General features: G+C 44.2%; 45 protein-coding genes and 2 tRNA genes (2 of these 47 cut by a window edge). 22 read left to right on the top strand and 25 right to left on the bottom strand.

The window, feature by feature from the left end; all coding sequences use genetic code 11:
• The 7 genes from DW947_RS07290 to DW947_RS07260 all read left to right on the top strand — a co-directional run.
• On the top strand, window positions 1-283 hold the 3' portion of the coding sequence (locus tag DW947_RS07290; RefSeq protein WP_117681144.1) for a vWA domain-containing protein. 701 nt of this gene lie to the left of the window's left edge; the window shows 283 of its 984 coding nt (coding positions 702-984); its start codon lies beyond the left edge, outside the window; it ends in the stop codon at window positions 281-283.
• 80 nt (window positions 284-363) lie between these two features.
• A complete protein-coding gene (locus DW947_RS07285; RefSeq protein WP_022402392.1) occupies window positions 364-1,392 on the top strand; it encodes a VWA domain-containing protein in 1,029 nt (342 codons plus the stop codon).
• Window positions 1,389-2,099: a tetratricopeptide repeat protein gene (locus DW947_RS07280; RefSeq protein WP_044468212.1), complete on the top strand. Its 711-nt coding sequence runs from the start codon at window positions 1,389-1,391 to the stop codon at window positions 2,097-2,099. The genes DW947_RS07285 and DW947_RS07280 overlap by 4 nt, the downstream gene beginning before the upstream one ends.
• A 21-nt stretch (window positions 2,100-2,120) precedes the next feature.
• On the top strand, window positions 2,121-3,965 hold the full coding sequence (locus DW947_RS07275) for a BatD family protein (RefSeq protein ID WP_016273794.1): 1,845 nt from the start codon (window positions 2,121-2,123) through the stop codon (window positions 3,963-3,965).
• Window positions 3,966-3,975: 10 nt separating this feature from the next.
• Window positions 3,976-4,821, top strand: coding sequence for a tetratricopeptide repeat protein (locus tag DW947_RS07270; RefSeq protein ID WP_022402395.1), 846 nt, complete (start codon window positions 3,976-3,978; stop codon window positions 4,819-4,821).
• Between the two features lie 249 nt (window positions 4,822-5,070).
• On the top strand, window positions 5,071-5,346 hold the full coding sequence (locus tag DW947_RS07265; protein WP_085929906.1) for a DNA-binding protein: 276 nt from the start codon (window positions 5,071-5,073) through the stop codon (window positions 5,344-5,346).
• An 80-nt stretch (window positions 5,347-5,426) separates the two neighbouring features.
• Complete coding sequence (locus DW947_RS07260; protein ID WP_016273792.1) at window positions 5,427-6,557, top strand: universal stress protein; 1,131 nt, start codon at window positions 5,427-5,429, stop codon at window positions 6,555-6,557.
• Between the two features lie 188 nt (window positions 6,558-6,745).
• On the opposite strand, the gene DW947_RS07255 is transcribed toward DW947_RS07260, so the two are convergent.
• Both DW947_RS07255 and gyrA read right to left on the bottom strand, forming a co-directional pair.
• Window positions 6,746-7,987, bottom strand: coding sequence for a tetratricopeptide repeat protein (locus DW947_RS07255; protein ID WP_005837195.1), 1,242 nt, complete (start codon window positions 7,985-7,987; stop codon window positions 6,746-6,748).
• Window positions 7,988-8,017: 30 nt separating this feature from the next.
• On the bottom strand, window positions 8,018-10,546 hold the full coding sequence (gene gyrA / locus DW947_RS07250) for a DNA gyrase subunit A (RefSeq protein ID WP_016273790.1): 2,529 nt from the start codon (window positions 10,544-10,546) through the stop codon (window positions 8,018-8,020).
• A 301-nt stretch (window positions 10,547-10,847) separates the two neighbouring features.
• Between gyrA and DW947_RS07245 the strand changes: the two genes are divergently transcribed.
• The 5 genes from DW947_RS07245 to DW947_RS07225 all read left to right on the top strand — a co-directional run bounded on the left by DW947_RS07245 (window position 10,848) and on the right by DW947_RS07225 (window position 18,261).
• Window positions 10,848-13,376: an ATP-dependent Clp protease ATP-binding subunit gene (locus tag DW947_RS07245; protein WP_005837192.1), complete on the top strand. Its 2,529-nt coding sequence runs from the start codon at window positions 10,848-10,850 to the stop codon at window positions 13,374-13,376.
• Window positions 13,377-13,487: 111 nt separating this feature from the next.
• Window positions 13,488-15,536, top strand: a complete 2,049-nt coding sequence (gene htpG / locus DW947_RS07240) for a molecular chaperone HtpG (RefSeq protein ID WP_005837191.1) — start codon at window positions 13,488-13,490, stop codon at window positions 15,534-15,536.
• 181 nt (window positions 15,537-15,717) lie between these two features.
• On the top strand, window positions 15,718-18,015 hold the full coding sequence (locus DW947_RS07235; RefSeq protein WP_119958475.1) for a patatin-like phospholipase family protein: 2,298 nt from the start codon (window positions 15,718-15,720) through the stop codon (window positions 18,013-18,015).
• Between the two features lie 75 nt (window positions 18,016-18,090).
• Window positions 18,091-18,164: transfer RNA gene (locus DW947_RS07230), tRNA-Arg, on the top strand.
• A 23-nt stretch (window positions 18,165-18,187) separates the two neighbouring features.
• Window positions 18,188-18,261: transfer RNA gene (locus DW947_RS07225), tRNA-Arg, on the top strand.
• 494 nt (window positions 18,262-18,755) lie between these two features.
• On the opposite strand, the gene dapA is transcribed toward DW947_RS07225, so the two are convergent.
• On the bottom strand, window positions 18,756-19,649 hold the full coding sequence (gene dapA / locus DW947_RS07220; RefSeq protein ID WP_005827769.1) for a 4-hydroxy-tetrahydrodipicolinate synthase: 894 nt from the start codon (window positions 19,647-19,649) through the stop codon (window positions 18,756-18,758).
• 103 nt (window positions 19,650-19,752) lie between these two features.
• Complete coding sequence (ligA, locus tag DW947_RS07215; protein WP_057089422.1) at window positions 19,753-21,750, bottom strand: NAD-dependent DNA ligase LigA; 1,998 nt, start codon at window positions 21,748-21,750, stop codon at window positions 19,753-19,755.
• An 89-nt stretch (window positions 21,751-21,839) separates the two neighbouring features.
• Between ligA and trmD the strand changes: the two genes are divergently transcribed.
• Window positions 21,840-22,517, top strand: a complete 678-nt coding sequence (gene trmD, locus DW947_RS07210) for a tRNA (guanosine(37)-N1)-methyltransferase TrmD (RefSeq protein WP_005837186.1) — start codon at window positions 21,840-21,842, stop codon at window positions 22,515-22,517.
• Window positions 22,518-22,610: 93 nt separating this feature from the next.
• Here trmD and DW947_RS07205 read toward each other — a convergent pair whose 3' ends face one another.
• From DW947_RS07205 to DW947_RS07185, 5 genes are all read right to left on the bottom strand, one after another.
• Window positions 22,611-23,522 carry a dihydroorotate dehydrogenase gene (locus DW947_RS07205; protein WP_016273787.1) on the bottom strand — a complete coding sequence of 304 codons (912 nt, stop codon included), beginning with the start codon at window positions 23,520-23,522 and terminating at the stop codon, window positions 22,611-22,613.
• On the bottom strand, window positions 23,510-24,286 hold the full coding sequence (locus DW947_RS07200) for a dihydroorotate dehydrogenase electron transfer subunit (RefSeq protein WP_117962520.1): 777 nt from the start codon (window positions 24,284-24,286) through the stop codon (window positions 23,510-23,512). The genes DW947_RS07205 and DW947_RS07200 overlap by 13 nt, the downstream gene beginning before the upstream one ends.
• Window positions 24,287-24,403: 117 nt before the next feature.
• Entirely contained in the window at window positions 24,404-24,865 is a 462-nt protein-coding gene (locus DW947_RS07195) for a helix-turn-helix domain-containing protein (protein WP_117962518.1), read from the bottom strand.
• An 870-nt stretch (window positions 24,866-25,735) separates the two neighbouring features.
• Complete coding sequence (gene holA / locus DW947_RS07190) at window positions 25,736-26,755, bottom strand: DNA polymerase III subunit delta (RefSeq protein WP_005837183.1); 1,020 nt, start codon at window positions 26,753-26,755, stop codon at window positions 25,736-25,738.
• 41 nt (window positions 26,756-26,796) lie between these two features.
• Window positions 26,797-27,573, bottom strand: coding sequence for an AMP nucleosidase (locus DW947_RS07185; RefSeq protein WP_005827785.1), 777 nt, complete (start codon window positions 27,571-27,573; stop codon window positions 26,797-26,799).
• A gap of 64 nt (window positions 27,574-27,637) precedes the next feature.
• On the opposite strand from DW947_RS07185, the gene DW947_RS07180 reads away from it, so the two are divergent.
• Complete coding sequence (locus DW947_RS07180) at window positions 27,638-28,087, top strand: type I restriction enzyme HsdR N-terminal domain-containing protein (RefSeq protein ID WP_117962516.1); 450 nt, start codon at window positions 27,638-27,640, stop codon at window positions 28,085-28,087.
• Between the two features lie 292 nt (window positions 28,088-28,379).
• Here DW947_RS07180 and DW947_RS07175 read toward each other — a convergent pair whose 3' ends face one another.
• The 7 genes from DW947_RS07175 to DW947_RS07145 form a co-directional block, all read right to left on the bottom strand.
• Complete coding sequence (locus DW947_RS07175) at window positions 28,380-31,502, bottom strand: efflux RND transporter permease subunit (RefSeq protein WP_117962514.1); 3,123 nt, start codon at window positions 31,500-31,502, stop codon at window positions 28,380-28,382.
• A gap of 25 nt (window positions 31,503-31,527) precedes the next feature.
• Window positions 31,528-32,631 carry an efflux RND transporter periplasmic adaptor subunit gene (locus DW947_RS07170; RefSeq protein ID WP_117962512.1) on the bottom strand — a complete coding sequence of 368 codons (1,104 nt, stop codon included), beginning with the start codon at window positions 32,629-32,631 and terminating at the stop codon, window positions 31,528-31,530.
• 25 nt (window positions 32,632-32,656) lie between these two features.
• Complete coding sequence (locus DW947_RS07165; protein ID WP_035448557.1) at window positions 32,657-34,090, bottom strand: efflux transporter outer membrane subunit; 1,434 nt, start codon at window positions 34,088-34,090, stop codon at window positions 32,657-32,659.
• Between the two features lie 93 nt (window positions 34,091-34,183).
• Window positions 34,184-34,966 (bottom strand): porin family protein, encoded by a 783-nt coding sequence (locus DW947_RS07160; RefSeq protein WP_035449279.1) that lies wholly within the window; start codon window positions 34,964-34,966, stop codon window positions 34,184-34,186.
• 25 nt (window positions 34,967-34,991) lie between these two features.
• Window positions 34,992-36,158, bottom strand: a complete 1,167-nt coding sequence (locus tag DW947_RS07155; protein ID WP_016273778.1) for a PCMD domain-containing protein — start codon at window positions 36,156-36,158, stop codon at window positions 34,992-34,994.
• Between the two features lie 145 nt (window positions 36,159-36,303).
• Complete coding sequence (locus DW947_RS07150) at window positions 36,304-37,143, bottom strand: zinc ribbon domain-containing protein (RefSeq protein WP_005827804.1); 840 nt, start codon at window positions 37,141-37,143, stop codon at window positions 36,304-36,306.
• A 5-nt stretch (window positions 37,144-37,148) separates the two neighbouring features.
• The gene (locus DW947_RS07145; RefSeq protein WP_117962510.1) at window positions 37,149-38,243 is read right to left on the bottom strand and encodes a Nif3-like dinuclear metal center hexameric protein; all 1,095 of its coding nucleotides are present in this window, start codon (window positions 38,241-38,243) and stop codon (window positions 37,149-37,151) included.
• A gap of 188 nt (window positions 38,244-38,431) precedes the next feature.
• Here DW947_RS07145 and DW947_RS07140 point away from each other — a divergent pair, with 188 nt between their 5' ends.
• Entirely contained in the window at window positions 38,432-39,208 is a 777-nt protein-coding gene (locus DW947_RS07140) for a DUF4377 domain-containing protein (protein ID WP_005827810.1), read from the top strand.
• A 24-nt stretch (window positions 39,209-39,232) separates the two neighbouring features.
• Window positions 39,233-39,643 (top strand): DUF4891 domain-containing protein, encoded by a 411-nt coding sequence (locus DW947_RS07135; RefSeq protein ID WP_009038384.1) that lies wholly within the window; start codon window positions 39,233-39,235, stop codon window positions 39,641-39,643.
• 2 nt (window positions 39,644-39,645) lie between these two features.
• Here DW947_RS07135 and DW947_RS07130 read toward each other — a convergent pair whose 3' ends face one another.
• Both DW947_RS07130 and DW947_RS07125 read right to left on the bottom strand, forming a co-directional pair.
• A complete protein-coding gene (locus DW947_RS07130; RefSeq protein WP_005827813.1) occupies window positions 39,646-40,455 on the bottom strand; it encodes an ABC transporter permease in 810 nt (269 codons plus the stop codon).
• Between the two features lie 11 nt (window positions 40,456-40,466).
• Window positions 40,467-41,090, bottom strand: a complete 624-nt coding sequence (locus tag DW947_RS07125) for an ATP-binding cassette domain-containing protein (RefSeq protein ID WP_005827815.1) — start codon at window positions 41,088-41,090, stop codon at window positions 40,467-40,469.
• Between the two features lie 92 nt (window positions 41,091-41,182).
• On the opposite strand from DW947_RS07125, the gene DW947_RS07120 reads away from it, so the two are divergent.
• The 3 genes from DW947_RS07120 (at window position 41,183) to DW947_RS07110 (ending at window position 43,901) form a co-directional block, all read left to right on the top strand.
• On the top strand, window positions 41,183-41,710 hold the full coding sequence (locus tag DW947_RS07120) for a ferredoxin domain-containing protein (protein ID WP_117962508.1): 528 nt from the start codon (window positions 41,183-41,185) through the stop codon (window positions 41,708-41,710).
• A gap of 147 nt (window positions 41,711-41,857) precedes the next feature.
• Window positions 41,858-42,973, top strand: a complete 1,116-nt coding sequence (locus tag DW947_RS07115) for an agmatine deiminase family protein (protein ID WP_005837171.1) — start codon at window positions 41,858-41,860, stop codon at window positions 42,971-42,973.
• A 40-nt stretch (window positions 42,974-43,013) separates the two neighbouring features.
• The gene (locus tag DW947_RS07110) at window positions 43,014-43,901 is read left to right on the top strand and encodes a carbon-nitrogen hydrolase (RefSeq protein WP_005827821.1); all 888 of its coding nucleotides are present in this window, start codon (window positions 43,014-43,016) and stop codon (window positions 43,899-43,901) included.
• Window positions 43,902-43,927: 26 nt separating this feature from the next.
• On the opposite strand, the gene DW947_RS07105 is transcribed toward DW947_RS07110, so the two are convergent.
• From DW947_RS07105 to DW947_RS07095, 3 genes are all read right to left on the bottom strand, one after another.
• Window positions 43,928-44,308 (bottom strand): GtrA family protein, encoded by a 381-nt coding sequence (locus tag DW947_RS07105; RefSeq protein ID WP_005827823.1) that lies wholly within the window; start codon window positions 44,306-44,308, stop codon window positions 43,928-43,930.
• Between the two features lie 21 nt (window positions 44,309-44,329).
• Window positions 44,330-46,087: an aspartate--tRNA ligase gene (aspS, locus tag DW947_RS07100; RefSeq protein WP_117887842.1), complete on the bottom strand. Its 1,758-nt coding sequence runs from the start codon at window positions 46,085-46,087 to the stop codon at window positions 44,330-44,332.
• Between the two features lie 131 nt (window positions 46,088-46,218).
• Complete coding sequence (locus DW947_RS07095; protein WP_005827827.1) at window positions 46,219-47,262, bottom strand: diacylglycerol/lipid kinase family protein; 1,044 nt, start codon at window positions 47,260-47,262, stop codon at window positions 46,219-46,221.
• A gap of 207 nt (window positions 47,263-47,469) precedes the next feature.
• Between DW947_RS07095 and spt the strand changes: the two genes are divergently transcribed.
• From spt to DW947_RS07075, 3 genes are all read left to right on the top strand, one after another.
• Window positions 47,470-48,657: a serine palmitoyltransferase gene (spt, locus tag DW947_RS07085; RefSeq protein ID WP_022402410.1), complete on the top strand. Its 1,188-nt coding sequence runs from the start codon at window positions 47,470-47,472 to the stop codon at window positions 48,655-48,657.
• Between the two features lie 99 nt (window positions 48,658-48,756).
• Window positions 48,757-49,563: a M48 family metallopeptidase gene (locus DW947_RS07080; protein ID WP_022402411.1), complete on the top strand. Its 807-nt coding sequence runs from the start codon at window positions 48,757-48,759 to the stop codon at window positions 49,561-49,563.
• A gap of 345 nt (window positions 49,564-49,908) precedes the next feature.
• The gene (locus DW947_RS07075) at window positions 49,909-50,595 is read left to right on the top strand and encodes a hypothetical protein (protein ID WP_022402412.1); all 687 of its coding nucleotides are present in this window, start codon (window positions 49,909-49,911) and stop codon (window positions 50,593-50,595) included.
• On the opposite strand, the gene DW947_RS07070 is transcribed toward DW947_RS07075, so the two are convergent.
• The 4 genes in view from DW947_RS07070 to DW947_RS07055 are tightly spaced (at most 24 nt apart) and all read right to left on the bottom strand, a layout consistent with a single transcriptional unit that may run on beyond the window.
• Complete coding sequence (locus DW947_RS07070) at window positions 50,573-54,925, bottom strand: hypothetical protein (protein ID WP_117962506.1); 4,353 nt, start codon at window positions 54,923-54,925, stop codon at window positions 50,573-50,575. The genes DW947_RS07075 and DW947_RS07070 overlap by 23 nt on opposite strands.
• Before the next feature lie 20 nt (window positions 54,926-54,945).
• Complete coding sequence (locus DW947_RS07065; protein ID WP_117962504.1) at window positions 54,946-56,964, bottom strand: hypothetical protein; 2,019 nt, start codon at window positions 56,962-56,964, stop codon at window positions 54,946-54,948.
• A gap of 13 nt (window positions 56,965-56,977) precedes the next feature.
• Complete coding sequence (locus DW947_RS07060; RefSeq protein ID WP_022402415.1) at window positions 56,978-57,373, bottom strand: hypothetical protein; 396 nt, start codon at window positions 57,371-57,373, stop codon at window positions 56,978-56,980.
• 24 nt (window positions 57,374-57,397) lie between these two features.
• A protein-coding gene (locus DW947_RS07055; protein WP_008664544.1) for a RyR domain-containing protein crosses the window boundary here: on the bottom strand, window positions 57,398-57,671 show its 3' portion. The gene runs 14 nt beyond the window's last position; 274 of the gene's 288 nt are visible here — the last part of the coding sequence; its start codon lies beyond the right edge, outside the window; its stop codon occupies window positions 57,398-57,400.

Below are 57,671 nucleotides of genomic sequence, written 5' to 3'. Positions count from 1 at the left end.
TCCGGTAGGTGGAACAGTGCAATATGTCAATATGCCCGTCGAAATTGATGAAAAGACTTTGACACAGATTGCCGGAACAACGGAAGGTAACTATTTCCGTGCCACCAGCAACTCGAAGTTGAAGGAAGTGTACGAGGAGATAGACAAGCTGGAGAAAACAAAATTGAATGTAAAAGAATACAGCAAGCGCCAGGAAGAGTACCGCTGGTTTGCGTTGGCTGCTTTCTTGTGCGTATTACTGGAGGTACTGTTACGCAACTCTATATTGAAGAAGATACCGTAAAAACGGAGAATGTCTTTTAGTGTATCAGTCATTGCGTAGCCAAATTGTAAATTGTAAATTGCTAAATTGTAAATAAAAAGATGTTTCGATTTGAAGAACCTGCATATTTGTACTTGTTGCTGCTGCTGCCTTTATTGGCGGCCTTCTACTTGTACTCCAATTATCGGAGGAGGAAAGCCATTCGTAAATTTGGTGACCCTATACTGATGGCACAGCTAATGCCGGATGTTTCCAAATACCGTCCGGATGTGAAGTTTTGGTTGGTTTTTGCGGCTATCGGGTTGTTCACGGTACTGCTGGCACGTCCGCAGTTTGGTTCCAAACTGGAGACGGTAAAACGCCAGGGAGTGGAAGTGATGATTGCGTTGGATATATCCAATTCCATGCTGGCACAAGACGTACAGCCAAGCCGCTTGCAGAAGGCAAAACGGCTGGTGGCGCAGTTGGTAGATAAGATGCAGAATGACAAGGTCGGTATGATTGTTTTTGCAGGTGACGCATTTACCCAGTTGCCTATTACGAGTGATTATATTTCTGCCAAGATGTTTTTGGAGTCCATCGACCCTTCGCTGATTTCCAAGCAAGGTACGGCAATTGGAGCTGCAATAAATCTGGCTGCCCGGAGTTTTACACCTCAAGAAGGGGTGGGACGTACTGTTATTGTCATCACCGACGGTGAAAACCATGAAGGTGGTGCCGTAGAAGCTGCTAAGGCTGCTGCAGAGAAAGGTATCCAGGTCAATGTATTAGGGGTAGGTATGCCTGAGGGTGCCCCCATTCCAATAGAGGGTACTAATGATTATCGTCGTGATCGTGAAGGTAATGTAATCGTTACTCGCTTGAATGAGCAGATGTGTCAGGAAATTGCTCAGGCAGGAAATGGTATTTATGTGCGCGTAGACAATACCAATGGTGCACAGAAAGCGATTAGTCAGGAAATCAACAAGATGGCAAAGGCAGATGTGGAAACACAGGTGTACACGGAATTCAATGAACAGTTTCAGGCAGTGGCATGGATTATTCTGCTGTTGTTACTGACTGAGATGTTGATATTGGAGCGCAAGAATCCTCTGTTCCGCAACATTCATTTATTCTCTAATAAGAAATGATGCGTATGTTACAGAAAAAATATATTGGAATAGTTTTGCTGCTGTTAGTGGCAGCTTCAGCTTCTGCACAGAAGGCGGAACGCGATTATATCCGTAAGGGAAACCGTTTTTTTAAGGATAGCGTATATGTGGATGCAGAAGTGAACTATCGGAAGGCTTTGGAGGTAAACCCGAAGTCAACGGTTTCCATGTTCAACCTGGGAAATACATTGACCCAGCAGAACAAGCTGCAGGAAGCGATGGAGCAATATGTGGGAGCTACCAAGATAGAAAAGGACAAATCGAACTTAGCACAGATTTATCATAATATGGGAGTCATCTTTCATTCTCAGAAGGATTATGCAAAGGCGGTAGAAGCCTATAAGGAGTCGTTACGCAATAATCCGAAAGATGATGAAACGCGCTATAACCTTGCTTTGGCACAGAAACAATTGCAAGACCAGCAGCAGAACCAGGATCAGAATCAAGATCAGGATAAACAGGACCAACAGAAGGAGCAGGATAAACAGCAGGATCAGCAGAAAGACCAGCAACAGAATCAAGACCAGCAACAACAACCTTCTCAGCCGGAAAAGAAAGATAATGAGATGTCTAAGGAAAATGCCGAGCAGCTGTTAAACTCTGTCATGCAAGACGAGAAGGATGTGCAGGATAAAGTGAAAAAGCAGCAGGTACTTCAAGGAGGTCGTCTGGAAAAAGATTGGTAACAAACATAATAGGAATAATATATGAGAAAAATAGTTTTCTTATGGATAGCACTGATTGCAGTCAGTATGAATGCCTTTGCCGATGGCAAGGTATCGTTTACTGCGTCCGCTCCTGACGCTGTGGCGGTAGGAGACCAGTTCAGACTGTCGTATACGGTGACTACACAAAAGGTAAGGGACTTTCGTGCTCCTTCTATGAAGGGATTTGATGTGTTGATGGGGCCCAGCCGCTCGCAACAGAGTAGCGTGCAGATGATTAATGGGCAGACGACTTCAACCAGCAGTATTACATTCACTTATATTTTAATGGCGACTGCAGAAGGTGATTTTACTATTCCAGGAGCCACTATCACTGCTGATGGTAACCAAATGGTTTCGAATTCTGTACAAGTAAGGGTTCTTCCGGCAGATCAGGCTGCTAATGGAGCTTCTGGAAATGGTGGCAAACAGAGTGAGGGCACTGCCAGCCGCGCTTCTTCCGGGACATCTGTATCGAATAGTGATTTGTTTATTACAGCTACTGCCAGTAAGATGACGGTGTATGAACAAGAGGCTTTTCTGCTGACATACAAGATATATACCTTGGTGGACTTACGTATGTTTGATAATGTGAAATTGCCTGACTTCAAAGGATTCCATTCTCAGGAAGTAGAATTGCCTAATGACAGAAGATGGGGATTGGAGCATTATAAAGGTAGAAATTATCAGTCTACAATCTATCGTCAGTTTGTGTTGTTCCCGCAACAAGCCGGTAAGCTGACAATTGATGCAGCACGCTTTGATGCTTCCATTGCAAAGGCTACACAAGTTGCTGATCCGTTCGAGGCATTTTTCAATGGAGGAAGCAATTACGTAGAAGTTAAAAAGACAATTTTGACTCCGCAACTGACAATTGACGTAAAGCCCTTGCCGGCAGGTAAGCCAGCCGATTTTTCGGGAGGAGTGGGAGAGTTCAATATAACTTCTTCTATCAATAGTACAAATGTCAAGACCAATGATGCTGTTACTGTCAAACTTGTCATTTCTGGTACCGGTAATCTGAAATTGCTCTCTAATCCGGAAGTTAAATTCCCCGAGGATTTTGAAGTATATGATCCGAAGGTGGACAATAAATTCCGTCTGACAAATTCGGGCCTCTCCGGTAGCAAGGTCATTGAGTATCTGGCAATTCCTCGTAATGCGGGAACTTATAAGATTCCTGCCGTAAAGTTCAGTTATTTTGATATTAATTCCCGTTCGTATAAAACGTTGACTACGGAAGAGTATGAATTGCATGTGGAAAAGGGAGCAGGCAATGCTGCTCAGACTATTGCAAACTTTACAAGCAAGGAAGAGTTGAAAGTATTGAACGAGGATATTCGTTTTATCAAGCAGAATAATGTTACTCTGTCTCCCAAAGGTGATTTCTTCTTCGGTTCGTTGACGTATTGGTTACTTTATTTGATACCGGGTATTGCATTCATTACATTCTTTATCATCTATCGTAAGCAAATAGCAGCCAATGCAAATGTAGCAAAGATGCGTACCAAGAAAGCCAATAAAGTGGCGGTGAAACGTATGAAGCAAGCTGGTAAATTATTGGTTGAGAATAAGAAAGATGCGTTTTATGATGAGGTTTTGAAGGCTCTTTGGGGGTATATCAGTGATAAACTGAACATTCCGGTATCCCGTTTGTCTAAGGATAATATCGAAGAGGAACTTCGTAATTATGGTGTGAATGATGCGTTGATAAAGGAATTCCTCGATGCATTGAATAACTGTGAGTTTGCCCGCTTTGCTCCGGGTGATGATAACCAGGCTATGGATAAGGTATATTCAGCTTCTTTGGAAGTTATCAGTAAAATGGAAAACTCGATAAAACATTAATCAGGAGGAAATGGTAATGAATAAAATATTGTTTTTTACTCTTAGTCTAGTGATGGCAATTACTGCCTATGGGCAGAATTCTGCATCTGTAGATACATTACAGACTGCTAGTGACTCTACATCCGTCGGTTCACATGCGGAATTCTCTGCTGCAAGGCAAGAAAGCAATGTGACAAAGGCTGAAGGTGACAGCGCTTATATACGGAATGATTATGCTTCTGCCATTCAAATATATGAGAATCTGTTAAAGAAGGGAGAGGCTGCAGAGGTCTATTATAATCTTGGCAACAGTTATTATAAGGCAGATGATATAGCAAGAGCTATATTGAATTATGAGCGTGCCTTGTTGTTGGAACCTGGTAATGCTGATATTCGTGCAAATTTGGAGATAGCACGTTCTAAGACAATCGATAAGGTAATCCCAATTCCTGAGGTTTTCTTTGTATCTTGGACTAAATCGTTGATTAATTGTCTTAGCGTAGACGCATGGGCTAAGTTGGGGATTGTGTTCTTTGTACTATTACTCGTTTCGTTCTATCTCTTTTTCTTTTCAAAACAGATTACGGGAAAGAAAGTGGGATTTATTGCAGGAATAGTATTCCTGGTTCTTGTTATATTGAGTAATGTGTTTGCTGCTCAGCAAAAAGGCGAACTGATGGAACGTAACGAAGCTATAGTGTTGGCACCTAGTGTCACAGTGCGTAGTACTCCCAGTGAAAGTGGTACAAGTCTGTTCATTCTTCATGAGGGACGTAAAGTTGAGATAAAAGACAACTCTATGCGTGAATGGAAAGAAATTCGTTTGGAAGATGGTAAAGTAGGGTGGGTTCCAGCTTCTGCCATAGAAGGTATTTAAATTTTCCCTGTATTCTAAAAACAGCTCGTATAAACCCGATAATTCTGCTTTATACGAGCTGTTTCTGTCTATTTTTAGGAGCTTTTTCTCTGTACTTATAATTCTGCATACTTGAAAATGATTATTTTTTGGAGAGGCAATATTCTTTTTGAAAAAAGATAAAGAAATAGTTTGTTTTATCCTTTTTTTTCCTTAAGTTTATAGCGTGATAATAAAAAGTACAGAGTATTAACCATTAAATTTATGAATATGAGAACAATAACATTTAATGAATTACGTAAGATTAAAGACTCATTGCCTAGTGGTAGTATGCATAGAATAGCCGATGAACTTGGACTGAATGTTGACACTGTAAGAAATTTTTTCGGTGGACACAATTTTAAGGAGGGGAAAAGTGTTGGGATTCACTTGGAACCTGGACCAGATGGTGGATTGGTTATGATTGATGATACTACTGTTTTAGAGCGAGCTTTAAAAATTTTAGATGAAATGGCAGGTAAGACTGAAGAAGCTGTTCGAGCTTAAGAAGAGAAAGTTAGATAGAATCCCAATTGCTGACAACAATTGGGATTTCTTGTTTGTTTTAATCTCAAAATCAATGATATATGGAAGATAAATTAGTTACTTTGGCAATCTTAACGTACGCGAAAGCTCAAATATTGAAAAATGTTCTTGAAAATGAAGGTATTGAGACTTATATTCACAATGTAAACCAGATACAACCGGTTGTTTCTTCTGGCGTACGTGTACGTATTAAGGAGAGTGACTTACCTCATGCTCTGAAAATTACTGAAAGCTCTGCGTGGTTATCTGAAGAGGTAGTGGGGGGGAAGTCACCTAAACTGGAGAAGGTTAGTAATAAAGTGCTGATTCCAGTGGATTTTTCCAATTATTCTTTGAAGGCTTGCGAGTTCGGTTTCAATTTCGCTCAGAATATAGGTGCAGAAGTTGTTTTGCTACATGTTTATTTTACTCCTATATATGCAACTTCTTTGCCATACGGAGACGTATTTAACTATCAGCTAAGTGATGAGGAGAATGTAAGGAGTATCTTACAAAAAGTTCATGCTGATTTGAATGCATTATCTAATAAAGTAAAAGAGAAGGTAGCTTCCGGCGAGTTTCCAGATATTAAATATACTTGTGTCTTGCGTGAAGGTATTCCTGAAGAAGAGGTACTCCGCTATACCAAGGAATATCGACCACGCATTATCATAATGGGAACTCGTGGTAAAAGTCAGAAGGATATTGATTTGATCGGTAGTGTAACGGCTGAAGTGATTGAACGTAGCCGTGTACCGGTATTGGCCATTCCTGAAAATACTCCATTCAAGCAATTTTCTGAGGCTAAGCGTATTGCATTCATTACTAATTTTGATCAACGTGATTTAATAGCTTTTGATTCACTAATAAATAATCTGAAATCATTTAAGTTTTCAGTGTCTCTGATACATCTTTCAGATGTTCAGAATACATGGAATGAAATAAAACTGGCTGGTATTAAGGAATATTTTCAAAAACAATATCCACAATTGGAAATATACTATGATGTGGTAAAGAACGATAATCTGCTTAGTAGTTTAGACAGTTATATCAAAAGTAATCACATTGATATTATAACATTAACTTCTTATAAAAGAAATATATTTTCGCGCTTATTTAACCCTGGCATTGCCAGAAAGATGATTTTCCATTCTGATACACCATTGTTGGTAATTTACGGAAGACCGAATTAGGTGTTGAATATGGATATATATGGTTTCTATCCAATATCGTCATTATGTTTAATATAGCGCTGGAATAATTTAATCTAATTTTAATTTCTTCTCTCCCTCACTTAAGAAATAACATTCTTTACTTAATGATATAACAATAATAAAAGCCTAATTAATAATTTAATTAGGCTTTTATTATTATGAAAGTATTACATCAACTTTTCAATTTCTTCGAATTCAGGGCCCATTTGCAAATTATAATACACTCTATACAGACCATTTAACCACAAATCTTTTTGATCAGGTTTCAGTTCTCTTGCCTTTTCATAATAAGGTTTTGCCTTTTCATAGAAAGTCTTCAGAGTAGCCTGGTCTTCTTTATACTTCGGATCATTAATATCTGTAGTTGCTTTTTCTGAGAAATCTTGTGCTTGTAAGCAGTAAATTAAGCCTAAATTAGAGTATGCTTCTGCATAATTAGGATCTACTTCTATAGTTTTTTTATAGAATTCAATAGCTTTATCATAGTCCTTCATATTGTGATAAAGGTAGCCTTTTACATACAAATAGAATGTATTGTTAGGATCTTTAGCCAACATATCATCAGCAAACTGCATAGCTTCGTCATATTTGTTGTTATTGCTATAATAATCAATCAAATGACCGAAGAAGAATGAATGTTCAGGATATTTCTGGATACCTTCTTTTAAAGAAGCAATCCATTTAACAGTATCACCTTCAGCTTTCAATGCAGTAGAGATAAATTCCATAGCGTATTTCCCAACCTCTTTATCATCTTGTGCATAAGGAGCATACTTCAAAATACTAGGATAATCTTCCATCTTAGCAGCTGCTAAACTTGCATAATATGCTATTTGGGGTAATACAGTATCTGTTTGTAACAGATTTTCCTTTTCAAACATCGGGTTGATAGCAATATCAATGTATGTTGCAAAGAAATCTAATGCTTTTTTATTGTCTTCATTGGCTGCATCGCCTTCTTTCTGTGAGGCCAAATTAAAGAATTGGATACCGCCATTGATCAGATTACCGCGTTCTGCTAAAATTGTAGCAGAATTAGATTTTCTATATTTATTCTTGATTTTGCCCTTTTCATTGGGAATTTGTGCCAATTCGTCACATTTGAAGTAGAATTTACACATGTTCAATGCGCTATTATATACCTGAAGAGTGTCATAAGGTTTTCTCAGATAGGCATTTTCCATTTCTTTCTCACTTCTTTTTCTTTGGATAAGACCTGCTACATCCCACGTTTCGGCATTGTCCTTTGTTTCGGGATTGGTTAAAGCCTGATTTATCAGTTCCTCTGCTTTGGCAAAGTCAGGATTTACTCCGTTAGCAATACTTTTAGCCTCTTTTACGTTCTTTTCTTGGGCGAAAGTAAAGCTTGCGACAAGTAGTAAAACCATTGAAAATAATACTCTTTTCATGATTGTAGAAAATTTAAATTAATATTATGTCTATTCTTCATTTTCATTGTTTACCTCGTTCTGAGGGCTTTCAAGGGTATTTTCTTCCCCCTCCTCTATAAGTTCCTCTTCATTTTCTGAAGTGACTTTACATACAGAGCCGATTTCGTCATTACGTTTCTCAAGGTTGATTAGACGCACACCTTGTGTAGCACGTCCCATGATACGAACATCGGCGACTTTCAGACGGATGGTAATACCGGATTTATTAATAATCATCAAGTCATTTTCATCTGTAACAGACTTGATAGTTACTAATTTACCCGTTTTATCGGTGATATTCATTGTTTTCACACCTTTACCTCCACGATTGGTCTTGCGATAATCTTCAATATCCGAACGTTTGCCATATCCTTGTTCCGATACAACCATAATTGTTTCCGCTTCAGGATCTTTGATGCATATCATACCTACTACTTCGTCTTGACCGTCTTCATCCAATGTCATACCACGTACACCGGTGGCAGTACGTCCCATAACGCGCACAGCACTTTCATGGAAACGAATGGCACGTCCGTTACGGTTGGCAATGATGATTTCATTGTCACCGTTTGTCATACGCACTTCGATTACACGGTCGTCTTCACGGATAGTGATAGCATTTACACCATTTTGGCGAGGACGTGAATACTGCTCAAGCAATGTTTTCTTAATGACACCATTCTTAGTACAGAACAATACATAATGGCTGTTGATAAATTCTTGGTCGTTCAAGTTCTTCACGCGCAAATAGGCGTTTACAGCATCGTCAGAGTCGATATTCAACAAATTCTGGATGGCACGACCTTTCGAATTCTTAGTACCTTCGGGGATTTCGTATACCTTCAGCCAGTAACACTTACCTTTCTGTGTAAAGAACATCATGGTATTATGCATGGTTGCAGGATAAATATGCTCTACAAAGTCTGCATCGCGGGTTTCGGTACCTTTGGAGCCTACCCCACCACGGTTTTGCGCACGGAATTCGCTCAGCGGTGTGCGTTTGATGTATCCCATGTGCGAGATGGTGATAATCATTTCATCATCTGCATAGAAGTCTTCCGGATTGAATTCTTCTGATGAATAGACAATTTCCGAGCGACGTTCGTCACCATACTTCTCTTTTACTTCAATCAGTTCATCTTTAATGACTTTGCGGCAGAGTTCGTCATTGACAAGGATTTCTTCCAAATAAGCAATCTGCTTCTGAATTTCCTCATATTCGGCGTGCAGCTGGTCTTGCATCAATCCTGTGAGCTGACGCAAACGCATTTCAACAATGGCACGTGACTGAATTTCACTGAGTTGGAATCGCTCCATCAAACCTGATATAGCATCATTCGGGGTTTTAGCAGCACGGATAATCTTGATTACTTCGTCGATATTATCAGATGCAATGATTAATCCTTCCAGAATATGTGCACGTTCTTTGGCCTTGCGCAAATCATACTGAGTACGGCGGATGACTACGTCGTGTCTGTGCTCAACGAAGTATTTTATCAAATCCTTCAGATTCAGCAGACGTGGACGGCCATGTACCAATGCAACATTGTTCACACCAAAAGATGTCTGCAGCATTGTCATCTTGTAGAGCTTGTTGAGTACAACGCTGGCATTTGCATCACGTTTTACATCAATAACGATACGCATACCTTCACGGTCGGATTCGTCATTAGCATTGGCAATACCTTCAATTTTCTTTTCGTTGGCCAAATCGGCTATATTCTTAATCAATTCAGCTTTGTTGACACCATAGGGAATTTCTGTCACAACGATTTTATCGTGCGTCGAACCAGTCTCAATTTCGGCTCTAGCACGCATTATGACACGTCCGCGTCCCGTGAGATAGGCTTCGCGAACACCGCTCATACCGTATATATAGCCTCCGGTCGGGAAATCAGGAGCTTTGACATACGTCATCAGCTCTTCTATATCGATGTCATTGTTTTCGATGTATGCAATACAAGCATCAATAACCTCAGATAGATTATGGGTCGGCATATTGGTAGCCATACCTACAGCGATACCAGATGCACCATTTACCAAAAGATTCGGAATACGGGCCGGCATGACGGTAGGCTCTTGCAAAGAGTCATCGAAATTGTTCTGCATGTCAACAGTCTCTTTCTCAAGGTCTGTCATCATGTCTTCACCAATTTTTCGCAAACGACACTCTGTATAACGCATGGCAGCAGCGCTGTCACCGTCTACTGAACCGTAGTTACCTTGTCCATCTACCAACATGTAACGCATTGCCCAAGGCTGAGCCATACGTACAAGAGCTCCGTAAACGGACGAGTCGCCATGAGGGTGATATTTACCTAATACTTCACCTACAACTCTGGCTGATTTTTTATAAGGTTTGTCGGAGGTATTTCCTAATCCCATCATTCCGAAAAGAATTCTTCGGTGAACGGGTTTAAAACCATCTCTAACATCCGGAAGGGCACGTGAAACAATGACCGACATAGAGTAGTCAATGTACGATGACTTCATTTCCTCCTCGATGTTAATCTTTATAATTCTGTCTTGTTCAAGCATTTAAAAAGATTATTAATTATACATTTTCGGGTTCGTGAAAAACCACGCTAAAGTACTGCTTTTTTACGATATACAAAAGTTTTCCTCCATAAACTTTGTTGCCTGCAATATAAATATGGAAGTACTCCCTCCATTCCTCACCAAATTGCTATTAATATATAAGGTATAAAGTGGAAAAACAGATTTGAAATTTATGGCACGGGATTTGTATACTATTAAATCAGTTAAATATGATACGCTGAATTAATAAATGCGTATCTTTGTCGTGGATAACCTTTTTAATTGAGGAGAATTATAAAATATGAACAATCAATTTTCACAAAGAGTTTCAGACATAATTACTTATAGCAAGGAAGAAGCCAATCGATTGAGAAATCGCTATATTGGTCCGGAACACCTTCTGCTCGGCATGCTGCGTGATGGCGGAGGAAAAGCTATTGAAATATTGTTGAAACTTGATATAGATTTAAAACGAGTAAAAAGTCGTCTGGAGGGTTTCCTAAAGGATGCCGAGGACGATACTCTCTTGCCGGACGCTGAAGTGCCCTTGTCCCCGATGACGGCTAAGATATTGAAGATGTGTATGCTTGAAGCGCGTTTGCTGAAAAGTGCAACTGCCGATACGGAACATGTATTGCTGGCTATCTTGAAAGATGGCGACAATCTTGCTGCAACTGTTTTGGAAGAACACCGGGTGGATTATCAGGCTGTATTTGAACAGCTTTCGATGAAATCGACCAATCCGAATGCGGGAATGGGATTCACCGAGGATGATGAAGAGGATGAAGAAGATATGAATATGTCCCGCTCCTCCCGTACTGGGGGAGCTGGTTCGGCTTCGGCTGCACAGGCTGCATCCAGAAAGCCGTCCAATGATACTCCTGTGCTGGACAATTTCGGCGTAGACATGACGCGGGCTGCCGAAGAAGGCAAGCTGGACCCGGTTGTGGGTCGCGAACGCGAGATTGAACGTCTGGCGCAAATCTTGAGCCGCCGTAAGAAGAACAATCCGGTGCTTATCGGTGAACCTGGAGTCGGAAAATCTGCCATCGTAGAGGGTTTGGCATTGCGTATTGTGCAAAAGAAAGTTTCGCGCATTTTGTTTGAAAAGCGCGTGGTGATGCTTGATATGGCCTCTGTGGTGGCGGGAACAAAATACCGTGGTCAGTTTGAGGAACGTATCCGCTCTATCATCAACGAGTTGCAGAAAAATCCGAATGTCATCCTTTTCATCGATGAAATCCATACGATTGTAGGTGCCGGTGCTGCTGCCGGTTCCATGGATGCTGCCAATATGCTGAAACCAGCTTTAGCGCGTGGTGAAATCCAGTGTATTGGAGCTACCACTCTCGATGAATACAGAAAGAATATCGAGAAAGACGGTGCTTTGGAACGTCGTTTCCAAAAGGTGATTGTAGAGCCTACCACAGCTGAAGAAACGCTTCAGATATTGAAGAATATCAAGGAGAAGTATGAAGACCATCATAACGTGAGCTACACGGATGAAGCCCTGGAAGCATGTGTCAAGTTGTCAGCACGCTATATAACCGACCGCAACTTCCCGGATAAAGCTATTGATGCTTTGGACGAGGCGGGTTCGCGTGTGCATTTGACGAATATTAATGTTCCGAAAGAAATTGAGGAACAGGAAAAGCTGATTGAAGAGGCACGTAGCCTGAAGGCTGAAGCTGTAAAGTCACAGAATTTTGAGCTGGCTGCCAGCTACCGCGACCGTGAGAAGGAACTTTCTGTCCGCTTGGAGGAGATGAAGGTTGAGTGGGAAGCCCGTTTGAAGGATGACCGCCAAACGGTAGGTGAAGAGGAAATAGCCAATGTTATTTCAATGATGTCCGGTGTACCCGTACAGCGCATGGCGCAGGCAGAAGGACTTAAACTGGCCGGAATGAAGGAAGAACTACAGGCGAAGGTGATAGCTCAAGATGCTGCGATAGAGAAACTTACCAAAGCAATCTTGCGTAGCCGTGTAGGGTTGAAAGACCCGAACCATCCCATCGGAACCTTTATGTTCCTTGGCCCTACTGGTGTGGGTAAGACGCATTTGGCAAAGCAATTGGCAAAATATATGTTTGGCTCTGCCGATGCCTTGATACGTATCGATATGAGCGAGTATATGGAGAAATACACCGTATCTCGTATGATTGGTGCCGCTCCGGGATATGTGGGCTATGAGGAAGGCGGCCAGTTGACTGAAAAGGTGCGTCGCAAGCCGTATTCCATTGTCTTGCTGGATGAGATTGAGAAAGCCCATCCGGACGTGTTCAACATCTTGCTCCAGGTACTGGATGAAGGTCGTTTGACTGACAATTATGGCAGAACCATCGATTTCAAGAATACGGTTATCATTATGACCTCCAATATCGGTACGCGGCAGTTGAAGGAATTTGGCCGTGGCGTAGGTTTTGCGGCGCAAAACCGCACGGATGACAATGAACATTCGCGCAGCGTGATACAAAAGGCTCTGAACAAGACCTTTGCTCCCGAATTCTTGAATCGTTTGGATGAAATCATTACTTTCGACCAGCTCTCTTTGGAGGCCATCACAAAGATTGTGGACATTGAGCTGAAAGGTTTGTACGAACGGGTTGAAGCAATTGGTTACAAGCTGGTTGTGGAGGATGATGCAAAGACATTCCTTGCTTCGAAAGGGTACGATGTACAGTTTGGTGCGCGCCCATTGAAGCGCGCCATTCAGAACCACTTGGAGGATGGACTTTCCGAGCTGATAGTGGCGGAGGAGTTACAGCCGGGTGATACGGTAAACGTATCAGTAGACAAAGAAAAAGACGAGCTGAGCATCAGGAAGGCATAAGCTGTTCTTTATAAAAACCGTCAAAATGTCAGTCCTTATGGGCTGGCATTTTTTTTGTGCTATATCTGCCGGAATAATTAAAAATATAAATCTAAAAAATATAAATGTAGTATGCAAAAAGGTAATATTGGGGTAACTACTGAGAATATCTTCCCCGTCATTAAAAAGTTCTTGTATAGTGATCATGAAATTTTTCTCCGTGAGTTGGTTTCTAACGCGGTTGATGCTACACAGAAGCTGAAAACACTCTCCTCTATCGGTGAGTTCAAGGGTGAAGTTGGCGATTTAACCGTACATGTCTCGCTGGGAAAAGATACCATTACGGTGTCCGACCATGGTATAGGTCTTACGGCTGAAGAAATAGACAAGTATATTAACCAGATAGCTTTCTCTGGCGCCAATGACTTCCTTGAGAAATATAAAAACGATGCCAACGCCATCATCGGCCATTTTGGATTGGGTTTCTATTCGGCTTTTATGGTTGCCAAGAAAGTCGAAATCATCACTAAATCCTATCGGGAAGGCGCCCAGGCTGTAAAGTGGACATGCGATGGCAGTCCGGAGTTTACGATTGAAGACACTGATAAGGCAGAACGTGGTACGGATATCGTTCTTTACATAGACGATGACTGCAAGGAATTCCTTGAAGAAGCGCGCATTTCCTCTTTGTTGAAGAAGTATTGCAGCTTCCTCCCTATTCCGGTTGCATTCGGCAAGAAGAAAGAATGGAAAGACGGCAAGCAGGTTGAAACTGCCGAGGATAATATCATCAATGATTCCAACCCGTTGTGGACGCTGAAACCCAGCGAATTGAAAGATGAAGATTACAAGAAGTTCTACCGTGACCTTTATCCCATGTCCGACGAACCTTTGTTCTGGATTCATCTGAATGTGGATTATCCGTTCCACCTTACCGGTATTCTGTACTTCCCCAAAGTGAAGAGCAACATCGAGTTGAACAAGAATAAGATTCAGCTCTACTGCAACCAGGTATATGTGACGGATTCGGTGGAAGGTATTGTTCCCGACTTCTTGACCCTGCTGCATGGTGTGCTCGATTCACCGGACATTCCATTGAACGTTTCCCGTTCTTATTTGCAGAGCGATGCCAACGTGAAGAAAATTTCTACATATATCACGAAAAAGGTGTCAGACCGTTTGCAGTCCATCTTCAAGAACGACCGTAAGCAATTTGAGGAAAAGTGGAATGACTTGAAAATCTTCATCAACTACGGAATGCTTACGCAGGAAGATTTCTATGATAGAGCCAAGGACTTTGCCCTTTTCACCGATACAGACAGCAAATATTATACTTTCGAAGAGTATAAGACGTTGATTAAAGATAACCAGACGGATAAGGATGGAAATCTGATTTATCTGTATGCCAACAATAAAGATGAACAATACAGCTACATAGAGGCCGCTACGAATAAAGGATACAATGTGCTGTTGATGGATGGACAGCTGGACATTGCGGTGGTGAGCATGTTGGAACAGAAGTTCGAAAAGGTTCGCTTCACTCGTGTAGACAGCGATATTATTGATAATCTGATTGTCAAGGAAGACAAGAAGAACGAAGCGTTGGAAGCCGGCAAGCAGGAAGTTCTTTCTTCCATCTTCAAGAGCCAGTTGCCCAAGATGGATAAGACGGAGTTCAACATCACGGCGCAGGCTTTGGGCGAAAATGCCACTCCTATCATGATAACTCAGAGCGAGTACATGCGCCGTATGAAGGAAATGGCTAATATCCAGGCTGGAATGAGCTTCTATGGCGAAATGCCGGATATGTTTAACCTGGTATTGAATTCAGACCATAAGCTGGTAAAAGAAGTTCTGGCAGATGAAGATAAGGAATGTGCTGCTGCCGTTGCTCCGGTTCAGGCAGAGATGGATGAAGTGAACAAGCAGCGTACTGACCTGAAAAAGAAGCAGGAAGGCAAGAAAGATGAGGATATACCGACTGCCGAAAAGGATAAAGTGAATGAGCTGGATAAGAAGTGGGACGAACTGAAAACACAGAAAGAAGGCATCTTCGCCGATTATGCTGCCAAGAATAAGGTTGTCCGTCAACTGATAGATTTGGCACTGCTGCAGAATGGTATGTTGAAAGGTGAAGCTTTGAACAACTTTGTCAAGAGAAGCATTGACCTGATAAAATAAGCCCCTTTAAATTTGCATTTAATATATGCAAGGGTATTGTGATTCTTCGGAGTCGCAATACCCTTTTTTTATTCATTTTCACCAATTAGGGTGTGATTTTCTTCGTTGAATACGGCATTTTTAGAAACTATTGTTTATATTTGGGGCAATGAACATTTATCTTACTCGGAATAGCATAGTTATGAAAAGAGTTTTATTGTTTTTTTCGTTTCTTCTATGTGGCTTTATTTTACAAGCTCAGAAAGTGGGGCTTGTACTGAGTGGCGGTGGAGCAAAAGGCATGACTCATATAGGCATTATCCGGGCTTTGGAAGAGAATAATATCCCCATTGATTATATAACCGGAACCTCTATGGGAGCTATCATCGGTTCTCTGTATGCTATGGGGTATTCCCCGGACGATATGGAGGCGCTGTTGCGCTCTCCCGACTTTAAGCGTTGGTATTCGGGCAAAGTGGAGCCTAAATACGAGTATTATTTTAAGAAGAATCGTCCTTCACCGGAATTTTTTAATATCCGTTTTGCTTTTAGGGACTCGCTGCATATAAAGCCCCAGATACTTCCCACAAGCATGGTCAACCCCATACAGATGAACCTGGTATTTGTGGAATTGTTTGCACGTGCTACGGCTGCATGTGGCGGTAATTTCAACAAACTGTTTGTTCCTTTTCGCTGTATAGCATCCGATGTGTACAATAAAAAGCCATTGGTATTGAGTAAAGGGGATTTGGGAGATGCGGTACGTGCTTCCATGAGCTTTCCATTTGTCTTCAAACCGATAGAAATAGACAGTATACTTGCTTATGATGGCGGCATTTACAATAATTTCCCTACGGATGTGATGCGTGAGGATTTTCATCCGGATGTCATCATTGGCAGTGTGGTGGCGGCCAATCCCGGTAAGCCGAAGGAAAATAACCTGATGAGCCAATTGGAGAATATGATTATGCAGAAGACTGATTACTCCATTCCGGACTCATTGGGTATAGTCATGACCTTCAAGTACGACGATGTCAACCTGCTGGATTTTGACCGTCTGCAGGAATTGCACGATATAGGCTACAACCGTACCCTTAATATGATGGATTCCATCAAAAGCCGTGTTCATCGTAGGGTGAATGCTGATAATGTGCGTTTAAGGCGTCTTGTCTTCCGGAGTAACCTGCCCCAATTCCGTTTCCGGGATATCATTATTGAAGGGGCGAATGCCCAACAACAAGCCTATATCAAAAAAGAATTTCATGATGAGGAGCATGAAGTCTTTACTTATGAAGACTTGAAGCGCGGGTATTTTCGTTTGCTGGCGGATAATATGATTTCGGAAATAGTTCCTCACGCAGTGTATGATTCGGAAGCCGATTTATATCAACTGCATTTGAAAGTGAAGATGGAGGATAATTTTTCCGTGCGTCTGGGGGGCAGTGTCTCTACCACAAGCTCAAATCAAATCTATTTGGGAATAGGATATCAGAACTTGAATTATTATTCCAAGGAAATCACTTTTGACGGTCAGTTGGGTAAGATTTATAATAATGCCCAGTTGATGGGTAAGATTGATTTGCCTACCAACATACCTACGTCCTTTCGTTTTATTGCTTCAATCAGTACCTTCGATTACTACAAGAAGGATAAGCTGTTTTCCAGGAATGACAAGCCTTCATTCAATTCAAAGGACGAACGTTTTGTGAAGTTGATGGTTGCCTTGCCGTTTCTGGCCAATAAACGTGCGGAGTTCAGTCTGGGATATGGCCAACTGGAAGATAACTACTTTCAATCCAGCGTAATAGATTTCGATAAGGACCGTTCGGACAGAAGTACCTACAAACTTTTGGGAGGTTCCATCGGTTTCTATGGGAGCACCCTGAATACGCGGCAATACGCGACAAAAGGCTATCTGGAGAAGCTGATAGCTCAGGTCTTTACCGGGAGGGAAAGATTTGAACCGGGGAATCCGCAAGAAGGGTACAGTCCTTCTCCGCAAGAGCGGCAATCATGGTTGCAAATATCTTATATGAAAGAGGCATATCACACAATGGGGCCGAAATTTACCCTGGGATGGATGGCAGAAGCACTGTATTCATCGAAGAATTTCTCCGAGAATTATACGGCAACCATGATGCAGGCAGGAGAATTTGCACCGACTCCGCATAGTAAACTGATGTACAATGAAGCTTTTCGTGCCAACCAGTATGTGGCTGCCGGCATCAAACCCATATATGTTTTGAACGACATGTTCCAGTTCCGGACAGAATTTTATGGCTTTACACCAATTTTTCCGATAAAAAAGAATGCATTGAATAAAGCATATTATGGAAAAGCATTCTCCCGCTTTGAGTATATGGGAGAAGTTTCTGTTATTTGTCATTTGCCCTTCGGAGCCATCTCTGCTTATGTAAATCATTATAGCTCACCGAGAAGGGAGTGGAATGTGGGGATGACTATCGGTTGGCAGTTGTTTAATTATCGCTTTGTCGAATAAATTTCTTCAAAAAAAGTTTGTATATCGTTTGCTAATTCGGAAAAAGTACGTATCTTTGCACCCGTTAAACAAAGAGGCCGCGTAGCTCAACTGAATAGAGTAGCTGACTACGGATCAGCCGGTTACAGGTTTGAATCCTGTCGCGGTCACAAGTTTTCATAATTTTTTTAAGGGTCGCGTAGCTCAACTGAATAGAGTAGCTGACTACGGATCAGCCGGTTACAGGTTTGAATCCTGTCGCGATCACAAAGAACCTCCGCAAGAAAACTTGCGGAGGTTCTTTGTTTTTACAGCAATGGCATATAGTTGATGTTCTCCCCTTGTATGGCACTGGCGCGTGTTCTCTATAATGAAACAAACTGTTTCCCTTAACTAAACACTTTGTTTCATTATGGAGAACACTTTGTTTCCCTTGACAGAACACTTTGTTCCATCATATAAAAACAAAGTGTTTTTCTCTGCTGAAACAAAGTGTTCAGTGTTGTGAACTAATAGATTAGCTGAAATAATAGTCTTGTCTTGATTGAGCTAGAGACGTCTTTTTCTCGATTTAACCAGATGTCTTTTTGCTTTATAACGTAATCAGTAGACTGTTTTGGGATTATTGTACTGATAAATATAGTCACATAGGAAAAAAAGAAGGAGTTAATTCCGTGTTTCCACAAAATTAACTCCTTGCATATCTGATATTAATATGTTGTATACTGGAAATTAATATCCTATAGGGGCGGTATAAGGCCTTAGCATTTGATGTTCAATTCATCCAGAATCTTGCGCATGGCTTCGAAAGTAGTGATTCTGGTCGGCACCAATGGCAGGCGGAGCTTGTTCTCAATCATTCCCATTACATTCAGCATGGCTTTTACTCCGGCAGGGTTGCCGTCTACAAACAGAAGCTTGAATAATTCGGCAAATTTGTGGTGAATGGTCAATGCATTGGCATAGTCCCCTTGCAGTGCCAGACGTACCATACGGCTGAACTCACGTGGGAACGCGTTTCCGATGACCGAGATAATGCCGACGGCCCCCAGGGTAATCAGAGGGAAGGTGATGCCGTCATCGCCCGAAATAACGTCGAAATTGGCCGGTTTGTTTTTGATGATGTCATCCATCTGCGTGATGTCGCCCGAAGCTTCTTTGACGGCTATCACATTCTTGAAATCACGTGCAATGCGCAGGGTTGTTTCTGCCTTCATGTTCACGCCGGTACGACCGGGGACATTATAAAGCACAATCGGCAAATCCGTTGCTTCAGAAATGGCCTTATAATGCTGATATATACCTTCTTGTGAGGGCTTGTTATAATATGGAACAACGGAGAGAATGGCATCTACTCCGGTGAAATCGTCATTTTTCAGTGTTTCCACTATGGCCCGGGTGTTGTTTCCACCTACGCCCAGCAGGATAGGAATTCTTCCGTTCACTCGCTCGATGACCATTTTCTTGATTTTCTTTTTCTCTTCTTCAGTCAGAGTCGGAGTTTCTGCCGTGGTGCCGAGCACACATAAAAAGTCGGTATTGTTTTGAAGTTGATAGTCTACCAAACGCATCAACGCATCGTAATCAACGCTTTCATCCTCTTTAAATGGAGTAATCAGCGCTACCCCCATTCCTTTCAATCTTGTCTGTATCATGAGTATTATAAAGTAATCTCTAATTAAATGACTCGCAAAAGTACGAATTTTTTCGATTTACCCTACAAATATAAGCCATAAAAAAGCTTTTTGTGGAAATTTGTTAGGATAGCAATGCCAAAAACTCATCTTCGCTCATAATCTTTACTCCCAGTTTCTGCGCTTTCTCCAGTTTGGCAGGTCCCATATTTTCTCCGGCCAGGATAAAGCTGGTTTTGGAGGAGATACTGCCGACGTTTTTCCCACCGTTCTTTTCAATCATCTCTTTGTATTCGTCCCGTGAGTGGTGGGTGAATACGCCGCTGATGACAATGGACTGGCCCGCCAGTTTGTCGGTGTATCCGCTGAGGTCTTCTTCCGTCCGGTGGAGTTGCAGACCGTTCGATTTCAGCCGTTCCACCAGCTCTCTGTTGGCAGGATTGGAGAAGTAGGTTATAATGCTCTGCGCTATTTTTTCACCGATTTCATCGATGTTTTTCAGCTTTTCGAGGTCTGCGTTTTCCAGTTCTTCGATGTCCGTAAAGGACTTGGCTATTTTCTTGGCAACCGTTTCTCCCACGAAGCGTATGCCCAGTGCAAAGAGTACTCTTTCGAATGGCACTTCTTTACTTGCCGCAATACCGTTGACTATGTTTTCTGCCGATTTTTCGCCCATCCGTTCCAGGTTCTTGATGTCATCGGTTTTGAGCTGGTATAAATCTGCAGTATCCTTTATCAGTCCCAATCGGTAGAACATATCTACTGTTTCAGGTCCCAGTCCGTCTATATTCATGGCTTTGCGGCTGATGAAATGCTCTATTTTCCCTTTAATCTGCGGAGGACAAGCGGTTTCATTGGGGCAATAGTGGGCTGCTTCTCCTTCAAAACGTATCAGTTTGCTGCCGCATTCGGGACAATGGGTGATGAACTTCACTTTTTCACCGATAAGCATACTGCGGGCATCCTTATCGACACCGGTTATTTTGGGGATGATTTCACCGCCTTTTTCCACATACACCATGTCGCCTATATGCAGGTCCAGCCCCTCGATAATATCTGCATTGTGCAGGGAGGCACGTTTCACAATGGTGCCGGACAGTTGTACGGGGTCCAGATTGGCAACCGGAGTGACTGCGCCGGTACGTCCTACTTGGTAGGTAACCCTATTCAAGCGTGTCAGTGCACGTTCTGCCTGGAATTTGTATGCGATGGCCCACCGGGGGGACTTGGCTGTGAATCCCAAATTCTTTTGTTGTCTCAAGCTGTTGACTTTTAGTACAATACCATCAGTAGCTACCGGAAGGTTCTTACGCTCCGTGTCCCAATAATTGATGTATTCGAAGACTTCCTCCAGGCTGTGGGCTTTTCTGGTGTGCTCTGATGTTTTAAATCCCCAGCTGGCGGCGGCTTGCAGATTCTCGTAATGGCCGTCGCAGGGCAATTCCTCTCCCAATAGATAGTAGAGATAAGCATCCAGCTTTCTGGATGCTACGATGGCGGAATTCTGCAACTTCAAGGTACCGGAAGCAGCGTTGCGCGGATTGGCGAAAAGCGGTTCCTCACGTGCTTCCTTTTCCCGGTTCAGTTCTTCGAAAACCACCCAGGGCATCAGGATTTCCCCTCTGATTTCGAATGATTTAGGATAATCCCCATGGAGGACCAGTGGAATCGTTCGGATTGTCTTTACATTGTCCGTCACGTCATCGCCCTTTTCGCCGTCGCCACGGGTGACGGCACGCACCAGTTTGCCATCCTCGTAAGTCAGCGAGATGGAAGTACCGTCATACTTCAGCTCGCAGCAGATTTCAAAATCCTCATTCAACGCTTTCTTTACCCGTTCGTAAAAGTCGGTCACTTCGTTTTCGGAATAGGTGTTTCCCAATGAAAGCATGGGATATTTGTGTGCCACTTGTGTAAAGTTCTTATTCAAATCACTCCCTACACGCATCGTGGGCGAATTATCATCTTGGTATTCAGGATGTTCTTTCTCTAAGTCTTGTAGCTCGCGCATCAGGTCGTCAAACTCCTTGTCGGATATTTCAGGAGCATTCAGCACATAATAATTGTAGTTGTGCTGGTGTAATTCCGCACGGAGCTGGTCTATTTTTTCTTTTACAGTCATAGGGTTTTCGGATTGTTTGAACGCAAAAATACGGGTTTCTCCCCGAATATTTGTACTTTTGCAGCTTGAAATAGCTAAAATAAAGTTATATGCGCATTGACATTATCACAGTTTTGCCGGAGATGATTGAGGGATTCTTTAACTGCTCCATCATGAAACGTGCTCAAAATAAAGGGCTTGCAGAGATACATATCCATAATCTTCGTGATTATACGGAAGATAAGTACCGTCGTGTAGACGATTATCCGTTTGGCGGCTTTGCCGGAATGGTCATGAAGATAGAGCCGATAGAGCGGTGTATCAACGCCTTGAAGGCCGAGCGGGATTACGACGAGGTTATCTTTACCACCCCCGATGGTGAGCAGTTCAATCAGCCGATGGCAAATACTCTTTCCCTTGCCCAGAATCTCATCATTCTCTGCGGGCATTTCAAAGGGATAGATTACCGGATTCGCGAGCATCTCATCACCAAGGAAATCAGTATCGGCGACTATGTGTTGACTGGCGGAGAACTGGCGGCGGCTGTCATGGCAGATGCCATCGTCCGTATCATTCCGGGAGTGATTTCCGATGAGCAGTCTGCACTTTCAGATTCCTTTCAGGACAATCTGCTGGCTGCGCCGGTCTATACACGCCCCGCTGATTACAATGGATGGAAGGTTCCGGATATTTTACTTTCCGGACATGAGGCCAAGATTAAGGAATGGGAGCTGCAACAGTCTTTGGAAAGGACTCGTAGACTGCGTCCGGATTTGTTGGGAGAGTAAGTTTACTGATGTAAATAAAAAGAAAAAGGACATTCATTAATGAATGTCCTTTTTTATGAATATATATTGCGAATGGCAATCTCTTGTTATTCTTTATACATCGAGTGCACCGATAATATCCTTTACAGACTGATAACCGTGTCTGTCAAGATAGTCATTTATTCCTTCTACCACTTTCACTGTAACCGCCGGATCAATGAAGTTTGCCGTACCAATCTGGATGGCAGAGGCACCTGCAAGCATGAATTCCACAGCATCTTTCCAGTTCATGATACCCCCCAAGCCTATGACGGGGATTTTTACCGCTTTAGCCACTTGCCATACCATACGTAAGGCAATGGGTTTCACGGCCGCACCGGACATACCACCGGTTACGGTGGAGAGTATCGGACGCCTGCGTTCCGCGTCTATAGCCATTCCCAGCAGGGTATTGATGAGGGAAACGCTGTCTGCACCGCCATTTTCGGCTGCGCGGGCTATTTCGGTGATGTCGGTAACGTTCGGTGAGAGCTTTACGATAAGTGTCTTTTTGTAAACTGAGCGCACGGCTTTCACCACTTCTTCTGCTCCTTTGGCGGTAACACCGAATGCCATTCCTCCTTGCTTCACATTGGGGCAAGAGATGTTCAACTCTATGGCAGGAATTTTGTCAAGTTCATTAATGATTGCGGCTGTTTCGGCATAGTCTTCGATGGCAGACCCCGAAACATTCACAATCATGTTGGTCTGAATGTCCTTGATGCGGGGATAGATGTGTTCAACAAAGTAATGTACACCCTTATTTTGCAGTCCCACAGCGTTTAACATACCCGAAGGAGTCTCTGCCATGCGCGGATATGGATTGCCTTCACGTTTGTGAAGGGTAGTTCCCTTTACAATTATACCACCTATTCGCGATAGTTCGATGAAATCGGCGAATTCTTCACCATATCCGAATGTTCCGGATGCAGTCATCACCGGATTATTCATTTGTAATTCACCAATATTTACACTTAAATCTGCCATAATAGTTTGTTTATATTAAAAACCGGACCTTCTTTACATACGCACAAATGGCCTTCCGTGGTATTTTCCACACAGCATAGACAAGCGCCTATGCCACATGCCATCATATTTTCCAGAGATACCTCGCAACTGATGCCTTTACTTTTGGCATACTTTGCTACTGCCATCATCATCGGTTTGGGGCCGCAAGTATATATCTGCTCAAAACACACCTTATCTAATATGGAGTGTTGCGTTACATATCCCTTCTCTCCGTGGCTGCCATCTTCGGTGGTGGTATACACCTCGCCATAGGCGGCAAACTGTTCCAATTGAAGCAAGTCCTTGTCACTTCTGGCACCCAGCAGGAAGGTTGGCTTGCAGCCTCTCTTGGCGAGCTGTTCGCCTAAATATAACATAGGAGCTGTACCTACACCTCCGCCTACCAATAAGAGCTTGTCTGAGGCTTTTTCAGGCATTGTGAAGCAGTTTCCCAGCGGAAGCACTACATTGACTATGTCGCCCGATTTTGCTTCTCCTAATCGCTTGGTTCCGTCACCTACGAGTTGGATTAAGAACCATACTTCGTTCCGTTGTCTATCTACATAATTGATGGAGATGGGGCGGCGTAAGAAAGTGGTAGGCGAGCCGTCCACGCGAATCTCTGCAAATTGTCCCGGAAGCATTTCCGGAAGTGGGGATGGAGAAGTCAGCTTCAACAACACGTAGTTGGCATGCAAGCGGAGGTTCTCTGTCACTGTCAGATCTAAAATATACTTTTTCATATCTATAAAGAGGGATGTTTTTCTTTCGGGTGCAAAGATAGTGTAAACCGAGTGCAGAATAAAATGAACCCGTTTCTTTTTTATGCCGGGGCGTTAGTCTATTTCCATTCTCATTCCCTAATTTTCCGGTTTGAAAGTCTCGTAGGTATTGTCATCAAAGAAAATTCTTATTTCAGTGATTTTTCTGGGAGGCCTTTCTTTGTATATAATCTCTTGTTTTACAATCTCTTTAGGTGCTTTTGAGGCTGTTTCTAATACAATTTCCTTGCGATTTTCAGATTCTTCCGTCCCGTTGGACAGATTTTCCGAATTCTCGGCGAATAGAGGATAGTCGAATCCATCGTTTTCGGGTGAATCCGGATTATTACTCATATTGCCTTTTCCGGTAAGCAGCCACTCCAAGTTTATGTCGTTGTATCGTTGATGCAATCGGAGAATGACTTCCGTACTTGGATATTTGTTACGCGGACCTAAGATGTGAGAAATGGTGGCTTGGGCCACACCGATACTTTCGGCAAAAGCTCCTGCTGTCATTTTCTCCCGGTCCATAACCATTTTGAATCTGTCTTTTATACTCATGGCTTATGTATTATTACAATTGTGTATGACGTTTATTGGATTACAAAAGTAAAAAAATGGTATCACAAAAGCAAATTAAAAATGTAATATTTTGATTTTTACAAACGAAATGATATTATTACGATATTAATGATTACAAATGCGATAATGCAAATCAGTAGTAGAATAGAGGCTTATTGAAGATTTAATAAAACATGCTATTTTCTTTGTTATGAATGTTTTATGATGAATTTATTTTGTGGTAAGTCCTATATTACATTTGTTTGTTACCAGTATTCTGTATTATATGATTTAATAGTTTGATAAAATAGTGTATTTTGCTGATAATGCAATAGTTATGTTTTATTAATGACTGGGTTAACCCCTACTCTATTATATTTGTAAATCATTGGTTTACGGTGTTAAATACGGTGCATTACATTTGTGTTTACAAATGTAGTATCACATATGTTATATAACAAACTATGTTTTAGTATTTATGTAATGTTTCAGGTTTACAATGGTCAATTCATATAGTTGAAGATTACAACTATCGTCCTCTTTAAAAGGTATGGCAGATTCTTTTTGGGGCAATTTTAAAGCCAGAGTGATTTTTATATTCTCCTTACCAAGAAGAAAAAATGTGGACATGAATAAGAAAATAAACTTCTCTCCTCATTCTCAATTCTTCAAAACTTGAATCCTTGCTTTATTTCCGTATAAATGGTCGATTCGTTGTGAAAAAACGATTCTCAGGGCTTGTAAATGAGTATAACATATTGTAAATATGAGGTTTATCCCCTATTCTCTCATCTGTATTGAAGGGTGAAATAGAAAAAAGGGGGATAAATCCCCCTAAAAATAGCAGAATGATAGCAAATTGGTTGGTTGTTAGTGCAGAATCTTAAAGACCAGTTCCCGGAGGATGTCTCCATCGCTTAAAGAGGAATTTCCCACTCCTTTGGACTTGGCATCTGCATATCGAATCTCCCCGATTATCTGCATGGTCTTTACTCCGCTGTAGCGACGCATGGCGCTTAGGTATTCGCGCGACTGCCAGGGAGTCTTCAAGCCTATGAAACTGGCAATGCCCTGCTCTGTTTTTTCGGGGGCATAGTAGGCCAACATCAAGTTGGAGAAGAAGCCGAAAAGTAAAGATAAAGTCATCTGGATAGGGTTTGTTTTCGGATTTTCTTCAAAATATTTTATTATTTTATTGGCCTTTAGTATGTCTTTTTCTACAATGGCACTGCGAAGTTCAAAGTTATTATAATCCTTACTGATTCCGATGTTACGTTCTATCTGTTCGGGGGTGACGCGTGTCTGACCTTTTGGAAGAGTTATAATCAGTTTTTCCAGTTCTCCCGTAAGGCGGCTGAGGTCCGTACCTACGAAATCGGCAAGCATGGAGGTGGCTTTAGGATCCAAGTCTACACCTTTGCGCTTCATGTATGAGGTGATGAATGCCGGCAACTGGGCATCCTTCACCTTCTTGGATTCGAATAGAACTCCCACCTTCTCTATTTCGGCTGCCAGCTTCTTTCTTCTGTCCAGCACCCCATGTTTGTGGCATAGAACAAGAATGGTGGAGTTCAACGGCTTTTGTAGGTAGTATGAAAGCTCTTCCATGTTGCGGATGGCCTGCGCTTCCTTTACGACTACGACCTGGCGTTCGGACATCATCGGATAGCGTTTGGCTGCATTGATGACAGTGGCTATATCCACATCTGCACCGTAGACTACGGTCAGGTTGAATTCCTTTTCGGTGTCAGTGAGAACATTGTCTACAATATAGTCGGAGATGAGGTCTATGTAATACGATTCCTCGCCCATGAGATAGTAGACGGGGCGGTATTGCTTGGCTCTCAACTCTTTTAGAATATCATCACAGGTTGTTTCTTGTTTTGCCATATAATAAAGTAAGTGCTATACGAGGGATGTCCCGTAACGGATTACCAGTCGAACTTCAAGTGTTTTACGGTTTTCTTTTCATCAATAATCATGCGCAAGGATGCGATGCCGATTTCAACATGCTCCTTTACATAATTCTGGGTCACCAGATTGTCGCTTTTATCGGTTTTTACACCTTCCGGAATCATCGGTTGGTCTGAAACCAGCAGAAGAGCTCCCGTGGGAATATGATTGGCAAAACCGCAGCTGAATAGGGTTGCCGTTTCCATATCGACAGCCATGGCACGGGTTTTCTTCAGATATTCTTTGAATTCCTCGTCATGTTCCCAAATGCGGCGGTTGGTGGTGTATACGGTACCGGTCCAGTAGTCACGGGCATAATCGCGGATGGCAGAAGAAACGGCACGTTGCAGCATAAATGCCGGGAGTGACGGGACTTCAGGTGGGAAGTAGTCGTTGGAGGTACCCTCGCCACGGATGGCGGCAATGGGAAGGATGAGGTCCCCTATTCTATTTTTCTTGTCTATACCGCCGCACTTACCCAGAAACAGACATGCCTTGGGCTTGATAGCACTCAGCAAGTCCATGATAATGGCGGCATTAGGACTTCCCATACCAAAATTAATGATGGTCATTCCTTCTGCACTGGCAGATATCATGTTGGCATCTTTACCGAGAATGGGAACATTGAACTTTTCTGCGAAAATCTCTACGTACTTGTTGAAGTTGGTCAACAGAATGTACTCTCCAAAATCCTCCAGGTTACGCTTTGTGTAACGGGGCAGCCAATTGGCTACGATTTCTTCTTTTGTTTTCATAAGATTTCATTAAATTTGTGTTCCCAAAAGACGGGAACCATTATTTAACTTACAAATGTAGTAAATGTTATCGTTAAACCTACCAGCATTCGATGCTAAAATTGCCGCAAGGAACGGAAAAAATGTTATTTTCGATGTAATCCGTCGTCGTTATGTCGCCTTGACCCCTGAAGAATGGGTGCGGCAGCACTTCGTCCACTTTCTTCTTGCTCACAAGGGGTATCCGCAGGCGCTTATGGCAAATGAGGTGCAGGTACAGCTGAACGGTACAAAGAAACGCTGTGATACAGTGCTCTATCGACGCGACCTTACCGCCCGGATGATTGTGGAATACAAGGCGCCTGAAATAGAAATCACCCAAAAAGTTTTCGACCAGATTACCCGTTACAACATGGTGCTGAAAGTGGATTATCTGATTGTCAGCAACGGGCTTCAGCATTACTGTTGTCGCATGGATTACGAGCACAACAGTTATACTTTCCTGCAGGATATACCGGAGTACCGGAATTTGTAGAAAAAGATAATTCGTCAAATATTTTCATTCTACTTATTTGGTGTTGAGCCTGCTTGTCCCACCCCCTTCAGAATAGCTTCTGAGAGGGGGGATAATGAGTCAGGGACTGAAAGGCATTCAGTCCCTGAGTGAAAGCCTTTCAGTCCCTGACTGAATCCCGTTCGTTCGGTGAGTGAAACAGAAGGAGTCGGGAAATGAATGTGTATTCGACTGTTTTTGTAAGGAAAAAACGCAATGTGATTGATGCTTTCCGGTTTCAAGTTATTCCATCTTTCATCGCTCACCCGAACGGCTATGAATTCCCCTTCTTGCTGCTGAACCTCTCCTGCAACTTCTGCATCAATTCGTAGAAATTCGGGATATAGACCGTGGCAAGCAAGGTATTCAGCGCCATGCCGAACACTACGGCAGCTCCCAGTGCGATACGGCTTCCCGCTCCTGCTCCCGTTGCAAAAAGCAACGGCATAACCCCGAATACGAATGCAAGCGATGTCATCAGAATAGGCCGCAGACGGATATGCCCGGCCTGGAATGCCGCATCGCGGATTGAATTGCCTTGTGCACGGAAGTCACGTGCAAACTCCACAATCAGAATACCGTTTTTGGCAGACAAGGCAACCAGCAGGATGATGCCGATTTGTGTGTAGATGCTGACCGGAGTGCCCATGACATAGCATCCCAGCATGGCACCGAGCAGCGCCACCGGAAGTCCCATTACGGCGGCCACCGGACTGGTCCAGCTCTCGTATTGTGCGGCAAGCACAAGGAAGGCAACCAGCAGCGCCATGACGAATACGACGGTCGTAGTGGTGCCCGCCTGTGTCTCCTGATAGGCTACCGAAGTCCATTCGTAGCCGAACTCGTCTCCAAGCTGGCTCTTGATTAAGCTTTCCATTTGCCGGATACCTTCTCCCGAACTGCTGCCCGGGGCCACATTACAGGTCACGGCTGCTGTGGAGTACATGTTGTAGCGGTTTATCTGGTCCATGCCAAGCTGTTCTTCCATCCGGGTGAAGGAGGAGAAGGGTACCATTTCGCCCGATGCATTGGGAACGCTCAGTTTCAGTACATCGTCGATGACACGCTGGGCACGGTCGCCTGCTCCCAGCTTCACTTGGTAGATGTGGCCGAACTGCACATAATCATTGACGTAGGCCTCTCCCATATAGTAGCCCAGGGCGGTGAATACGCTGTTCAGCGGAATGCCCATCAGTTGCACCTTGTCGCGGTCGATATTCAGGAAATATTGCGGGACATTGGCTTGGTACTGGCTGCTGACCGATGCCAATGCCGGATAATTGCGGTAGTGCTCCATCAAGGTCTCTACGGCACGTTGCATCTCGGTGGCACCGAGGTTGTGGCGGTCTTCCAATTGGAGTTGCAGGCCTCCGGTGGCTCCCAGCCCGGGGATGGCAGGCGGAACCATGGCAAATATCTCTGCTTCCTGGATGCCATACACTTCCATATTGAAGCGTTGCACTACGGCTTCAGCCGTATGTTCCTTTCCCTTGCGCTCATTCCAGTTCTTCAGCACGATGAAGTAGGTGGCCGCATTGCTCTGTTCCCCTCCTCCCATCACGGAGAAGCCGGATATGCCGATGTAGTCCTTTACTTCGGGGTAAGAATCGAGAATCTCATTTATCTGCTTCCCTACGGCTTGGGTACGCTCCAGGCTCGATGCAGGGGGAAGCTGTACGACTGCGAGGAAATAGCCGTCATCTTCTTCCGGAACAAACGTGGAGGGCCATTTGACAAACAGCAGGACAGCAATCAGCGTGAACACCGCATACGAAACGATGGAAGCAACAGGGCGTTGGAGCAGATACTCCACTATCCGGTCGTAAACTCCTTGTGTCTTGTCGTACAGACGATTGAACCCCCGATACAAGGGATTCTTGGAAGGCCGGGTAGGTTGCAGCATCAAGGCACAGAGTGCCGGAGTAAGGGTCAGTGAGTTGAATCCGCTAAGTACGGTGCTGGCTGCAATGGTCAAGGCAAACTGTTTGTACAGTTGTCCTGATATGCCGCTGACGAGTGTTGTCGGGATAAATACGGCAAGTAGCACCAGCACTACTCCGACAATGGGTCCGGTAATCTCTCCCATCGCTTCGGTCACAGCCTGGCGGGAGGTGTAGCGCCCCGTGTCCAGCAGACGCGTGGAGTTCTCCACCACCACGATGGCATCATCCACCACGATGGCCACGGCAAGTATCAGTCCGAACAGCGTCAGCGTATTGATGGAGAAGCCGAACAAGGACATGACGGCCAGTGTGCCGATGAGTGATACCGGAATAGTGATACAAGGGATGACGACCGCCCGCCAGTTCTGCAGGAACAGGAAGATGACGAGAACTACCAGCAGGGTTGTTTCAAGGAACGTCACCATCACTTCGTCTATGGAGGCATGAATGACATCCGTAGTGTCCAGGGTTACATTGTATTGTATGCCTGTAGGGAAATTCTGCGAGAGTTCCTGCATCTTGGCCTTTACTCCTTTCGATACGTCCAGCGAGTTGCTGCCCGGTTGCTGATAGATAGCAATGGCGGCGGTGGGTTTCCCGTCCAGTTGGGAGACTACGCTGTAAGAGGCCGAACCCAGGTCGATGTGCGCCACGTCGCGCAGACGGAGTATCTTCCCTCCGGCTTCGGTACGCAGGATGATGTTGCCGAACTCTTCGGGCGAGGTAAGTCGGCCCTTTACGGTCAGGCTGTATTGATAGGCATTTTTATTGTCTGTGCCGATGGGTTGCCCTACGTTACCTGCGCTGACTTCCACATTCTGTGATTGGATGGCCTGGTATACATCGGCCGGCGAAAGATAGCGGATACGCATGGCGGCAGGGTCGAGCCAGATACGCATGGAGTAGTCCCCTGCTCCCATCACATTGACGGCGCCTACACCGGGCACGCGTGTTAACTGGTCTACGAGATTCAGCTTGGCATAGTTGCTGAGGTAAAGTCCGTCGTAGTCTTTGCTGTCCGATGTCATGGTGAGGAACATCACGATATTCGATGACTGCTTCTGCACCGTGACACCTTGTACCACAACGGGAGTAGGCAGTGACGATTGGGCCACGCTTACCCGGTTCTGGACTTGTACGGTAGCCATATCAATGTCCGTGCCTACGGCAAAAGTGATGGTCAGCGAGTAAGCGCCCGATGAGCTGGAGTTGGAGGACATGTAAAGCATTCCGTCCACTCCGTTGACTTGCTGCTCGATGGGGATGCCGACGGTTTGTGCCACCGTCTGCGCATTGGCTCCGGGATATACGGCACTGACCTGCACGGTGGGTGGTGTGATGTCCGGATATTGGGCAATGGGCAGGATGCCCAGTGTGACCAGTCCTGCTACGACGATGAGCAGCGCCAATACGGTAGCAAAGATAGGACGGTCTATGAAGAATTTTGAAAACATAGGCTTTGGTATTAATCAATTCATATTAGTTGTCGATGGGATGTACTTTCATTCCATCCCTTACCTTCATCAGCGCTTTGGTGACGTAACGTTCCTGGGGAGTGATGCCTGCCCTTATCTGGCGCAGGCTGTCCCCTATCAGTTGCCCGGTTTCTACGTGACGGTAGCGCACTATATTCGAATCGTTGACTACGTATATGTATTTCCCCAACTGGTCGGTACCGATGGAGGCGTCCGGCAGCAGGATGGCTTGCCTTTGTTCTCCGTAGGGCAAGGTGATGCTGACGTAGAGGCCGCTTTTCAACAGTCCTTTAGGGTTGTCGAGACGGGCGCGGATGTTCAGAGTTCCGGTGTTCAAGTCTACGTTGGGCGAAAGATAATCCAGTTGTGCGGGATAAGTGAGAAGCCCGTCTTTGCCTAGGCTGACACTCACTTGCCGGGGAATGCTGTCCCCTTGCTGCATCAGCATGGAGAGCCATTGGTTGTCTGCCACGTTGAAGTAGGTGTACAGATGGTCGTCCTTGTAGATGGTTGCCAGTGTGACGGGCTGCACGCTGCCGCCTACATAGCCTCCGGCATCCACCAGGTTACGGCTTACGGTGCCGTCGAAGGGGGCACGGACGGTGCAGTAGCTCAGATTGGTGCGTGCCGTGTTCAGGGCTGCTTCCGCATTGCTCACTGCAGCCTGCGAGGTTGCCACGTTGGATTGTGCTTGCAGCACTTGTATACGGCTTACAGCATCGCTTTTCACGGCTTCCTGCATACGTGCGTAGTTGTTTTGGGCGTATTCCAGGTTGGCGCGGGCAGTGTTGAGTTCAGCTTCCGCCTGCCGCACATTGTCTTGATAGACTGTCGGTTCGATGACAAAAAGCACTTGTCCCTGGCGTACCCGGCTGCCGGGAGCGTAAGCGATGGTCTGTAAGGTTCCGCTGACCCTGCCTACCAGGTCTACGGTCTTTTCAGAAGTCAGGTAGCCCGGATATTCTTTTGTCAGCGTAATGCTCTGCACTGTCGGACGGGCCACGCTTATCTCGGGAACGGGCATCGTTTGTGCCGTTTCTTTCCTTCCCCCACATCCCGTTGCCAGCAATGGGAGGATGAGCAGGGTGATGTACATTTGATTTTTCATATACGGTTCGGTTTAGTTTATATTCTTATTTCTGATTCATTTCATATCCGCCTCCCAATGCCTGGTACAAGGCTATCAGATGCAGCAAGGAGCTGCCTTGTGCCTGCACCAGTTGGTTTTCGTATGTCAGGAGCGAGCGTAGTGCGTCCAGTACGTTCTGGAAGGGAGTAAGCCCTTGTTTGTACAAATCGAGGGAGAGTTTCAAGGTTTCTTCTCCCTGGTTGCATACTTCGCGCATGGCAACAATCTGTTGGATGGAGTTGCGGTAGGAGTTCATGGCATTATCCGTTTCCTGCACGGCGGTAAGCACGGTCTGGTTGAACTGGTGAATGGATTCATCGAGCTGGGCACGTGCCAGACGGGTGGCATTCACCAGTTTGGTACCGCTGAATAAGGTCCAGCTGATGCTTGGGGCAATCTCAAACGTCATGCTGTTCCGTTTAGTCAAGTCCTTCAAGTCATGGGAGGAATAGCCGATGGAACCTTTTAGGAACACTTGCGGCAGCCAGTCACTTTGAGATGCGCCGAGTGTTGCCGCCTGCGCGTTGACTTGGCGTTCGGCTTGCCGTATATCGGGGCGGCGGAGCAGCAGGTCGGCAGGAACACCGATGCCTATGGGTTCCATATAGTCGGGCAGTTTGCTGGGCTTCTCCAATATGGGGCGGATATGCTGGGGGTAAGTACCGAGTAAGATTGCGAGCGTCGTGATGTATTGGTTGATGCCTGCCTCCAGTTGTGGGATGGAGGCTTTGGTACTGTAATATACGGATTTGGCTTGTGAAACGTCCAGTTTGGACACCAGTCCGGTTTTGTAGCGTACTTCGGTAATGTTAAGTACAGCTGCCTGGGTATGGCAATTGTGGGTCACTACACTTAGCTCTTGCTGCAGTTCGCGGAGTCCGATGTAGGCAGAAGCTATCTGGGCACAGAGGGATACCATGACAGAGGTATATTCCTCCTTGCTTGCCATGAAGGTTTCCCGCTGTGCCTTTACCCGTTGGCGGATACTTCCGAATACGTCCAGCTCCCAACTGGCGTTGAGCGAGGCGCTGTATGCACCGGTAATGGATTGCGGAAGTGCGTTGACATTGCCGCTGCTTTGCTGCCGTGCCCATCCTCCGTCCAATGAGATGGAAGGGAAAAAGCTGCCGCGTTCTATCCGCAGATTGGATTTAGCCATATCCATACGGTCCATGGCAGAAAGTACGGAATAGTTTTGAGTGGAGGCTACCGTAATCAATGAATCCAGCATCGGGTCATCGAAGGCTTTCCACCACTTGTCGTCAATGGGTGGTATTTGTCCGCTGAACAGATTGTCATCTCCGGGAATGGCATGGGAGGCGTCCTTTCCCCAGCCTTGTGGGAGTGGTTTCTCAAGATAGCGGTTGGCTTTCTGTGCCATAGCCGCAGGACATAGGCATAATATGAGCAACGCAGTGCTCCAAACTTTTATATTCATAAATAAAGGTTTAGGTGGTTATCTTTTTATGGGATTGATAACAACCTAAACCTTTATTTGTTTATGAGTATTTACTCGGTATACCCGAGTATCTTAGAAGGCATACCCGAAACCCACATTCAAGTAGATGGGATACATGGCAAAGGTAATTGTATTGAAATCTTTCTTGAAAATATCATTCAATCCCCATGTAAGGTCGGCAAATACACTCAGATGTTTGAAGGCACGCCAGTCTACACCAGCTTGCACGCCCCAGGCAAACTTGCGCAAATCATCCGAAAAGTCGTAAGTGGCAATGGCACCGTCGGAGAAGTTGACTTTCTTTCCGGTAGGATTACCTTCACGCAGATAACCTTCATATACATATCCGGAGAATTCCTCATCCATCAGGTAGGATACATATGCACCTGCTTTGGCTCGCAATCGTGAGTTGACTTTATATGCTCCAAGTACGGGGACAGTAATGTAGGCATTGCGTACTTTGGTTTTTACTCCTCCTGTCCAGTTACCTTTCAAGCGGTTACCGTCATTTCCTATGATTTCCATGCCATAGTTCTTTACTGTCGCTTTGGTAATCATATTTTTGGTTTCCAGTCTTACCCCGGTTATTACTCCCCATTTTTTAGTTTTTCCTAACCACTTGATGGCATTTCCTTCCAGCATAAGAGCTAAAGTAGGATTGTAGGCATCGATACTCCGTATTTCTACGGGCAATGGAAGCGGGGAAGTACCACCGATGCTGACACCGGCCCTTATCTCATATTCCCATCCGTGCAGGGCAGCGTTTATAAGCGTACGATTCTGATTCTCTTGAGCGTATAGGGCGGTTTGCATGTAAACTGCCAATGCGATAAATGCTACTATTTTCTTTATCATGTTGTATTCCAATTCTACAGGGTTCTTATTCGAAAATCAGTTCCACATCATCCACTAAAAGGGTACTTCCGGGCGCACCCTCGAAAGTTGCACCGTTCTTGCTGGATGCAAAAATGATACTTAGTTTATATTTTCCTTTTGCCAGTTTGGTTTCATCTATTTCTTTTCCATATCTCTGATAGTCAAAAGGAATGTCGAAAGCTTCCCAATCATCGGTTTCGTGGGGATTGGATATTAGAGCTAAAGCTACCATACTGGGATGTTCATAGTTCTGGTTTGGCAGATTTCCATCCAATATTACTTCCGTAACTTCTCCTGCTTCGTTGTAACTTTCGCCTTCATAAAAGATTGCATAGATGTTCATCACATCTTTACGGTCGGTGTATCCACCGTTTTCATAAAAACGTTCACCGGCTTTGTACTTGTACCAACCTTTTAGACGTGAGGGCTTATAACAGAAAGGAGTGCCGAAATGTGTGGCTTTCAATGGGCTGGTGAGAGCATTCGTCATATCAAACTCACCGATAAACAAATTTCCAGCAGCTATCGGCATACCTACCATTGCTCCCAGAGAGCCGGTAAGCCGAGTTTCTAATTTGGCACACTTTCCGTTTTTACCATTGTCATATTGTGACGTAGGGTAATTTTCAGTAGCTGATGAACTGGCTGCCCAGTTGAATCCTTCATTTCCACTGGCCCATGTCAGTTCCAATCCGTCTTGTTCTTCATAGAACTCCTGATATTTGTATTTGGGGTTAATTCCATTGATAAGTCGTATGTCTTCAAAATGGAATTCATTTGGGATGTCTGATACCGATTGTTCGCGTACACCGATGGAATATACTCGCTGCCAAGCCTTGTTCTCGGAAGTTACGGTATACTTTACCCTTTTTCCGTCAGAGAAATCGTGTTCACTACCACTTTTCGGACTAATGGTAGCGCCCGGCGTCAACTCAAACAGGGGGGATAGTTTGTTTAAAGGAGTGCCCTCTTTTACTTTTACTAATATGGGGTAGGCCTGCAGATTATCATTGTAAGACGGATTTAAATTGAAACGAGCGCTTGCCAGTACATCTTCTTCAAAAGAGATGCCTGTTATATCAGCTTCAGCATTGGGTGCTTCATCTTTTATGCACGATGCCATCAATATTCCGAAAAGTGAATAGAGTATGAATAATTTGTTTAGTCTCATGCTTTTTAATTTAATTCTATTAATTTTTCAAGCAACAAAACTACTTCTTTTTTCTCTAATAGCAGGTTTTTATGAGCTTATTTAACAAAAAAACGGCAATAGGTGCTTTACTATTGCCGTTTTATATATAGAAAATGTTCTATTTTTAATTATCTGAGCCGATATGTACGATTTTTCTTTTGGCTCTTACTGGCTTTTCCTTTACAACTTCCACTTTCTGTTCGGGAGTTATACCTGCTAATTCCGGGTCAATCATGATACGGCCACAATATTCGCAAACGATAATTTTCTTGCGTGAGCGGATGTCCAATTGTCTCTGGGGCGGAATCTTGTTGAAGCAACCACCGCAAGCATCACGCTGTACGTATACAATACCCAGTCCATTGCGTGAATTCTTACGGATACGTTTGAAGGACTGAAGCAGACGGGGTTCAATCTTTGTTTCCAGTTCTTTGGCTTTGTCTCTCAGCTTCTCTTCCTCTTGCTTGGTCTCGGAGATGATTTCGTCCAGTTCGCTCTTCTTTACGTCGAGGTCTTTTTGTCTTTCTTCCAGAGCAGCAGTGCTTTCTGCTACTTCCTGAGATTTTTCTTCCTCTTGTGCGGCAAATTCCTTGATACGCTTTTCGCAGAGTTCGATTTCCAATGTCTGGAATTCGATTTCCTTGCTTAAGAAGTCATATTCGCGGTTGTTGCGTACGTTGTCCTGCTGGTCTTTATATTTAGCTACAGAAGCCTTTGCGGTTTCAATTTCAACTTTCTTTCCTGCAATGGAGGATTTCAACTCGGCAACTTCTGCCTTGATTCTGTCTATACGGGTACTCAGACCGGCTATTTCGTCTTCCAAGTCCTGTACTTCCAGTGGAAGTTCACCTCTCAACGTCTTGATTTCATCGATTTTGGACAGCATTGTCTGCAATTGGAACAAAGCTTTCAACTTCTGTTCTACGGTTAATTCCTGAGGATCTTTTTTTGCTTCTTTAGCCATTTTACTTACATGTATTTTATGGGGTTTGTATTCACTTTGGTCATCTGAACCTCAAAATGAGGAAACAAATCCCGGATTATTGTATAAAATATTTCTTTCGTATATTGCTCACTTTCATAATGCCCTATTTCAGCCAATAATATATCGGTATCATGTCCGAAATAGTCATGGTATTTTATCTCGCCGGTGATAAAGACATCTGCACGGTTGCGGATGGCAAGCGGCATTAGGAAAGCGCCGGCGCCGCCACATAATGCAACAGTCTGTATTTCCCGCCCGAGGAGTTTGTTATGTCTGAGACACCCTACTTCGAAGGTTTTCTTTATCCGTTTCAGGAATTCAAGTTCTGTCTCCGGTACTTCCAATTCGCCAATGACACCGGCTCCGGCTTGTGGCCATGAGTTTTGCAAGGGATAAATATCATAGACCGGTTCTTCATATGGATGTGCCGCAAGCAGTGCCTTGACAGTTGCCGCTTTTTTGTAGGCGGGTATGATTGTCTCAATACGTACTTCACGTTCGGTATGCAGCTCCCCTATCGCTCCACAGTATGGGGTGGCACCTTCCCGGGCTCGGAATGTCCCCTCGCCTTCCATGTTATAACTGCACAAATCATAGTTGCCGATATTGCCGCATCCAGCGTCGAACAAGGCTTTCCTCACGTCTTCCGCTTGGGCGGTCGGTACAAATGTGGTCAGCTTTACCAGCGCATTTTCCTTGGCTTCCAGGATACGGACATTCTTCAAACCGATTTTCTCGGCAATCTTGAAGTTCACTCCTCCCGGTGCATTATCCAGGTTAGTGTGCGCAGCATAAACAACGATGTCATTCTTGATGGCTTTCAAGATACAACGTTCCACATAATCCTTGCCCGTGATGGATTTATACCCTTTGAAAATGAGAGGGTGATGTGATATAACCACATTATATCCCAATGCAATGGCTTCATCCAGTACAGCTTCAGTAACGTCAAGACACAACAAAGCCCCTGTTGCTTCCGCATCTGTCAATCCGATTTGCAGGCCGGCATTATCAAATCCGTCTTGCAATGGCAGAGGCGCGAACCGTTCAAGGGCGCTTACTAATTCCTTAATTTTCATTGTGAACAGAAAATTTGGTTGCAAATATAGTAAAAAGCAATGGATTGAGAATGTTTTTTATTCTTTTTATAAAATATCAGTAACAAATTTGAGTAATAGACGGTTTTCTTCCAACAAAAACTCTTATCGAAAAATGTTTTATCACGAAAAAGACTATCTTTGCGAGCGATTATTATAAAACTAAATCTATGAAAACTAAAAAACTATTCGGAATTTTATCGCTCTTGATTATAATTGGTGTGACCTCTTGTAACAGTGATACTCCACAAGACAATGTAGAAAACATTAAAATGAAGGTCTCTTCCGAGATTGGCACTTACCAGCCTTGGGGAAGTGATCATTTCATTGATTGTATGTTGGTAAAGGAGGAAGGTAAAAATGAATATGAAGCGTTGGACTTTTTAGGAATTGCCGGGTTTGATTATAGCAAGGGGTATGAATACACCTTATTGGTGAAAAAAACAACTTTGCTCAACCCTCCCGCCGATGCCAGTAATATTGCATACGAACTGGTCGAGGTGTTATCAAAAGTCGGAGTAGAATATGAATATACAATAGAGGTTGATGGACCCAATCCTTTTATTCTTTCTCCTGATGGAGGAAAATATGAGATTCCTTTTGCATGCAAAAGAAAAAAATATGTAGCAGGCGAGTTTACTGAAGAAGAATATGCTCCTTTAAAAGGATTGAGATATAATATGGGGACCAATTATGGAACCTATACAAGCATTATAAAAGATGGTGATACAGTTGGATTATATAAGTTTGTAATCGAGGGTATTGAGCCTTATAATATGGAAGGAACTCCCTGGTGGTATTATGGTATTTATCCTGCTGATGCAGATTTTTTCTCTGAAACAGAGCCGGAACCTATCTACAAACAATTGTTTGAACAACCGCAAACGGAAGGTGAAGAACATTTTATATATCCGATAATATATGCTTCATCGGGTACGTTTGATTAGTTGGACACATTAATCTCCTTTATTATGAAAACATTACTTGTTTTGTTTCTTTTCCTTTTATCGTTATTGTCTTGTCAGGATACGAACCGTTCCGGTAAAGATGTATCTGAGGATATGGAGGAGCCGGTAGATACTACTCCCAAGGCTACGGCTATCTTTTGGGTAGACAAGGATAAAGATTATCAGGCTAAGAAAAAAGACGGTCCTCTTTCTCTACGCACCGTCAAGGCAAGGGTAGAGATTGATTCGCTGGGAAAAGTTAATCTGCTGGCATATACCAAGCCGCAAAGTCAACGCATCAAAAGTTACCTGCAGTATAGGCTTGAAGAATTCCGTGTAAAGAAAGTGATGTTGGACAGCGGCTTTGTGAAACCGGGCGTACAATATGTGCAGCTACGCTATCTCCCCGGAAAACTGGATGCCCACCACCGTTGAAGTTATTTATGCTCCTTTTTTCCCTTCTTCTCTACCATCACCGGCAGTAGCTTGCCGTAGGCATCGAACGACTTGCGGGAAGCCAGAGAGATTGTAATCATCAGTGACAGCATGGAGGCGGTAAAGGTGATGACCATAATCATCATCTGATATTTGATGGCCACATTCGGGCTGCTGCCACCCAATATCTGGCCAATCATGGTTCCCGGAAAAGCAACCAGCCCCATCACGGATATATTGGCAATCAGCGGACTGAAGGATTTGATGATGGCTTGGCGGATGAAAGGTGCCTGTGCTTCCGCTTTTGTAGCACCATTGCCGAGAAGATACCGGTAAAGCTGTTGTTCCCGTTTCAGTCCACTATAATAGGTGTTGAGGGCTATGACGTTACTGGATAGCATGTTGCCCATCAGTATGCCGAAAATAGGGATGAAATACCGGGCGCTGAATACGTTTTCCACTCTCAGTACTATTCCGATAAAGTACAAGCCTACACATACTACACTGCATAAGAAACCTGCGGATATGGGCAGGAGCAGAATCTTCCTCTTCAATTGTGTTCGTGCCAATGCCGTCTGCGATGCTACAAATATCATGACAATTACCCATAGAAAGTTTATCCACGGGTTATCCCATAAAAAGAGGTAGTTCAAGTATATGCCGATGAAGAACAACTGGACAATCATGCGTGCCGTACCTATCACAGTAGCGCGCAACAGTCCGGTCTTGAACTTCCAGATGTAAAACAGCGGTATTAATAATAGCAATAATCCGATGCCCAGGCTGAGGTATGATATATCTATGGTTCCCAATAGTGTGTATGTTATTTCATGATTATATGTCGGTCACATCCGTTGGCGAATCTTTTGTCATGGGATACGGTCAGTATGGCACTTCCATTTTCTGTCTGCCTGCGGAAGAAAGAGAGTACTTTTTCCGCGGAACCGGAGTCGAGAGCGGAAGTCGGTTCATCGACAATGGTCAGTGGTTTGCCAATCATTGAGGCTACGGCTATCATCATCCGTTGGCGTTGGCCTCCGGATATTTCGTTCACCCGTTTGTAATATAACTCTTGTTCCAGACCCAAATCCTCGAAACATGCAAATAAACGGGTTTCAGAAAAGGGTGTACCCCGGTTTGCCTTTAAACCGAAGGGCAATTGTACCATGTCCTTTACCCATTCCAGCGGCAATGCCAGTTCTTGTGGAATCCATGCAGTCTGCTTACGGACAACGTCGACGTTTCCTTTATCCAGCAGAATGCCGTTCAAGACGATGCGTCCTTCTTTTAACGGAGTAAATCCAAGTATGGCATTCAGCAGTGACGACTTTCCGCATCCCGAAGGGCCGGAGATACTGGCTATCTCTCCCCTTTCCAATTGCAGGTTGAAACCCGAGAAAAGTATATCGTTGCCGTAGGCGATACTGGCATTTTCTATTTGCAGCATGGTGTTCCTTTAATCTTTCTGTATCGCAAAGATAGTGCAAAAAAATATTTGTGCTATCTTTGACGCACTAATTAATTCAGGAAAGAAAGACTATGATACAGAATGAACGGGATTGCCGCCACGAACATGTGCTTGACGTGGCAAGGCAAATGCTGACTGCTGCGCGCACGGCACCGAAAGGAAAAGGTATTGATGTGATTGAAGCTGCGCTGGTTACGGGTGAAGACATTAAGAAGCTGTCTGAAAAGATGGTCGCTATGGTTGAAGAGCACGGTATGAAGTTCTTTCTCCGTGATGCGGACAACATTTTGCAGGCTGAATGTGTAATTATAATAGGTACGCGCGAGCAGACGCAAAGTTTGAATTGCGGACACTGCGGTTTTCCCACTTGTGCCGGTCGTCCGGAGGGAGTACCTTGTGCTTTGAATACGGTGGATGTAGGGATAGCTGTAGGTTCGGCTTGTGCCATGGCTGCCGATTTGAGGGTGGATACCCGTGTCATGTTTTCTGCCGGACTTGCCGCTCAGCGTTTGGATTGGCTGAAAGGATGCAAGACTGTCTTTGCCATTCCGGTGAGTGCATCCTCCAAGAATCCATTCTTCGACCGGAAACCGAAGTAAGATAAGTGATAATTGACGAGTAGAGGTTTACAATCATAGAGTAGAGGTTTAGAAGTCTGAAGTAGAGGTTTGGCAATTCTAAACCTAAGGTTTATTCTCCCTCTCTCTGCTAACTTAAAAAGTAACGAATTAGAAAAGATAAATAATATGGGATATTTTGTAGGACTGCCGCTGGGTGGTGCCGCAGAGAAGGACTGTCAGGTGCGTTTTGGCAAGAATATGACTTTTCAGGTAGAGACACGTGCTCCCCACTTGCCTGCCGAATGGGCTTTGCAAAGCGGCATACAGCTTACATGGCCCCATGCGGGTACAGACTGGACCTATATGTTGGACGAAGTGCAGGAATGTTTTGTAGCCATTGCCCACGAAATAGCCGCCCGGGAGACATTGCTGATTGTAACCCCAGAACCGGATGAGGTGAAGAAACAGATTCTCGGCAGGGTGAATATGGAAAATGTCCGTTTCCTGAAGTGTGAGACGAATGATACTTGGGCACGCGACCATGGAGCCATCACCCTACTGGATGCTGACGGTGTATCTCTGCTCGACTTTAAGTTCAACGGGTGGGGATTGAAGTTTGCATCCGATAAGGATAATTTGATTACGCGTCGTGCGGTGGAGTCGGAAGTGATGAAAGGAAAGTATGTAAATCGCTTGGGGTTTGTCCTTGAAGGCGGTTCCATCGAAAGTGACGGCATGGGTACGTTGCTCACCACCTCCGAATGCCTGCTTTCGCCTAACCGGAACGGACAGATGAACCGGGTGGAAATTGAGGAATATCTTCGTTCCGTTTTTCACCTGCAACGTGTTCTTTGGCTGGACCACGGTTATTTGGCAGGTGACGATACGGACAGTCATATAGACACGCTGGCCCGTTTCTGCCCTGCCGACACGATAGCCTATGTACAATGCAAGGATGCGGATGATGAGCATTACGAAGAACTGCATCGCATGGAGGAGCAACTGAAGACTTTCCGTACGTTGAAGGGGGAACCTTACCGTTTGCTGGCTTTGCCCATGGCCGATAAGATAGAAGAGGAAGGGGAACGGCTTCCTGCCACTTACGCTAATTTCTTGATTCTGAATGATGCAGTGCTTTACCCCACCTATCGCCAGCCGGAGAATGATGCCCGCGCGGGGGAAGTGTTGCGGGAGGCTTTTCCCGGTTATGAAATTATCGGGATAGATTGCCGTGCTTTGATTAAGCAACACGGCTCTTTGCATTGTGTTACCATGCAATATCCCGTAGGGGTGTTGAAGTAATGTCGATTATACATAGTAAAACAATAAACCATAGAATAAGATGACAAGAAAAATAAAAGTAGGTATTATCCAGCAGGCCAATACCAAGGACCTCAGGACTAATTTAATGAATTTGGCCAAAAGTATAGAGGCATGTGCGGCGCATGGGGCTCAATTAGTTGTTTTGCAGGAGCTGCATAACTCTCTGTATTTCTGTCAGACGGAAAACACGCAGTTGTTCGACTTGGCAGAACCGATTCCCGGTCCTTCTACGGGATTCTATTCAGAGTTGGCTGCTGCCAACGATATTGTGCTGGTCACTTCTCTGTTCGAGAAACGCGCTCCCGGATTGTATCATAACACAGCGGTTGTTTTTGAACGTGACGGCAGCATTGCCGGGAAATACCGGAAGATGCATATTCCTGATGACCCCGCCTATTATGAGAAATTCTATTTTACTCCCGGTGATATAGGCTTCGAACCTATTCAGACATCTTTGGGCAAATTGGGAGTTTTGGTGTGCTGGGACCAATGGTATCCGGAAGCAGCACGTCTGATGGCGCTGAAGGGAGCTGAAATACTGATATATCCTACGGCTATCGGTTGGGAAAGCAGTGATACGGATGATGAAAAGGCGCGTCAGCTCAATGCTTGGATTATCTCCCAGCGTGGACATGCTGTGGCCAACGGCTTGCCGGTTGTTTCAGTGAACCGTGTGGGACATGAGCCGGATCCTTCCATGCAGACCAATGGTATCTTGTTTTGGGGAAATAGTTTTGTGGCCGGACCGCAAGGCGAGTTCCTGGCCCAAGCAGGAAACGAACGGCCGGAAAATATCGTTGTAGAGGTGGACTTGGAACGTTCGGAAAATGTACGCCGTTGGTGGCCTTTCCTGCGCGACCGCAGAATTGATGCCTATGCCGGATTGACAAAACGATTTCTTGACTGATAACGACGGGGATCTCTGGGGGAGAACTAACGGAATGTCACCCGTTTGTTCATTAGGAAATTGACACTTCCGTAGATGAATAATCCCAGGAACTGGGCAAGGTATTCGTTGCAGTCCAGTCCCTCCACCAGCCCTATGAGGAAAAGGAATTGCGCTCCGTAAGCCATTCCGAAAGCTATAGAAAAGAGCAGCACTTGTCGCCAAGTGTTGCTCTTTTTTTCTGTAGGGAATATCCAGTACTTGCACCAGATGAAGTTGTGTATCTGTGCAAGTATATATGCGGTTACATTGGAGAGCATATAGTTGATGTCCAGTTCGTCCATCATTACCCAAACGGTAACAGCCATAATCAAGGCATTCAGCGTGCCGATTACCGCAAAACGAAAAATGCGTGCAGACTCTTTCACTCTCCTACTCTGTACCTGCTTTTACTCTTTCACTTCAACAATCAGATTCAGTTCATCCAGTTGCTTCTGGTCAATAGCCGAAGGTGCATCCAGCATTACATCGCGTCCACTGTTGTTCTTGGGGAATGCAATGCAGTCGCGGATACTGTCGAGACCTGCGAAGATGCTGACCCAACGGTCCAGACCGTATGCCAGACCACCGTGAGGAGGTGCACCGTATTTGAAGGCATTCATCAGGAAGCCGAACTGCTCCTGAGCCTTCTCCGGAGTGAATCCGAGAATCTCGAACATTTTGGCCTGCAACTGTGCATCGTGGATACGGATGGAACCTCCACCCACTTCAATACCGTTGCACACCATGTCGTATGCATCTGCACGGACAGCTGCCGGGTCTGTATCCAGCAAAGGAATATCTTCGTCTTTCGGATGGGTGAACGGGTGGTGCATAGCCATCAGGCGGCCTTCTTCATCGCTCCACTCAAACATCGGGAAGTCAACCACCCAAAGACAGACGAACTTATTCTTGTCGCGCAATCCCAGTTGGTTACCCATTTCAAGGCGCAACTCGTTCAGTTGCTTGCGGGTCTTCATGGCGTCGTCACCGCTCAGAATCAGAATCAGGTCACCCGGCTTGGCGTTGAAAGCAGCCTTCATCTCCTGCAATACTTCCTGCGCATAGAACTTGTCGACACTTGATTTTACGTTGCCGTCTGCCTCTACGCGCGCGTATACCATACCTTTGGCACCGATTTGCGGTCTTTTCACGAATTCGGTCAGTACATCCAGCTGTTTGCGGGTATAGTGTGCGGCGCCTTCTGCGCAGATACCGCCGATGTAGGCGGCATTGTCGAATACCGGGAATCCGTGTCCCTTCATGATGTCCATCAGTTCCACGAACTTCATGCCGAAACGGAGGTCGGGCTTGTCGCTGCCGTAATATTTCATGGCGTCTGCCCATGGCATGCGCATGAACGGCTCGTTCATCTCTACGCCACGGATTTCCTTGAACAGATATTTGGCCATGCCTTCGAAGAGGTTGATGACGTCATCCTGCTCCACAAAAGACATTTCGCAGTCAATCTGTGTGAATTCCGGCTGGCGGTCGGCACGCAGGTCTTCGTCACGGAAGCATTTGGCTATCTGGAAGTAACGGTCGAAACCGGAAACCATCAACAACTGTTTCAGTGTCTGCGGGCTTTGAGGTAAGGCATAGAATTGTCCCGGGTTCATGCGTGAAGGAACGACGAAATCGCGTGCACCTTCGGGTGTGGAGCCTACCAGAATCGGAGTTTCCACTTCGATGAATCCCTGGCTGTCCAGGTATTTGCGTACTTCAATTGTCATTTTATGGCGAAGCTCCAGATTGCTGCGTACATTGGCACGGCGCAGGTCTAGATAACGGTACTTCATGCGGATATCGTCGCCACCGTCCGTATTTTCCTCGATGGTGAAGGGAGGGGTCAGCGATGAGTTCAGAACATCCAGTTCCGATACGATGATTTCAATGTCTCCCGTCGGGATATGCTGGTTTTTACTGAAACGTTCGTTTACGGTACCTTTAACCTGGATTACGAATTCACGGCCCAAGCGGTTGGCACGCTCGCAAAGTTCGGCATTCACCTCTTCGTTGAACACTAATTGGGTAATTCCGTAACGGTCGCGGAGGTCAATGAAAGTCATGCCTCCCATCTTACGGCTGCGCTGTACCCAACCTGCCAGCGTCACTTGCTTGTTAACATCGGAGATACGGAGTTCTCCGCAGGTGTGTGATCTATACATCTTTTTATTTACTGTTTGACGATTTACTTATTTACTATTTTGGCTTTGCAAAAATACATAAAACATATTATATGGCGCATCAAAAGGGGAAAGTTATTTTCAGAAACTCCTTTAGTACCTTTTTTACAACATTACATTTTTGTCAGTTTCTTGAATTGCCTTTTGCCTTTATCCAGTATCATCTTGTTTTTATGGGCGATGTCTTCCACAAAAGCATCATTAATTTGTTTCAGTCCGTTGATATAGTCTTGTGCCCGCTGCAAGACATTCGAAGTGTCTTTTTCCGCATCCCGGGGAACAATGACCTGCAGTCCTTTCTTCATAATCTTTACATCTACATTCTCTCCCATCATCATCGGGTCGCCGTCAAAGTGGACTACCCCCGGTTTAGAACGGTGAATACGGAGTGTCTGGCAACGGAACGTCTTAATCCGGCTGTTCTGGTCAATGGTCTTGTTGAAGAGCTGGAAAGAGAGCGACGGTACATCGAGCACAGTGAACGGCTCGAGTATGGTGACGTCCAGCAGTCCGTCGTTCAAGGTGGCTTGTGGGGCAATATACGCATTGTTTCCATATTGCGATGCGTTTCCGCAGGCTATTAGGAACGCCTTGTATCGCAGGGTGCTGCCGTCCATTTCCAGTTCATAGGTTTCCGGACGGTACTTCAGGCTTTCGAGCAGAGTCTTTTCCAGATAAGTGAGTGGTCCTCTCCTTCCCGCCTTGGAGAATTGCAGGCTTACAAATGCGTCGAATCCCACGCCGCAGGTGCAGAAGAAAGGCACATCGTTGATTTTTCCGTAGTCAATGATGTCTATCAGTCCGTCATTGATGATGTCGATGGCCTTTTTCGGCTCCATCGGAATCTGCAGATGGCGGGCAAGTCCGTTGCCGGAACCGCAGGGAATGATGCCCAAAGCGGTTTTTGTATGTACCAGTGAGCGGGCTATCTCATTGATGGTGCCGTCTCCTCCTATGGCGATGACGGCATGTGCATCTTCTTGTGCCTTCTGTGCCGCTATCTCTACGGCATGGCCTGCCCGTTCGGTATAAATCACTTCTTGTGCATACCTTTCCTTATCCAGCTTTTCATCGAGCCACTTCAGTATCTGCTCCTTACTCTGAGTGCCGGATATGGGGTTTATGATGAATGCTATTTTCTTCTTGTTTTCGTTCATGCAAGGGTTGTTGCTATGCAGGTTTTCCAACTGGCAAAAGTAATATAAATATCTGAAAAATTAACCACATAATTCTTTTTAAAATAAGTATAAGTAGTTTTTTTAATGTAAATAGAACATATACCGACATATTTTGCTATCTTTGCCCCCTGTTTTTTAAGACTTGTATTTAATAGAATTAAATATTCATTATATAAAAGATATTTCATGGGTTTACTACAAGACAAATTTGCGAAATACGACCTGCCGCAGCAGTTTATGGCAAAAGGCGTATATCCTTATTTCCGCACAATTAACAGCCATCAGGATACAGAGGTAATGATGGATGGTAAAAAGGTTCTGATGTTCGGCTCTAATGCATATATGGGACTGACATATGACAAGCGTATCATTGATGCCTCGATAGCTGCCACAGAAAAATATGGCACCGGTTGTGCAGGTTCCCGCTTTCTGAACGGAACACTCGATATACATGTTGAACTGGAGAAGGAATTGGCTGAATTCGTAGGAAAAGATGAAGCACTCTGTTTTTCTACCGGATTTACTGTAAACGAAGGTATTATTCCTGCCGTTGTAGGCCGTGGGGATTATATTATTTGTGATGACCGTGACCACGCTTCCATTGTAGATGGCCGCCGTCTTGCATTTGCCACTCAGTTGAAGTACAAGCATAACGATATGGAGGCTTTGGAAAAAGAACTCCAGAAATGCGAACCGGATGCTGTAAAGCTGATTGTTGTGGATGGAGTATTTTCCATGGAAGGTGACTTGGCCAATCTGCCCGAAATTGTCCGCCTGAAGAAGAAATACAATGCCAGCATTTACGTGGACGAAGCTCACGGCTTGGGTGTATTCGGAAAACAAGGCCGTGGTGTGTGCGACCATTTCGGTGTTACCGAAGATGTAGACCTGATTATGGGTACATTCAGCAAGTCATTGGCTTCCATCGGTGGTTTTGTTGCTGGAGACAAGGCGGTAATCAATTGGCTGCGCCACAATGCCCGTTCCTATATATTCCAGGCAAGTAGCACACCTGCTGCTACGGCTGCAGCTCGCGAGGCGCTTCACATCATCAAGTCCGAACCTGAACGCATCCAACGTCTGTGGGACATCACTAACTATGCTTTGAAGAAGTTCCGCGATGCAGGCTTCGAAATCGGTGAGACAGAATCTCCTATCATTCCTCTCTATGTGCGTGATACAGAGAAGACATTTATAGTAACGAAGCTGGCTTTTGACGAAGGTATCTTCATCAACCCGGTTATTCCGCCCGCGTGTGCCCCACAAGATACGCTGGTGCGCGTAGCGTTGATGGCTACCCACACCGTAGAACAAGTGGATTACGCTGTAGAGAAGTTGACCAAATGCTTCAAGGCACTGGATATTATCAAGTAAACTGATTCAAACAGATATTAGGAAAGCCGTTTAATAATGATTAGGCGGCTTTTTGTTTAATACGAAACGGAATAGGGTTAAGATTAAATCGTAAAGTATATGAAAAAGAACTTCTTCATCATTGCTGCTGTAGTATGCGGAATGAGTTGTACCACCACTGCCTATGCGCAGTTCAAAATCGGTGGAAAGAAAATCAATGTGACCAAAGTTGTCCAAGCCGGTACAGATGCCGTCAAGGCCATTTCATTGTCCGATGCTGACATTGCAGCGATGAGCAAGGAATATATGGAATGGATGGATACACACAATCCGCTGACAAAGCCCGATACGGATTACGGCAAGCGTCTGGAGAAGCTGACTGGAAATATCAAGGAAGTGGACGGCTTGAAGGTGAACTTCGGTGTTTACGAGGTAATAGATGTGAATGCCTTTGCGTGTGGTGATGGCAGTGTACGCATCTGCGCCGGACTGATGGACATCATGACGGATGATGAAGTGATGGCAGTTGTCGGTCATGAGATAGGTCACGTCATCCATACGGATTCCAAAGATGCGATGAAGAATGCTTACCTCCGTTCGGCTGTGAAGAATGCTGCCGGTGCGGCAAGTTCTACAGTATCCAAATTGAGTGATTCTGAACTGGGTGCCATGGCCGAGGCATTGGCAGGTGCTCAATACTCCCAGAAGCAGGAGACAGAAGCGGATGATTATGGCTTTGAATTCTGCATCAAGAATAATCTCGATCCGTATGCCATGTACAATGCTTTGAACAAATTGCTTGAACTTTCAGCGGAAGCACCGAAGGAATCTAAGTTCCAGAAGATGTTCTCTTCTCATCCGGATACAGCCAAGCGCGTGGCACGTGCCAAGGAGAAAGCGGATGAATATATGAAAGATAAGAAATAACTATCCGTTGCTTACTATGATGAAGTGGGATCAGAGGTTTCTCTGAATCCCACTTTTTTTGTGCCGAGACTATGATATAGGCTTCTGGGGAAGCTGATAGGGATAATTCGTTAGTTCACAGTGCTGAACACTTTGTTTTAGCTATAGAAAACAAAGTGTTTTTATATGATGAAACGAAATGTTCTTTTAAGGGAAACAAAGTGTTCCCTTTAATGAAACAGACTGTTCGGTTAAGGGAAACACTTTGTTCTGTTTGGCAAAACACCTTTTATTTGCTTATTTGCTTTTAAATCAGAATAATTTTAGTATGTTTGCCACATTATTTATGAAAAACATGACTTTTGTATGAAAAAGCAAGACTTCCTCTTTATTTTTGTTCTGGTGATAATATTCCTGCCATTCTTTGTGAGTGAACCCGTTTACGATTGGTATAAGTCTTTCAACGCTGCACATGGCATGGTAATGAGTTTCATTAAATTCGGAATTCTTGCTACACTGGGTGAGATGCTGGGGCTTCGTATCAGTGCCGGAGTCTATAACCGAAAAGGATTTGGTGTACTGCCGCGTGCCGTAGTGTGGGGACTGTTGGGAATGGGAATCAACGCGGCCATGATTATCTTCTCCAAAGGTGTGCCGCAATTCATGGAATATATGGGAATGGCAAATGCCGCCGCCATTATAAACGGAGAATTCTGCCTGGACAAATTATGGATAGCCTTCGCCATTTCAGTTGCTATGAATACCATTTTCGCTCCGGTATTCATGACATTCCATAAGATTACGGATACGCATATCCTGGATTGTGGCGGTTCGCCTCGCAGCCTCCTCACTCCTATCCCGATGACCCGCATCATTACGCATCTGAATTGGGATGCACAATGGAATTTTGTCTTCAAGAAAACAATTCCTTTCTTCTGGTATCCGGCACACACCATCACATTCCTCCTGCCGGGAGAAATGCGGGTGCTGTTTGCAGCGATATTGGGTGTGGTGCTCGGGGTATTGCTGGCTATTGCGGCTCGGATGAAATAATCCGGCCTATATATTCTCGAATGATTTCAAGCAAGTCTTGCGGATAAGGTATAAAGAACTTCTCTATCATTTTCGGATACTGAGGTACAAAGGGGTTGGGTATCATTGTGACAAGGGTATCCAATTCTGCCTTCCGTTGCTCTTCAGTCTCTGAGACGGCGTAGCGGATAGTCCACCAGAACAAGAAAGTCTGGTTAAGATACCCTTTGGGGGTGATGACTTGCAGTTGCTTGTAGCGCTCGGACTGTAACATGATTTTAATTCTTTTCTCCTGTTCTTTCTCACTGATGGAACATAGAATGTCATACCATTCATCAAACTCCTGACGCAAGCAGGCGACAAATGCCCATTCGGCAATTCTATATTTGGCAAATTCTGGAATCTTCTTTAGAAGTACGAAGATATGTCCTATATTCAATTCGCCTTTATATAAACCTTTGACTTTTGTATAGTCTTCAATGGAAGTGATTGTGTGTAAAAGGGAGTAATATATTTCCGGACTCATCGGCACATGGTGTTCATCAATGAATTTCAGAGTATTCTGAAGCACCAGTTTTTTGTTTGTTCTGTTGTTGGCCATGCGGCTGATGACATTGTTCCAGTAGATTTGTGTGCGTGCAATGGAAATATGTAAATCATCTTCCATCTCTTTTATACGGCTTTCGGCTTCTTCGAAGGTCATGCCGCGTTCCCGCATTTGATAGCATATGTCCTTCATAATTGGATAATGTTCGACAAATAGGTAGGGTTTGGGAATGACGGCTCCTAACTTTTTCAACATACAATATGAATCGTAATTGATAAAAACCTTTTTATTGATTGCTTGCTCTTGCAGCCGTTGGGCGTTTTCCTTATCATTCTGACGGAGCAATGCCTTCATGCAACAGAAGATAATTCCTCCATCATATACGCCCACGTCCAGCAGACAATACACATATTCCAGAATAGTGCTTTCTTTAATTTTCCACCCTTCCGATGTATAAATGGGAAAAGGCTGCGGAACGTTGTCTTGTGCTCTTCCGGCATAGTATCGCTGGATAAGCATTTGCTTCAATACATCCTTTGGCGCATCCAGGCTTTTCATTATTTCCTCATTTATAATCAGTTGTATTTCTTCCGGAGGAAGTGAACCTTGGGTGTGGTTGGTCAGGTGATAGAGTAAATGTTTATGTGTATAACTGTTCTGTTGTACGGTGTATTTTTCGGACATCCGCTTTATCATGTCCACTTTTTGTTCATAATAGGGATATATGAATCGGTTATTGATAATGATATTCAAGATATTGGCATCAGGATGATTGAGCAGTGACTTGTCCAGCCGGTTCTCGAAGAAATCCCTTGCGACTCCTCCTTCTTCCGGAGTCTTTACCTTATTGAACATTTCGGAGACAACGTAGGGCGAATGATTCAAAATCTGTTGTTCTTCCGGAGTAATACAATCGGGAGTTTCTCCGAACAGTGCCTGATACGCCTCTTCATAATTTGATATTTTCAGAATGAATTGTACGATTGTTCTTATATTTCGAGATTCATCGCCGTTTTGGGGACGATGTCTCTTCATATGTGCCTTGATTTCCTTTAGGGTCATGCGTTGGTATAGGATACCTTGTGTGTGCTGGCTCGGGTAATCCAGTAAAGACTGGTCTGCTTCCAGTAAATGGTATTTATGGAACAGTTCCTCGCATTCCTTAATCCCGCTATAAGTGGAGGTTGTATCCAATAAGTCGTTCAGGTAGATTTCACCCACTTTCAGTTTGGTCTTGTTTTCTTCTTCTTGCTGCTCCAACCTTTCCATAAAAGTGTTGAAGATTCCTTTGGCTTGCTCAAAATTTTTAGCCTTTTGGAGCATAAAGTTCAATGAGTAGCCATCACAGTTATTCCCCATACGGTTCCATAAATCATAGGCATAAGAGGACGGTATGTTTTCGAGTGCTCCATTCAACACTTCGGTCTTGTTCAGGAACATACTGGTATCCTCTTTTTTGTCGACAGACAGTTCTGTCAGTTCGTTGAAGAATGCAACCAGCTCTTCCGGCTGGCTGAATCTTTTGAAAACTTCCAGCCAGGTGTAGGGAGCAATAAAGTTGAAGAAAAAGACTGCATCGTCGTGGGGAACTACCCCTTTATCATTCTTCTGCAAGAAGTTCTTGATGTCGTGTATGTCAGCCAGAGTCTGTGCTTTATGCATAAGCTGCCTGGCGAAATTACGTATTCTTTTCTCTTTCAGTTCTGTCAGATAAGTCTCATTGTTGCTTTCCTGCCCATGGGCGCTCTCTGCAGAATCGGAGAAGAAATCATCTATGTCGTCATCATCGGCACTTGGGGAAGCTTCGTATATAAAGGAAGCGTTGAGGTATATTTCTTTGGCTTCGTCCATGTCGAGGAACCGTACCAATTCTGTCTGAAATTCAATATACGAGTTTTCTATATACTTGTCTTGCATTTGCCCTTGTTCATTGAGCAAATCCTTGTGTACAATGTCCTTATCTTGTTGTGTCTGCAGTCTGGGCAAAAGCCACCGCAGCACATTCAGCTCTCTCCTATTATATTTTTTTGTTAATTTCCAAATATGGATGGCCTCTGCATTGGTAGGAGCAAAATTGGCTATATTGCCAATATAGGCGTCCACCCAATCAATGGAAACGCCTTCCGGGTTTGTTCCCAGTTCCTTACTTGTATATAGCGTTTGTTCGTTTTTATAAATGCGGCTTACAACATCATTGATGATATACTGTTGGAGTTCGGGGGCATTTACCGAACAGTTTTTCACCCGATGCAGGATCTTGGTTGTATTTTTGAAAAAGTTCGGTCTGTCTTTGTAGTAGATATAGCGGAATATGCCCTTTATGGCTTTCTTTTCAGTTGCCAGTAGGTCATCGGACGGTTCACTGCTATAGTACTGGAAAACCTGGGTTACTATGATGTCTTCAACTTCAAATGTGTCCTTTTCAATGTCCTGATAATAAATCAAATCATCTACTTTGCCTGCCAATTCACAGATGGTGCTTCTGTCGGCCTTTTCGTAACTGTTCTCATAGGTGAATTTGAGGAAATCGAGCAATAGGTCTATTTTATTGCGGCTTCTCTTTTTCCACATCCACAAACATTTTATGGCGTGGCAGAGTTGTCGAAGCATGGATTTCTGCAGGTTGCTTAAATTGCTGTTCTGGAACTGGTTGTTATATCTGGTCTTGATTCTGTCTATGTCGAAAAACAAGGAACCGATAGTCATGCCGGCTTCGGGTCGGAGTTTAAGATAGCCGTATGTCCTAAGCTCGCGGGCATATTCATTTATTTTTTTGAAGGATAAAGGTTTGATGCCCACTTCGACTATGGCCGGAGGAACCATTTCATTGAAAGTAAGCATGGATTTCACTTCCTTGAAGCTATAGCTTGTAGTGGCAATAACCTTGAAGTCCGGATTGCCGATGTGAAGGATTTCCGATAACTTGCGAAGTAATTCTCTGTCAATGGGTATCGGCTTTTCATTCTCTTCTTTCCAAAACAACAGCTGCAAATCGTCCAGTAGAAGAATCTTTTTGCCATGCTGGAATTGGGATACAGAAAGCCGTTCTAACTGTTCTTTGGTCGTATCGGCATTCAAAATGACCACATAATATTCCTGAGGGAGCTTTTTCAGCATTCGGCAAACGGCAATAGTCTTTCCCGAAGTGGATTGACCGGTGACGATGATTGTCTTGTTTGTGCTGTCAAACTCCTCTTTAAGTTTGTTGTCTACTTCCGGACGGATAAAATAGTAGTCCAGGTTGCCTCTGCGACGGTTGGCTTGGCTGTTGGGAATAATTTTATCATACTCCATCTTATGGCAAGAGATTGCGCAAAAGGGATTATTGAGAAAACTTTCACGATCCTTGACCAACGCGTCCCTTAGCTGCTCCAGCGTATTGCACTGCTTCTCATACCGCTCGATAACGGTATCGTCGTCCAGGTGCTTTTGCATGTATTCCGCATAGAAGTCTTTCCATAAAGTAGTGTTTGTCCAGTCTTCCTGGGTGTATTCCAATGTCGGATTCTGATAGAAATAGATATGTTTGTTGGATGCATTTTCGATGGCAACATTAAACTCTCCGATGGTCTTGGAGCGTATCCAGTTTCCGGCGAAGAAGATGATGACGTCACATTGCCTTATCTCTGAATTTATGATTTCCTGCGTATCGCCTTTAGCTAAATCGTTGTCTCCATTTTTTTCGTGCCGGTGCACTACAATATTGAGTTCGCTGTTGTTTCTTTCCGTCAGGACTTTTTCCATTAAATCCCTTTCTTTCTGAAAACTCAGCGAAGAGGCTATAAATACATGGTATGTTTTCATAATATAGTGTTGGTTACTTCCTATGTGTTGTTGTTTACGACTAGCGGAATGCCGGCTGTGATACATCTGTCATACGCTTTTGAGCTTTCCTTCAATTCATCATACGGACGTATATCGGGATGCACAAAGCGTTTCTTTTTGAAGATGTCTCCCATTTCCTTGCTGCCATAGATTAACTCTTCTTCTTCGGCGGTGGGTTTACGGAAGCCAAGCAGCAGCTTCTCCATGTTCCAACGGTTATGTTCGACTTCGGCAAGCAATGTTATCTGGTCGTTGTCCAGTTTCACGTAACCATCCGTAATGCCTATGGAGCGTAGCTTGGGACTAATGGAATATGCACTGTACAAATTGGACCACTGAAGGGATACGGACAGTTTGTTCCATGAGTCTTTCAGCTCATTGTCAGGTGGGCATGATTGAGGCACATTTCCATATTTATTCTTGAAATCGTATATATAATTGATGATTTGTCCCTCCCTCCGGCTTTTTTTGTCCAAGTCGTAACAGTTGTCCAGCATTCCAAAAGGAAAAACATGGGAATATTTATGAATCGCTTCATCTTTCTTTTTACTGTTAAGCATATTGAGCAGTGCACTGGAGGTTTCCTGACGGACAAAAACTGGGATGTTTTCATCATATACATCGTCCGGCAGATATAATCCCATTGCCATGCTTTGAGGAGGATAATTGAGACAGACGGCAATCGTCAATACCTGGCTTGAGTCATGTACCCATTCTTTAATTAGGTTCTGGATGGCAGGAGTTTCCGCACGGCCTTTGATAAATTCGAATTCCACATCCAGAAAGTCTGCATCTTTTCCTTTAAAACGGGTGGGAAGGACAAATCTCTCGTGCCTTTCGTCCTTGCTCATGTCGTAATAATGGGTAGACGATATCTCGAAATAATGGCGGTATCGTCCACAAAAGAAATTCATTTCCCGGTCGGCATTTTCATCAATGAAGGTAATGACACTTTTTATGTTCTTGTCCCGGCAGAAGTTTGGAAAATGCAACAGATGGGCAGCTTCCACTCCTATTGCCACTCCCATACGGCTCATACCGATGATAACAAGATGAACATGTTTTTCGCTTTCGTAGGTTATTGCCTCACGGTCGAGAGGAGGATATTCAATGCAGTTCTCCCCTTTTCCGTATTGCCGGCTTACCAATATCTTTTTGGCCCAGCCCTCGTAGAAGTTAAAGGGATGGAATTCTATATATTTTCTCCATTCGGCAGACAAATCGGTCAGTTGGAAAGCGGCAAAAGTAGTCTGATATTCGAAAAGAACGGTGAATGGTATGAGGGAACATTTATTGCATCGTTTATGAATGTCAACTATCTTTTTCAGGCAGTCTATGTTCAGTGAGTCATGGTCATGTTCGTTCCTCTCTCCGATAAGGAATACTTCGCGCGCTTTGGTAGTATAGAGTTTTTCCAACTCCTCGATAGAGTCGCGCCGGGCACGCAGCACCACAATTCTTTTTTCATTTTTGGCATCCAGTTCCGTATGGATTTTGCTACGGATTTCTTGTGCCGGTTGGGTACTCTGAATCAGAATATGGCAATTCCCATAATGTGTGTCATCGCAAATTTGCTGGATAAGAGTGGGGACCATGTTGTCAAAACCGATAATGACGATGTGGTTTTGCAAAGGGTAAACGATATCGCCTTCACGATATCGCTCAACTCTGCGTTCCAGCATATTGGAGATTACGGATATCAATAATCCGCAGAACAAAATTAATCCCAGCACTACGACCAATAGAGAGAACCAACGCAGATAAGGTGGTACTTCCACAATATTCCCCGGATCAATGAACAGACAAATCAACTGAAGCAAACGCCCCATAGGTACGTCTTTATCAATACCGGTCCATTCTTCAAGAGACGGCTCAGGAAAGATAAATGCAAAACTTACCAGATATATCAATAAGAAAACAGTTACTATGACTCCGAAAAGCCAAGCAAGCTGCCTCCATCCTTTTCCGGAAAAAGAGCGGTCAAAATGAAGGGCAAAAAGTCTTGTTAGCAGATTCATATTTGTTTTGTCATTAGGCAGTTTCCTTTTTTTCAGTTTCTTGTTTCAATTCTTTTCTGATATTCTCTTTCAGTTTATTGATTTCTTTCTCATCGTTATTGATAATCTCCCGTTTTTCTTTTTCCTGATACAAGGATGCAAGAATGTTTCTTTCTTGTTCCAGATTCAATGAGAATACATCTATTAATCTCTTGATACATAGAAAAAAACAGATGCATACGCTAAGGGAAATGATGGCATGGAGTGTCATCAGGTAGGTCATTCCACGCGATGGAAAGAATTGAATAAGGTTTTGGAATGTAGTGCATGTCACAATCAATGCTGCAACCAGAAAGAGAATGATAAAGGCAGGAATCACGAATTTCCACCAGTGCCGGATAGGATAATACTTGTTCTCACTCGTCCTCATAGTACTATAATAGATATTGGATTATTATTTCTTCTGTATGTCGAATCCCAGTTTCATAATCAGTTTCAGTGTCTGTATGGCTGTTTGCCGGTCGTATTCCCGTTCTGAGTCCGGTAACTCTTCGTATGGTACAAGTCCGGGATGTGTCTTTAATTCATCATTGCGTGTCTCTCCGTATTTCCATCCTTCTTTCACTCTTCCCAAAGCCCATACTTCATGCACATTGCGTGCCATGGCTTCTGTGAGTTCTGTCAAATTATCCGGTAAAGTGATATTTTCTGTGTTCAAAGGGGACGGT

Source organism: Bacteroides sp. AM44-19 (genome assembly GCF_003603395.1).
GTDB lineage: Bacteria > Bacteroidota > Bacteroidia > Bacteroidales > Bacteroidaceae > Bacteroides > Bacteroides uniformis.
Note: the sequence above shows the minus strand (reverse complement) of the source record. Positions and strands in the feature narration are given on the sequence as shown.

Bases quoted from the DNA above. Each gene is read 5' to 3' on its own strand.
- DW947_RS07285 (WP_022402392.1), top strand. From the start codon at position 364: ATGTTTCGATTTGAAGAACCTGCATATTTGTACTTGTTGCTGCTGCTG.
- DW947_RS07185 (WP_005827785.1), bottom strand. From the start codon at position 27,573: ATGAAAACAAAAGAAGAAATCGTAGCCAATTGGCTGCCCCGTTACACA.
- DW947_RS07165 (WP_035448557.1), bottom strand. From the start codon at position 34,090: ATGAATATAAAAGTTTGGAGCACTGCGTTGCTCATATTATGCCTATGT.
- DW947_RS07275 (WP_016273794.1), top strand. From the start codon at position 2,121: ATGAGAAAAATAGTTTTCTTATGGATAGCACTGATTGCAGTCAGTATG.
- DW947_RS07125 (WP_005827815.1), bottom strand. From the start codon at position 41,090: ATGCTGCAAATAGAAAATGCCAGTATCGCCTACGGCAACGATATACTT.
- DW947_RS07140 (WP_005827810.1), top strand. From the start codon at position 38,432: ATGAAAACTAAAAAACTATTCGGAATTTTATCGCTCTTGATTATAATT.
- DW947_RS07170 (WP_117962512.1), bottom strand. From the start codon at position 32,631: ATGAAAAATCAAATGTACATCACCCTGCTCATCCTCCCATTGCTGGCA.
- DW947_RS07080 (WP_022402411.1), top strand. From the start codon at position 48,757: ATGAAAAAGAACTTCTTCATCATTGCTGCTGTAGTATGCGGAATGAGT.
- trmD (WP_005837186.1), top strand. From the start codon at position 21,840: ATGCGCATTGACATTATCACAGTTTTGCCGGAGATGATTGAGGGATTC.
- htpG (WP_005837191.1), top strand. From the start codon at position 13,488: ATGCAAAAAGGTAATATTGGGGTAACTACTGAGAATATCTTCCCCGTC.
- DW947_RS07135 (WP_009038384.1), top strand. From the start codon at position 39,233: ATGAAAACATTACTTGTTTTGTTTCTTTTCCTTTTATCGTTATTGTCT.
- spt (WP_022402410.1), top strand. From the start codon at position 47,470: ATGGGTTTACTACAAGACAAATTTGCGAAATACGACCTGCCGCAGCAG.
- DW947_RS07270 (WP_022402395.1), top strand. From the start codon at position 3,976: ATGGTAATGAATAAAATATTGTTTTTTACTCTTAGTCTAGTGATGGCA.
- DW947_RS07150 (WP_005827804.1), bottom strand. From the start codon at position 37,143: ATGGCTAAAGAAGCAAAAAAAGATCCTCAGGAATTAACCGTAGAACAG.
- gyrA (WP_016273790.1), bottom strand. From the start codon at position 10,546: ATGCTTGAACAAGACAGAATTATAAAGATTAACATCGAGGAGGAAATG.
- DW947_RS07095 (WP_005827827.1), bottom strand. From the start codon at position 47,262: ATGAACGAAAACAAGAAGAAAATAGCATTCATCATAAACCCCATATCC.
- DW947_RS07160 (WP_035449279.1), bottom strand. From the start codon at position 34,966: ATGATAAAGAAAATAGTAGCATTTATCGCATTGGCAGTTTACATGCAA.
- DW947_RS07060 (WP_022402415.1), bottom strand. From the start codon at position 57,373: ATGAGGACGAGTGAGAACAAGTATTATCCTATCCGGCACTGGTGGAAA.
- DW947_RS07115 (WP_005837171.1), top strand. From the start codon at position 41,858: ATGGGATATTTTGTAGGACTGCCGCTGGGTGGTGCCGCAGAGAAGGAC.
- DW947_RS07145 (WP_117962510.1), bottom strand. From the start codon at position 38,243: ATGAAAATTAAGGAATTAGTAAGCGCCCTTGAACGGTTCGCGCCTCTG.
- DW947_RS07260 (WP_016273792.1), top strand. From the start codon at position 5,427: ATGGAAGATAAATTAGTTACTTTGGCAATCTTAACGTACGCGAAAGCT.
- DW947_RS07205 (WP_016273787.1), bottom strand. From the start codon at position 23,522: ATGGCAGATTTAAGTGTAAATATTGGTGAATTACAAATGAATAATCCG.
- DW947_RS07110 (WP_005827821.1), top strand. From the start codon at position 43,014: ATGACAAGAAAAATAAAAGTAGGTATTATCCAGCAGGCCAATACCAAG.
- DW947_RS07065 (WP_117962504.1), bottom strand. From the start codon at position 56,964: ATGAATCTGCTAACAAGACTTTTTGCCCTTCATTTTGACCGCTCTTTT.
- DW947_RS07120 (WP_117962508.1), top strand. From the start codon at position 41,183: ATGATACAGAATGAACGGGATTGCCGCCACGAACATGTGCTTGACGTG.
- DW947_RS07280 (WP_044468212.1), top strand. From the start codon at position 1,389: ATGATGCGTATGTTACAGAAAAAATATATTGGAATAGTTTTGCTGCTG.
- ligA (WP_057089422.1), bottom strand. From the start codon at position 21,750: ATGACTGTAAAAGAAAAAATAGACCAGCTCCGTGCGGAATTACACCAG.
- DW947_RS07155 (WP_016273778.1), bottom strand. From the start codon at position 36,158: ATGAGACTAAACAAATTATTCATACTCTATTCACTTTTCGGAATATTG.
- aspS (WP_117887842.1), bottom strand. From the start codon at position 46,087: ATGTATAGATCACACACCTGCGGAGAACTCCGTATCTCCGATGTTAAC.
- DW947_RS07255 (WP_005837195.1), bottom strand. From the start codon at position 7,987: ATGAAAAGAGTATTATTTTCAATGGTTTTACTACTTGTCGCAAGCTTT.
- DW947_RS07175 (WP_117962514.1), bottom strand. From the start codon at position 31,502: ATGTTTTCAAAATTCTTCATAGACCGTCCTATCTTTGCTACCGTATTG.
- DW947_RS07180 (WP_117962516.1), top strand. From the start codon at position 27,638: ATGTTATCGTTAAACCTACCAGCATTCGATGCTAAAATTGCCGCAAGG.
- holA (WP_005837183.1), bottom strand. From the start codon at position 26,755: ATGGCAAAACAAGAAACAACCTGTGATGATATTCTAAAAGAGTTGAGA.
- DW947_RS07245 (WP_005837192.1), top strand. From the start codon at position 10,848: ATGAACAATCAATTTTCACAAAGAGTTTCAGACATAATTACTTATAGC.
- DW947_RS07235 (WP_119958475.1), top strand. From the start codon at position 15,718: ATGAAAAGAGTTTTATTGTTTTTTTCGTTTCTTCTATGTGGCTTTATT.
- dapA (WP_005827769.1), bottom strand. From the start codon at position 19,649: ATGATACAGACAAGATTGAAAGGAATGGGGGTAGCGCTGATTACTCCA.
- DW947_RS07200 (WP_117962520.1), bottom strand. From the start codon at position 24,286: ATGAAAAAGTATATTTTAGATCTGACAGTGACAGAGAACCTCCGCTTG.
- DW947_RS07070 (WP_117962506.1), bottom strand. From the start codon at position 54,925: ATGAAAACATACCATGTATTTATAGCCTCTTCGCTGAGTTTTCAGAAA.
- DW947_RS07265 (WP_085929906.1), top strand. From the start codon at position 5,071: ATGAGAACAATAACATTTAATGAATTACGTAAGATTAAAGACTCATTG.
- DW947_RS07075 (WP_022402412.1), top strand. From the start codon at position 49,909: ATGAAAAAGCAAGACTTCCTCTTTATTTTTGTTCTGGTGATAATATTC.
- DW947_RS07195 (WP_117962518.1), bottom strand. From the start codon at position 24,865: ATGAGTATAAAAGACAGATTCAAAATGGTTATGGACCGGGAGAAAATG.